Source organism: Sinorhizobium glycinis (assembly GCF_001651865.1).
GTDB lineage: Bacteria > Pseudomonadota > Alphaproteobacteria > Rhizobiales > Rhizobiaceae > Sinorhizobium > Sinorhizobium glycinis.
This window is the reverse complement of sequence record NZ_LPUX01000046.1, coordinates 1-55,358: the sequence shown is the minus strand read 5'-3', so window position 1 is coordinate 55,358 and position 55,358 is coordinate 1. Positions and strand designations below refer to the sequence as shown.

General features: G+C 63.6%; 55 protein-coding genes, 1 tRNA gene and 1 pseudogene. 34 read left to right on the top strand and 23 right to left on the bottom strand.

All coding sequences use genetic code 11. From position 1 onward, the window contains the following. Positions 1-35: 35 nt before the first annotated feature. A complete protein-coding gene (locus AU381_RS01615; RefSeq protein ID WP_064240077.1) occupies positions 36-890 on the bottom strand; it encodes a peptidylprolyl isomerase in 855 nt (284 codons plus the stop codon). Positions 891-1,137: 247 nt separating this feature from the next. On the opposite strand from AU381_RS01615, the gene secA reads away from it, so the two are divergent. The 3 genes from secA to AU381_RS01600 all read left to right on the top strand — a co-directional run bounded on the left by secA (position 1,138) and on the right by AU381_RS01600 (position 6,762). Beyond that, positions 1,138-3,843 carry a preprotein translocase subunit SecA gene (gene secA, locus AU381_RS01610; protein WP_064240076.1) on the top strand — a complete coding sequence of 902 codons (2,706 nt, stop codon included), beginning with the start codon at positions 1,138-1,140 and terminating at the stop codon, positions 3,841-3,843. A gap of 253 nt (positions 3,844-4,096) precedes the next feature. Then, positions 4,097-5,491, top strand: coding sequence for a lipopolysaccharide biosynthesis protein (locus AU381_RS01605; RefSeq protein WP_064240075.1), 1,395 nt, complete (start codon positions 4,097-4,099; stop codon positions 5,489-5,491). Beyond that, positions 5,488-6,762, top strand: coding sequence for a GNAT family N-acetyltransferase (locus AU381_RS01600; protein WP_064240074.1), 1,275 nt, complete (start codon positions 5,488-5,490; stop codon positions 6,760-6,762). Before AU381_RS01605 ends, AU381_RS01600 begins: the two co-directional genes overlap by 4 nt. A gap of 259 nt (positions 6,763-7,021) precedes the next feature. Here the strand turns inward: AU381_RS01600 and AU381_RS01595 are convergent, their stop codons facing one another. Then, a complete protein-coding gene (locus AU381_RS01595; protein WP_064240073.1) occupies positions 7,022-8,671 on the bottom strand; it encodes an AMP-binding protein in 1,650 nt (549 codons plus the stop codon). A gap of 328 nt (positions 8,672-8,999) precedes the next feature. Between AU381_RS01595 and AU381_RS01590 the strand changes: the two genes are divergently transcribed. After that, positions 9,000-9,212: a hypothetical protein gene (locus AU381_RS01590; RefSeq protein WP_064240100.1), complete on the top strand. Its 213-nt coding sequence runs from the start codon at positions 9,000-9,002 to the stop codon at positions 9,210-9,212. A gap of 253 nt (positions 9,213-9,465) precedes the next feature. On the opposite strand, the gene AU381_RS01585 is transcribed toward AU381_RS01590, so the two are convergent. Beyond that, positions 9,466-9,551: transfer RNA gene (locus tag AU381_RS01585), tRNA-Leu, on the bottom strand. Positions 9,552-9,755: 204 nt separating this feature from the next. Between AU381_RS01585 and AU381_RS01580 the strand changes: the two genes are divergently transcribed. Continuing rightward, positions 9,756-10,265 (top strand): disulfide bond formation protein B, encoded by a 510-nt coding sequence (locus AU381_RS01580; RefSeq protein ID WP_064240072.1) that lies wholly within the window; start codon positions 9,756-9,758, stop codon positions 10,263-10,265. Between the two features lie 73 nt (positions 10,266-10,338). On the opposite strand, the gene AU381_RS01575 is transcribed toward AU381_RS01580, so the two are convergent. Together AU381_RS01575 and AU381_RS01570 are read right to left on the bottom strand one after the other, a co-directional pair. Next, positions 10,339-10,896, bottom strand: a complete 558-nt coding sequence (locus tag AU381_RS01575; protein WP_037388531.1) for an HNH endonuclease — start codon at positions 10,894-10,896, stop codon at positions 10,339-10,341. A 106-nt stretch (positions 10,897-11,002) separates the two neighbouring features. Then, the gene (locus tag AU381_RS01570) at positions 11,003-11,650 is read right to left on the bottom strand and encodes a DNA-3-methyladenine glycosylase family protein (RefSeq protein WP_064240071.1); all 648 of its coding nucleotides are present in this window, start codon (positions 11,648-11,650) and stop codon (positions 11,003-11,005) included. Between the two features lie 55 nt (positions 11,651-11,705). Here AU381_RS01570 and gluQRS point away from each other — a divergent pair, with 55 nt between their 5' ends. Further along, a complete protein-coding gene (gene gluQRS, locus AU381_RS01565) occupies positions 11,706-12,638 on the top strand; it encodes a tRNA glutamyl-Q(34) synthetase GluQRS (protein WP_064240070.1) in 933 nt (310 codons plus the stop codon). On the opposite strand, the gene AU381_RS01560 is transcribed toward gluQRS, so the two are convergent. Further along, entirely contained in the window at positions 12,605-13,492 is an 888-nt protein-coding gene (locus AU381_RS01560; protein ID WP_064240069.1) for a YihY/virulence factor BrkB family protein, read from the bottom strand. The two genes, gluQRS and AU381_RS01560, sit on opposite strands and share 34 nt — an antisense overlap. Positions 13,493-13,643: 151 nt before the next feature. Between AU381_RS01560 and AU381_RS01555 the strand changes: the two genes are divergently transcribed. From AU381_RS01555 to AU381_RS01525, 7 genes are all read left to right on the top strand, one after another. Further along, entirely contained in the window at positions 13,644-14,477 is an 834-nt protein-coding gene (locus AU381_RS01555; protein WP_064240068.1) for an SDR family oxidoreductase, read from the top strand. 183 nt (positions 14,478-14,660) lie between these two features. Further along, on the top strand, positions 14,661-14,864 hold the full coding sequence (locus AU381_RS01550; protein WP_064240067.1) for a twin transmembrane helix small protein: 204 nt from the start codon (positions 14,661-14,663) through the stop codon (positions 14,862-14,864). Positions 14,865-14,882: 18 nt separating this feature from the next. Next, positions 14,883-15,461, top strand: coding sequence for a cob(I)yrinic acid a,c-diamide adenosyltransferase (locus tag AU381_RS01545; protein WP_064240066.1), 579 nt, complete (start codon positions 14,883-14,885; stop codon positions 15,459-15,461). Positions 15,462-15,491: 30 nt separating this feature from the next. Next, the gene (locus AU381_RS01540) at positions 15,492-16,283 is read left to right on the top strand and encodes a rhomboid family intramembrane serine protease (RefSeq protein ID WP_064240065.1); all 792 of its coding nucleotides are present in this window, start codon (positions 15,492-15,494) and stop codon (positions 16,281-16,283) included. Between the two features lie 289 nt (positions 16,284-16,572). Then, entirely contained in the window at positions 16,573-17,322 is a 750-nt protein-coding gene (locus AU381_RS01535; RefSeq protein ID WP_064240064.1) for an electron transfer flavoprotein subunit beta/FixA family protein, read from the top strand. Positions 17,323-17,348: 26 nt separating this feature from the next. Then, the gene (locus AU381_RS01530) at positions 17,349-18,278 is read left to right on the top strand and encodes an electron transfer flavoprotein subunit alpha/FixB family protein (RefSeq protein WP_064240063.1); all 930 of its coding nucleotides are present in this window, start codon (positions 17,349-17,351) and stop codon (positions 18,276-18,278) included. A 144-nt stretch (positions 18,279-18,422) separates the two neighbouring features. Beyond that, a complete protein-coding gene (locus AU381_RS01525; protein WP_064240099.1) occupies positions 18,423-19,295 on the top strand; it encodes a 3-hydroxybutyryl-CoA dehydrogenase in 873 nt (290 codons plus the stop codon). Between the two features lie 191 nt (positions 19,296-19,486). Here AU381_RS01525 and tlpA read toward each other — a convergent pair whose 3' ends face one another. Beyond that, entirely contained in the window at positions 19,487-20,161 is a 675-nt protein-coding gene (tlpA, locus tag AU381_RS01520) for a thiol:disulfide interchange protein TlpA (protein ID WP_064240062.1), read from the bottom strand. A gap of 26 nt (positions 20,162-20,187) precedes the next feature. Between tlpA and argH the strand changes: the two genes are divergently transcribed. From argH to AU381_RS01500, 4 genes are all read left to right on the top strand, one after another. Further along, positions 20,188-21,591, top strand: a complete 1,404-nt coding sequence (gene argH, locus AU381_RS01515) for an argininosuccinate lyase (protein WP_064240061.1) — start codon at positions 20,188-20,190, stop codon at positions 21,589-21,591. Between the two features lie 264 nt (positions 21,592-21,855). Then, complete coding sequence (gene lptM / locus AU381_RS01510; RefSeq protein WP_082909589.1) at positions 21,856-22,050, top strand: LPS translocon maturation chaperone LptM; 195 nt, start codon at positions 21,856-21,858, stop codon at positions 22,048-22,050. Between the two features lie 13 nt (positions 22,051-22,063). Then, on the top strand, positions 22,064-23,332 hold the full coding sequence (lysA, locus tag AU381_RS01505) for a diaminopimelate decarboxylase (protein ID WP_064240059.1): 1,269 nt from the start codon (positions 22,064-22,066) through the stop codon (positions 23,330-23,332). A 144-nt stretch (positions 23,333-23,476) separates the two neighbouring features. Continuing rightward, a complete protein-coding gene (locus AU381_RS01500; RefSeq protein WP_064240058.1) occupies positions 23,477-26,092 on the top strand; it encodes a TIGR02302 family protein in 2,616 nt (871 codons plus the stop codon). Between the two features lie 30 nt (positions 26,093-26,122). On the opposite strand, the gene AU381_RS01495 is transcribed toward AU381_RS01500, so the two are convergent. The 3 genes from AU381_RS01495 to AU381_RS01485 all read right to left on the bottom strand — a co-directional run bounded on the left by AU381_RS01495 (position 26,123) and on the right by AU381_RS01485 (position 28,101). Beyond that, the gene (locus AU381_RS01495; RefSeq protein WP_064240098.1) at positions 26,123-26,482 is read right to left on the bottom strand and encodes a response regulator; all 360 of its coding nucleotides are present in this window, start codon (positions 26,480-26,482) and stop codon (positions 26,123-26,125) included. Between the two features lie 264 nt (positions 26,483-26,746). Next, the gene (gene hpt / locus AU381_RS01490; protein WP_064240057.1) at positions 26,747-27,292 is read right to left on the bottom strand and encodes a hypoxanthine phosphoribosyltransferase; all 546 of its coding nucleotides are present in this window, start codon (positions 27,290-27,292) and stop codon (positions 26,747-26,749) included. 164 nt (positions 27,293-27,456) lie between these two features. Beyond that, positions 27,457-28,101 carry a hypothetical protein gene (locus AU381_RS01485; protein ID WP_064240056.1) on the bottom strand — a complete coding sequence of 215 codons (645 nt, stop codon included), beginning with the start codon at positions 28,099-28,101 and terminating at the stop codon, positions 27,457-27,459. Positions 28,102-28,603: 502 nt separating this feature from the next. On the opposite strand from AU381_RS01485, the gene ftsE reads away from it, so the two are divergent. The 4 genes from ftsE (at position 28,604) to AU381_RS01465 (ending at position 32,033) form a co-directional block, all read left to right on the top strand. Beyond that, positions 28,604-29,227: a cell division ATP-binding protein FtsE gene (ftsE, locus tag AU381_RS01480; protein WP_234782359.1), complete on the top strand. Its 624-nt coding sequence runs from the start codon at positions 28,604-28,606 to the stop codon at positions 29,225-29,227. Continuing rightward, positions 29,220-30,224 carry a cell division protein FtsX gene (locus AU381_RS01475; RefSeq protein ID WP_064240055.1) on the top strand — a complete coding sequence of 335 codons (1,005 nt, stop codon included), beginning with the start codon at positions 29,220-29,222 and terminating at the stop codon, positions 30,222-30,224. Before ftsE ends, AU381_RS01475 begins: the two co-directional genes overlap by 8 nt. A 212-nt stretch (positions 30,225-30,436) precedes the next feature. After that, complete coding sequence (locus AU381_RS01470; protein ID WP_064240054.1) at positions 30,437-31,135, top strand: YdcF family protein; 699 nt, start codon at positions 30,437-30,439, stop codon at positions 31,133-31,135. Positions 31,136-31,244: 109 nt separating this feature from the next. Then, the gene (locus tag AU381_RS01465) at positions 31,245-32,033 is read left to right on the top strand and encodes a lysophospholipid acyltransferase family protein (protein ID WP_064240053.1); all 789 of its coding nucleotides are present in this window, start codon (positions 31,245-31,247) and stop codon (positions 32,031-32,033) included. Here AU381_RS01465 and AU381_RS01460 read toward each other — a convergent pair. Then, complete coding sequence (locus AU381_RS01460) at positions 32,024-32,578, bottom strand: gamma-glutamylcyclotransferase (RefSeq protein WP_064240052.1); 555 nt, start codon at positions 32,576-32,578, stop codon at positions 32,024-32,026. The genes AU381_RS01465 and AU381_RS01460 overlap by 10 nt on opposite strands. 229 nt (positions 32,579-32,807) lie before the next feature. Between AU381_RS01460 and AU381_RS01455 the strand changes: the two genes are divergently transcribed. Beyond that, the gene (locus AU381_RS01455; RefSeq protein WP_064240051.1) at positions 32,808-33,821 is read left to right on the top strand and encodes a DUF2125 domain-containing protein; all 1,014 of its coding nucleotides are present in this window, start codon (positions 32,808-32,810) and stop codon (positions 33,819-33,821) included. 15 nt (positions 33,822-33,836) lie between these two features. Here AU381_RS01455 and AU381_RS01450 read toward each other — a convergent pair whose 3' ends face one another. From AU381_RS01450 to AU381_RS01440, 3 genes are all read right to left on the bottom strand, one after another. Continuing rightward, positions 33,837-34,763: a prephenate/arogenate dehydrogenase family protein gene (locus AU381_RS01450; protein WP_064240050.1), complete on the bottom strand. Its 927-nt coding sequence runs from the start codon at positions 34,761-34,763 to the stop codon at positions 33,837-33,839. Next, the gene (gene hisC, locus AU381_RS01445; RefSeq protein ID WP_064240049.1) at positions 34,760-35,863 is read right to left on the bottom strand and encodes a histidinol-phosphate transaminase; all 1,104 of its coding nucleotides are present in this window, start codon (positions 35,861-35,863) and stop codon (positions 34,760-34,762) included. The genes AU381_RS01450 and hisC overlap by 4 nt, the downstream gene beginning before the upstream one ends. A gap of 303 nt (positions 35,864-36,166) precedes the next feature. Next, positions 36,167-36,931 carry a class I SAM-dependent methyltransferase gene (locus AU381_RS01440; RefSeq protein WP_064240048.1) on the bottom strand — a complete coding sequence of 255 codons (765 nt, stop codon included), beginning with the start codon at positions 36,929-36,931 and terminating at the stop codon, positions 36,167-36,169. 84 nt (positions 36,932-37,015) lie between these two features. Here AU381_RS01440 and gloB point away from each other — a divergent pair, with 84 nt between their 5' ends. Continuing rightward, a complete protein-coding gene (gene gloB, locus AU381_RS01435) occupies positions 37,016-37,786 on the top strand; it encodes a hydroxyacylglutathione hydrolase (RefSeq protein WP_064240047.1) in 771 nt (256 codons plus the stop codon). Further along, positions 37,786-38,232 (top strand): cupin domain-containing protein, encoded by a 447-nt coding sequence (locus AU381_RS01430; RefSeq protein WP_064240046.1) that lies wholly within the window; start codon positions 37,786-37,788, stop codon positions 38,230-38,232. The genes gloB and AU381_RS01430 overlap by 1 nt, the downstream gene beginning before the upstream one ends. Before the next feature lie 183 nt (positions 38,233-38,415). Here the strand turns inward: AU381_RS01430 and yddG are convergent, their stop codons facing one another. Together yddG and AU381_RS01420 are read right to left on the bottom strand one after the other, a co-directional pair. Beyond that, positions 38,416-39,306, bottom strand: coding sequence for an aromatic amino acid exporter YddG (yddG, locus tag AU381_RS01425; RefSeq protein ID WP_064240045.1), 891 nt, complete (start codon positions 39,304-39,306; stop codon positions 38,416-38,418). A 139-nt stretch (positions 39,307-39,445) separates the two neighbouring features. Next, positions 39,446-40,237: a DUF3108 domain-containing protein gene (locus AU381_RS01420; protein WP_064240044.1), complete on the bottom strand. Its 792-nt coding sequence runs from the start codon at positions 40,235-40,237 to the stop codon at positions 39,446-39,448. 450 nt (positions 40,238-40,687) lie between these two features. Between AU381_RS01420 and rpmB the strand changes: the two genes are divergently transcribed. Together rpmB and AU381_RS01410 are read left to right on the top strand one after the other, a co-directional pair. Then, a complete protein-coding gene (gene rpmB, locus AU381_RS01415) occupies positions 40,688-40,978 on the top strand; it encodes a 50S ribosomal protein L28 (RefSeq protein WP_026616330.1) in 291 nt (96 codons plus the stop codon). A 142-nt stretch (positions 40,979-41,120) separates the two neighbouring features. Then, positions 41,121-41,759: a VUT family protein gene (locus AU381_RS01410; RefSeq protein WP_064240043.1), complete on the top strand. Its 639-nt coding sequence runs from the start codon at positions 41,121-41,123 to the stop codon at positions 41,757-41,759. A 101-nt stretch (positions 41,760-41,860) separates the two neighbouring features. Here AU381_RS01410 and AU381_RS01405 read toward each other — a convergent pair whose 3' ends face one another. The 4 genes from AU381_RS01405 to AU381_RS01390 all read right to left on the bottom strand — a co-directional run bounded on the left by AU381_RS01405 (position 41,861) and on the right by AU381_RS01390 (position 46,696). Further along, a complete protein-coding gene (locus tag AU381_RS01405) occupies positions 41,861-42,862 on the bottom strand; it encodes an esterase-like activity of phytase family protein (RefSeq protein WP_064240042.1) in 1,002 nt (333 codons plus the stop codon). Between the two features lie 199 nt (positions 42,863-43,061). Next, on the bottom strand, positions 43,062-44,954 hold the full coding sequence (gene cobT, locus AU381_RS01400) for a cobaltochelatase subunit CobT (protein ID WP_064240041.1): 1,893 nt from the start codon (positions 44,952-44,954) through the stop codon (positions 43,062-43,064). 32 nt (positions 44,955-44,986) lie between these two features. Next, positions 44,987-45,982 carry a cobaltochelatase subunit CobS gene (gene cobS / locus AU381_RS01395; protein ID WP_064240097.1) on the bottom strand — a complete coding sequence of 332 codons (996 nt, stop codon included), beginning with the start codon at positions 45,980-45,982 and terminating at the stop codon, positions 44,987-44,989. Between the two features lie 75 nt (positions 45,983-46,057). Continuing rightward, positions 46,058-46,696 (bottom strand): J domain-containing protein, encoded by a 639-nt coding sequence (locus AU381_RS01390; RefSeq protein WP_064240040.1) that lies wholly within the window; start codon positions 46,694-46,696, stop codon positions 46,058-46,060. A 123-nt stretch (positions 46,697-46,819) separates the two neighbouring features. Here AU381_RS01390 and AU381_RS01385 point away from each other — a divergent pair, with 123 nt between their 5' ends. Beyond that, the gene (locus AU381_RS01385; RefSeq protein ID WP_064240039.1) at positions 46,820-47,101 is read left to right on the top strand and encodes a BolA family protein; all 282 of its coding nucleotides are present in this window, start codon (positions 46,820-46,822) and stop codon (positions 47,099-47,101) included. A gap of 3 nt (positions 47,102-47,104) precedes the next feature. On the opposite strand, the gene AU381_RS01380 is transcribed toward AU381_RS01385, so the two are convergent. Genes AU381_RS01380 through AU381_RS01370 form a run of 3 tightly spaced genes read right to left on the bottom strand, consistent with a single transcriptional unit; the run spans position 47,105 to position 50,123 of the window. Beyond that, a complete protein-coding gene (locus AU381_RS01380) occupies positions 47,105-48,412 on the bottom strand; it encodes an HlyC/CorC family transporter (protein ID WP_064240038.1) in 1,308 nt (435 codons plus the stop codon). After that, on the bottom strand, positions 48,409-49,539 hold the full coding sequence (aroB, locus tag AU381_RS01375) for a 3-dehydroquinate synthase (protein ID WP_082909587.1): 1,131 nt from the start codon (positions 49,537-49,539) through the stop codon (positions 48,409-48,411). The genes AU381_RS01380 and aroB overlap by 4 nt, the downstream gene beginning before the upstream one ends. Beyond that, a complete protein-coding gene (locus tag AU381_RS01370; protein WP_064240037.1) occupies positions 49,536-50,123 on the bottom strand; it encodes a shikimate kinase in 588 nt (195 codons plus the stop codon). The genes aroB and AU381_RS01370 overlap by 4 nt, the downstream gene beginning before the upstream one ends. Positions 50,124-50,277: 154 nt before the next feature. Between AU381_RS01370 and AU381_RS30185 the strand changes: the two genes are divergently transcribed. From AU381_RS30185 to AU381_RS01340, 7 genes and pseudogenes are all read left to right on the top strand, one after another. After that, positions 50,278-50,427, top strand: a complete 150-nt coding sequence (locus AU381_RS30185) for a hypothetical protein (RefSeq protein WP_082909586.1) — start codon at positions 50,278-50,280, stop codon at positions 50,425-50,427. Beyond that, entirely contained in the window at positions 50,424-51,365 is a 942-nt protein-coding gene (xerD, locus tag AU381_RS01365; protein ID WP_064240036.1) for a site-specific tyrosine recombinase XerD, read from the top strand. Before AU381_RS30185 ends, xerD begins: the two co-directional genes overlap by 4 nt. 63 nt (positions 51,366-51,428) lie before the next feature. Beyond that, entirely contained in the window at positions 51,429-52,382 is a 954-nt protein-coding gene (locus AU381_RS01360; RefSeq protein WP_064240035.1) for an acetyl-CoA carboxylase carboxyltransferase subunit alpha, read from the top strand. Positions 52,383-52,645: 263 nt separating this feature from the next. After that, positions 52,646-54,073, top strand: a complete 1,428-nt coding sequence (locus AU381_RS01355) for a L,D-transpeptidase family protein (protein ID WP_064240034.1) — start codon at positions 52,646-52,648, stop codon at positions 54,071-54,073. Continuing rightward, positions 54,073-54,309: a sulfurtransferase TusA family protein gene (locus AU381_RS01350; RefSeq protein WP_064240033.1), complete on the top strand. Its 237-nt coding sequence runs from the start codon at positions 54,073-54,075 to the stop codon at positions 54,307-54,309. Before AU381_RS01355 ends, AU381_RS01350 begins: the two co-directional genes overlap by 1 nt. Before the next feature lie 140 nt (positions 54,310-54,449). Then, the gene (locus AU381_RS01345) at positions 54,450-54,932 is read left to right on the top strand and encodes a methyltransferase family protein (RefSeq protein WP_064240032.1); all 483 of its coding nucleotides are present in this window, start codon (positions 54,450-54,452) and stop codon (positions 54,930-54,932) included. A gap of 155 nt (positions 54,933-55,087) precedes the next feature. Beyond that, positions 55,088-55,358, top strand: a pseudogene (locus tag AU381_RS01340) (hypothetical protein); the annotation flags it as partial.

Below are 55,358 nucleotides of genomic sequence, written 5' to 3'. Positions count from 1 at the left end.
CGCGGGCTGTCCTGCAGGAAGCAGCCTCGAAAAGCCTATTGGGCTTGGCGCGCCTTGCCCGCCTCGTCATAGGCCTTCTTCAGTGCCGGATCGGAAATCTCGACGCCGGTCGCCTTCTTAGCAGTGTCCAGCAGCGCAAGGTATTTGTCGCGCATGACGAGCTGACGAACCTGCGGCTCGACCTGCTCGAGCGTCGGCGGCGCCTGAGGGCGCTTGTCCTCGACCAGGATCACATGGAAGCCGAACTGGGTCTTGACCGGCGTCTTGGTGTAGGCGCCCTTCTCGAGCGCGAAAGCGGCCGTCTCGAATTCCGGGACCATCCGGCCCTTGGTGAAGTAACCGAGGTCGCCGCCCTCGTCCTTGTTCGGATCGGTGGACTTGGCCTTGGCGAGCTCGACGAAGCTCTTGCCGGCCTCCAGTTCCTTGATGACCGCCTTGGCCTCGTCCTCGGTCTTGACGAGGATGTGGCGGGCCTTGACCTCTTCCTGCGGCGGAATGGCGGCAATTTCCTTGTCGTAGCGTGCCTTCACTTCTTCCTTCGTCACCGCATCGACGACGTGCTTCTTGAAGAAGGCGTTGTGAAGTTCGCGCTCGGTCAGGAAGGCGACGCGCTGCTTGAAGGTCGCATCGTTCTGCAGGCCTTCCTTTTCGGCATCCTTGACGAGCAGCTTGACGTCGATGACGGCGGAAAGGGCAGCGGCGCGCTTCTGCTCCTCGGGCATCCGCTGGAGCTGCGGATCGAGGCTGGTGATCGCGAGGTCAAGCTCCGACTGGCGGATCTCCTGATCGCCGACCTTCGCAACGACCGGGTCGGGCCCTTCGGCGCGGGCGACGCCTGCCGTCATCATCGCGACCAGTGCCGCGACCGCCAGGGTCTTGTATCTAGACATGTTTCTTACCTTTCACCATTGGCCGCCAGCGCGATTGCGTCCGGCCCCTCGAGAGGGCTGCACAACACCAGAATGTGGCGGTTCTGTAGCCGCCCGGCTGCGCAAGTGCGTTGACATAATCCGACCCCCCTCTTATCTGTCACGCAACTTCGCGTCCAGAACGTTTCCGGGCGTTTCACGGCGTTAAACGGTTTTTCGAGCCGCAACCTGAAACCCCAGGGCGATAATATAGGAAAGGACCATTCGGATGGTCAGTCTCGGCGGCCTTGCCCGCAAGTTGTTTGGTTCCGCCAACGATCGCCGCGTCCGCGGTTACCAGGGTCGGGTGGATGCGATCAACGCTCTCGAAGCCGAAATGAAGGCGCTGAGCGACGAAGCGCTTGCCGCGAAGACGGCTGAGTTTCGCCGGCAGCTCGGCGAAGGCAAGACCCTCGACGATATCCTCGTACCCGCTTTCGCTGTCGTGCGCGAGGCGGCGCGCCGCGTGCTCGGCCTGCGCCCCTTCGACGTCCAGCTCATCGGCGGCATGATCCTGCACGAACGCGCCATCTCTGAAATGAAGACCGGCGAAGGCAAGACGCTTGTCGCGACGCTGCCCGTCTACCTCAACGCTTTGGCCGGCAAGGGCGTGCATGTCGTGACGGTCAACGACTACCTCGCTCAGCGCGACGCCGGCATGATGGGACGGATTTACGGCTTCCTCGGCCTGACCACCGGCGTCATCATCCATGGCCTGACCGACGAGCAGCGCCGCGACGCCTATGCCTGCGACGTCACCTACGCGACCAACAACGAGCTCGGCTTCGATTATCTGCGCGACAACATGAAGTATGAGCGCGCCCAGATGGTGCAGCGCGGTCACTTCTTCGCGATCGTCGACGAGGTCGACTCGATTCTGGTCGACGAGGCGCGCACGCCGCTGATCATCTCCGGCCCGCTCGACGACCGCTCCGACCTCTATAACACCATCAACGATTTCATTCCGCTGCTGTCTCCGGAAGATTACGAGATCGACGAGAAGCAGCGCTCGGCCAACTTCTCGGAGGACGGCACCGAGAAGATCGAGAACCTGCTCCGCGAGGCCGGACTGCTCAAGGGCGAGTCGCTCTACGACATCGAGAACGTCGCGATCGTCCACCACGTCAACAACGCGCTGAAGGCCCACAAGCTGTTCACGCGCGACAAGGACTATATCGTGCGCAACGGCGAGATCGTCATCATCGACGAGTTCACCGGCCGAATGATGCCGGGCCGCCGCTATTCCGAAGGCCAGCACCAGGCGCTCGAAGCCAAGGAAAAAGTGCAGATCCAGCCCGAGAACCAGACGCTCGCCTCGATCACCTTCCAGAACTACTTCCGCATGTACGAGAAGCTCGCGGGCATGACCGGCACCGCGGCGACGGAAGCCGAGGAATTCGGCAATATCTACGGGCTCGAAGTGGTCGAAGTGCCGACAAACCTGCCGATCAAGCGCCTCGACGAGGATGACGAGGTCTATCGGACGGCCGGAGAGAAGTACAAGGCGATCATCGACGAGATCAAGGCAGCCCATGAACGCGGCCAGCCGATGCTCGTCGGCACCACCTCGATCGAGAAATCCGAGCTGCTCGCCGACATGCTGAAGAAGAGCGGCTTCTCGAAGTTCCAGGTCCTGAACGCGCGCTATCACGAGCAGGAGGCCTATATCGTCGCCCAGGCCGGCGTACCGGGCGCCGTGACGATCGCCACCAACATGGCCGGCCGCGGCACCGACATCCAGCTCGGCGGCAACCCGGACATGCGCATCCAGCAGGAACTGGCCGAGATCGAGCCAGGCCCGGAACGCGACGCGCGCGAAAAGGCGATCCGCGAAGAAGTGCAGAAGCTGAAGGACAAGGCGCTCGCCGCCGGCGGCCTTTATGTCCTTGCCACTGAGCGCCACGAAAGCCGCCGCATCGACAACCAGCTCCGCGGCCGCTCTGGCCGCCAGGGCGATCCCGGCCGGTCGAAATTCTTCCTGTCGATCCAGGACGACCTGATGCGCATCTTCGGCTCCGACCGCATGGACGGCATGCTGCAGAAGCTGGGCCTCAAGGAGGGCGAGGCGATCGTCCATCCCTGGATCAACAAGGCGCTCGAACGCGCCCAGAAGAAGGTCGAGGCGCGCAACTTCGACATCCGCAAGAACCTGCTGAAGTATGACGACGTGCTCAACGACCAGCGCAAGGTCATCTTCGAGCAGCGTCTCGAGCTGATGGACGCGGAGAGTGTCAGCGACACGGTCGCCGACATGCGCAACGAAGTGATCGAGGACGTCGTCGGCAAGCGCATCCCCGAGCGGGCCTATGCCGAGCAATGGGACGTGGACGGCCTCAAGGCCGACGTCCAGCAATATCTCAACCTCGATCTGCCGATCTCCGAATGGGCCGCCGAGGAAGGGATCGCCGAGGATGACATCCTCGAGCGCGTCACGGCCGCCGCCGACAAGGCTGCCGCCGAGCGCGCCGAACGCTTCGGACCGGACATCATGCAATATGTCGAGCGCTCGGTCGTCCTGCAGACGCTCGACCATCTCTGGCGCGAGCACATCGTCAACCTCGACCACCTCCGTTCCGTCATCGGCTTCCGCGGCTACGCCCAGCGCGATCCGCTGCAGGAATACAAGTCGGAGGCCTTCGAGCTCTTCCAGGCCCTGCTCGTCAATCTCCGGCAGGCGGTTTCGGCACAGTTGATGCGCGTCGAACTGGTGCGCGAGGCGCCGCAGGAACCACAGCCGCTGCCGCCGATGCAAGGCCATCATCTCGATCCGCTGACCGGCGAGGACGATTTCGCACAGGCGCCGCTTCTCGCCGCCACACCGGCAAGTCGCAATCCGGCCGAGCCCTCGAGCTGGGGCAAGGTGGCGCGCAACGAGCCCTGCCCGTGCGGTTCCGGCAAGAAATACAAGCATTGCCACGGAATTTACGAAGCCTGACGAAGTGCCGCCTCCGGGCGGCATTTTCGCATCCGGCGATCGACAGGGGCGAGCGCCTTTTCAGATAAGCAAAGCTCGCTGCGGCGCCGTGGATCGCTAGGCGTCTTCATTGAAGCCGGATCCGATTTGACGGAGTGCTCGCAGCAAGGCTTGCTGAACCGTTTATTAACGCTGTTCTGGCAGAAGTGATGCCCTGTATTGCGTAATCCAGGGTGTCTTCGTGTTGATGGCGGTATGTCAAACGGCCGGACGAATGCTGCCGTCGGCGCTGAGGCACCGCCTGTCCGCTCCGCTGCAGCGCCTTCTGCCCGTCCTCGCCGGCTCCGATTCCCGCAGCCGCGCGCAGCGAATGGCCCTGATCGCCTTTGCGATCCGCATCCTCAGCGCGGCAATAGCCTTCCTTTCGCAGATCTTTCTCGCGCGTCTCATGGGCGAATTCGAATACGGCATCTTCATCTTCGTCTGGGTGATGGCGGTGCTGTTCGGCAACCTCTCCTGCCTCGGAATTCACGCGGCTGTCATCCGCTTCCTGCCGGAATACAGCACCACCGCCGCTCTGGCTGAAATCCGCGGCCTGACGACGACGGCGCGCATCTTCGCGCTCCTTTCCGCAAGCGCCTTTGCCGCCACCGGAACAGTTGGTCTATGGGTCTTCGGCCGGGCGATCGAAAGCTACTACCTCGTCCCGCTCTATCTCGGCCTGATGACCCTGCCGATGATTGCCCTCGGCGACGTGATGGACGGCACGGCACGTGCACATAGCTGGCCGATCACGGCAATGAGCCCGACCTACATCGTTCGGCCCCTGCTGATCCTCGCCTTCATGGTCCTGGCGACGGTTGCCGGCCTGCCGCGCGACGCGACGACGGCGATGACCGCATCGCTTGCGGCGACCTGCGTGACCACGCTCGGCCAGTTCTCCGCGATGGTCTGGCGGCTCGACCGGCACTACGTTCGAGGCCCGATGAAGATCGAACTCGGACGCTGGCTGCGGGTCTCCATTCCGATCTTCCTTGTCGACGGTTTCGGCTTCCTGCTGACCAATTCCGACGTCGTGATCGTCGGCCTGTATGTGAAGCCCGACGACGTGGCGATCTATTTCGCCGCGGCGAAGACCATGGCACTTGTCCATTTCGTCATGTTCGCGGTCAGGGCGGCCGCCGGGCCGCGCTTTTCGGCGGCCATGGCTGCACGCGACCGGCATCAATTGGCGGAGATTGCCATCGAAAGCGCCCGCTGGTCGTTCTGGCCGTCGCTCGCGATCGGCTGCATCGTTGTGCTGGCGGGCCCGCTGCTGCTGACGCTGTTCGGCCCCGCCTTCCCCACCGGCGCTCCCTTGATGGCAATCCTGCTTACCGGGATCCTCGCCAAGGCCTTTGTCGGCCCGGCCGAGACGCTGCTGACGATGGCCGGGCGCCAGAAGCTTTGCGTCATCCTCTATGCCGCCGCGCTCGCCACCAATATCGCGCTGAACGTCACGCTCATCCCGCTCTTCGGCCTGACCGGAGCGGCCTCAGCGACCGCGGGCGCGATGTTTGCGGAAGCTGCAATCCTGCATGTCGCGGTGAGACACACCTTTGGCTTCTCGCTCCTGGCGCTTGCTGGCGCAAGGAGCGGCCAAGACAAGAACGAGGCGATCAAGCCATGAGCGGCAACATCCAGTTCCCGGGCGATGCGAACGGCAGAGCGAACCGCCTGCTCGGCGGCTTGGCCCAACCGGGCTTAGACCCGACGCAAGCCGAACGCACCTTGATGGTGGGGCGGCCCGGGCGGCATCTCGCCATCTATCCGGCCCGATCCGGCTACGAGCTGCAGCAGGAGCTCGATTTTCTGTCCAACCGGGCGATCGAGCCGAACGTCTTCTTCACCGGCCGCTTCCTGGCGCCTGCCATGCCGCGGCTGGAGGACCGGGTCATTCGCCTCGCCGTCATCCGCGACAACAACGAACGCAGCAGCCGGCTGCGTTTCCTCATGCCCTTCTCGATCGAGAAGCCGGGCTTCTCGATCGGCGCGCCGATCATTCGCGGCTGGTCCAATCCCTTCGGCCCCTTGGGCGTGCCGCTTCTCGATGCGGAGGACGCCGCCGAGACGATCAGCAACCTCTACGCGGCGCTTGCCGCCCCCTCCTCAGGTCTGCCGCAGGTGCTGGTCCTCCCGGACGTGCGCCTCAAGGGCAGGTTCGCCCAGCTCGCCCGCGCCGTCGCGATCGGCGAGAACCTGCCTCTGACCGTCACCGACACGTTCGAGCGGCCGATGCTCGAAAGCCTGCTCGACGGCCCGACCTATCTGCGCCAGGCCATCAGCCGGTCGCACTTGAAGGAGCTCAGGCGGCAGTGGAACAATCTCGAGAAACGCGGTGGGCTCGCCTACAGCGTCGCGCGTCGGCCGGAGGAGATCCGCTGGCGCCTGGAGGAGTTCCTGGCACTCGAGGCGTCCGGCTGGAAGGGGCGCGAGCGCAGCGCCATGATCATGGACCGCTTCCGCGCCGCCTTCGCGCGCGAAGCGATCACCAATCTGGCCGAGGCCGACAACGTCCGCATCCACACGCTCGATCTCGACGGCAAGGCGATTGCCGCGATGGTCGTCCTCATGATGGCCGGCGAGGCCTATACGTGGAAGACCGCCTATAACGAGGACTACGCGAAATATTCGCCGGGCAAGCTGCTCTTGGCCGAGCTCACCGAATGGCATCTCGACGACGCCAATATCGCCCGCTCCGATTCCTGCGCCGTGCCCGATCATCCGATGATCGCCCGCTTCTGGCAGGAGCGCGAGGAGATGGGCACGCTAGTGATCGGTCTGCAGCAGAACCGCGATCGCGACGTGCGCCAGGTCGCGGCCCAGCTCCACCTCTACCGCAACACCCGCAACATGGCGCGGCTGCTGCGCGAGAAGATCCGGGCGCTGGCGGGGCGCTGAGCCGGGCGGCCTCCCGAAACTGAAGCGGACGGCGCCGGTCTACCCCCTCTGGCCTGCCGGCCAGCTCCCCCACAAGGGTCCCACAAGGGGGGAGACAGGGCCGCGGCAAGCCGCTCACTTTACAGAGAGGCTTGCGTAGGTGGAACGCTCCAAACGCCAAACGAGCACGGAGCGCGCGCCAGATATTCTCCCCCCTGTGGGACCGTGTGGGGGAGATGGCCGCAGGCCAGAGGGGGTGGAGCTGGCCGAATTCTCTCTCCTATCGGTCCGCCGTCTTCTCCGCCACCTCGGCAGTCGCCCTCTCCCTCAGCAACCGCCGGATCACCTTGCCCGAGGTGGTCAGCGGCAGGCTGTCGACGAACTCGATCTCGCGCGGATATTCGTGCATCGAGAGCCTGTTCTTCACCCAGTCGCGGATCGCGGCCGCGGTCTCGTCGCTCGCAGTGGCACCGGGCTTCAGCACCACATAGGCCTTGACGATCTCGGTGCGGGTCGGATCCGGCTTGCCGATCGCGGCGGCCATCTGGACGTCCGGGTGTCCCGCCAGGCAGTCCTCGATTTCGCCCGGACCGATGCGATAGCCCGACGAGGTGATGACATCGTCGTCGCGGCCGAAGAAGGTGAAGTAGCCCTCCGCATCCATGGCGCCCTGGTCGCCGGTGGTCATCCAGTCGCCGATGAACTTCGCCTCGGTCGCCTCGTCGTTTCGCCAGTAGCCGAGGAACATCACCGGATCGGGGCGCTTGACGGCGACCTGCCCGGTCGTGCCCGGCGGCAGCACGCGGCCATGGCCGTCGATGATAGCCACCTCGTGGCCAGGTGCGGCCTTGCCCATCGAGCCGGGTTTCAACACGCCGAGGTCGGCGGCCGACGAGATGACGATGTTGCATTCCGTCTGGCCGTAGAATTCGCTGACCGCGATGCCGAGCGCCTCCTTCGCCCACTCGAAGGTCTCACGCCCGAGCGCCTCTCCTGCCGAGCCTATCGTCCTCAGATTGAGCCTGTAGCGGGCCCGCGGTCGATCGACGGATTTCAGGAGCCTCAGCGCCGTCGGCGGAATGAAGGCGTTGCGCACGTCCATCTCTTCCATGATGCGGAAGGCCATGTGCGGATCGAATTTCTGCGCCGGGGAGGATACCACCGGCACGCCGAAGAACAGCGACGGCAGCAGCGCGTTCAGCAAGCCGCCCGCCCAGGCCCAATCGGCCGGCGTCCACATCCGGTCGCCCGGCTGCGGCAGGAAATGATGGTGGAACTGGAAGCCCGGCAGATGGCCGAGCAGCACCCGGTGGCCGTGCAAGGCGCCCTTCGGCGGCCCGGTCGTCCCCGACGTATAGATCATCAGCGCCGGATCGTCCGGACCCGTGTCAGCGGCGGAAAAGCGGCCCTCGCCCGCGGCCAGGCGATCGAACCGGACCGTGCCGGGCAGTTCGTCCTCCTCCGCCAGCACGACCAGCCGAAGCTCCGGCAGTTCTTTCCGGATCGCCGCGAGCCGCTCATAGCCGAAGCGGTTTGTGACGACGGCCGTCGCTCCCGCATCCTGCAGGCGATAGCTGAGCGCCTCGACGCCGAAGAGCAGCGCCAGCGGCAGGGCGACCGCGCCGAGCTTGTAGATCGCCGCATGGGCGATCGCCGCCTCGAACCCCTGCGGCAGGAGGATGGCGACGCGATCGCCCGGCTTGACTCCATGCGAAGCAAGCCCGCCGGCAAAGGCGGAGGATCGGGCCGCGAAGGCACCATAGGTCAAGGAACGATGCGCAGCATCGGGGCTGAAATGCTCAAGGCAGACACGCTTCGCATCCCGCGCCGCCCACGCGTCGCTGACGGCGACGCCGATATTGAACTTCCCCGGAATCCGCCAGCGAAATTCGCGATAAAGTTCCTCGTAGGTCTCGATCTTCGGTAACATGAGCCGTGCTGTGACAGAATTTGCTGCACCAGCTAACATCTCCGGCCCCTGAAATTCAATGGGGTCAGGTTGCCGCGTTCGCAATCGACACGATGAGGACCAAGAGTTACGTCCCGCCATTGACCACGGGCGTATTGGTAGAGGCTTGCAGGAAGGTCGGCTTCCCCGGCCTTTCCGTGCTTACCAGACCTTAGTCCTATAAGACATGGGCCAGAGGTCTTAGCCCAATCTATCCATTATCCTATTGAACCGGCTCATAATTCTTGACTGCAACCGGCACTGTGCGACGCTTCGAGCTCCTGCTTGTAGATGCGTTAGGAAGTGGATGATGACCTTCGATGATCACGTTGAGTTGGCGCTTGTAATGGCCTGCGAAGAACTGGAGATGACGCGAGACGAGGCCATCCGCTTCTTCATTCGCGAGTGGCTGGAGGGGTACGGCTTTCTGCCGGTACCTGACTCGGACGACCGCAGCGAGACGCAGGGGAGTGCCCAATTGGGATATTCCCTCCGCCGCCCTCGCGGGGCCAAAGGACAGTGACGAGGCCCGTAAAGTCCGCGTCGGCCGGTCTTCCCCGGGCCCCGACGTGGCTGGGCCCCAGAGCAACGTCCATCCCTCCGGACCGCTCTGGGGCTCCAGGTTAGATCGCCGGACAGCGGCCTTCCTTGCCGGGAAACCGCAATCAGGTTTTTCGATTTTGGCGGTAACGAGAAGGCCACGCGCGGAGCGCGCCCTCGAACGGGCACCCACGACGGCTGCAGAAAATCGGACAAAACAATGCGAATTTCTGTGTTGGTGCCCCATGCCGGGGTCGAACCAGCACTCCTTTTGGGAACTCGATTTTGAGTCGAGCGCGTCTACCAATTCCGCCAATGGGGCCAAGGCTGAGCGATATCAGCGGTTTGGGATTTACACGATCGTTTTCGCGCCGGTCAACCGCCAATTTGCGATTTCGGCTTCGCGATCACAAAAGCGTGCGGAGAGGAGAGGCGCCGGCGATTTACAGCGGGATCGATCCTACATAAGAAGACGGCATCGATTGAACGGGCCGGCGTCGTCCAGGCCGCCCGCTACGAGGTATTGATGATCGAGGCTTCCATCGCTCAGCGCCGGCAACTTATTTTCGCCCTGCTCGTCACGCTCGGCATGGCGGCGACCGTCGGCGGCGCGCTCGGTTTCGAGCATATCGGCGGCTACATCCCTTGTGCCCTCTGCCTGCTGCAGCGCGATCCTTATTATTACGGAATTCCTCTCGGCATTCTCGCGATCGCCACAGGCGTCCTGAAGCTGCCGGCCTGGACGACCCGCACGCTGCTTCTCGTCGTCGGTATCCTGATGCTCACCGGTGCCGGGATCGGCGTCTATCACGCCGGCGCCGAGTGGCATTTCTGGGAAGGCCCGTCGACCTGCGCCACGACCGCCCAGGGCATCTCCCCCAGTGTCGGCGATCTGCTCGGTGATCTCGATGCCAAGCACGCCCCGTCCTGCACGGACGCGGCCCTGCGCATCCTTGGCCTGTCCTTTGCCGGCTGGAATGTTATCGCCAGCCTCATCCTCGCGGCGCTCGCGCTGCGCGGCGCTGCCAAGGCGTAAGTTCGGGCACGCGCTCCGCCGACCTTCAACGGTTCCGGCACGGATCCGCTCTCCTGAACAGGATGCTGCCGCCTTACGGCTGCAGTTCGACATCCCAGTAGAGATAGTCCATCCAGCTTTCGTGCAGATGGTTCGGGGGGAAGAGCCGTCCGTTGTTGTGCAGATCCTGCACGGTCGGCTGGTACGGCCTCTGATGCGGGAACATGTGGGCCTGCTTCGGCAGCTTGCTGCCCTTGCGCAGGTTGCAGGGCGAGCAGGCCGCCACGACGTTTTCCCAGGTCGTCTGGCCGCCATGGGCGCGCGGGATGACGTGGTCGAAGGTCAGATCGTCGGGCGATCCGCAATACTGGCATTCGAACTTGTCGCGCAGGAAGACGTTGAACCGGGTGAATGCCGGAAAGCGCGAAGGCTGGACATAGCTCTTCAGGCACACCACGCTCGGCAGCCGCATCGAGAAGCTCGGCGAGGAGACGGAATGTTCGTATTCGGCAAGGATTATCACACGGTCGAGAAAGACCGCCTTGATCGCGTCCTGCCAGGACCAGAGCGACAAGGGGTAGTAACTCAGCGGCCGGTAGTCGGCGTTCAGCACAAGCGCCGGCAGGGCCTGAGGTGAGACTGCAATCGTCAAGCGTATTCTCCTGAGCGATTCGGCATCTGCATCTTCTATATTAGGCCTGTTGCGACAGGATTGTGAAGCCGGAAAGAAAAACCAAACAAAGGATTCGCTTTTCTCTTCAAGGCGTCACGGGAAGCGCATCACGCCGCATCTCACGCGCATAATAGGCCCAGAAGAGCCGGGCTGCGACGCTCCGCCAGGGGGACCAGGAGGTAGCGAGCGAATCGACTTCGCTCGCGCTCGGACGCAGCTCGAAACCGAGCGCATGGCCCACCGCGTTCTGCAGCGCCACGTCGCCGGCCGGAAAGACGTCCGGATGGCCGGCGCAGAAGAGCAGATAGACCTCCGCCGTCCAGCGCCCCACACCCTTGATCGCCGTCAGCTCATGGATCGCCGCCGCCGCCTCGATGTCGCAGATGCCGTCGAGATCGATCTCGCCCGCCATGGCCGCTGCCGCCACCCGCCGCAACGTGTCGGCCTTGGCGCGGGAGAGCCCGAACTGCCGGCAGGCATCGTCATCGAGCGAAAGCACGGCGTCGGCGCTGATCTCACCGAGCGACGCCTCCATGCGCTTCCAGATCGCCGCCGCACTCGCCTTGGAGACCATTTGTGAAACGATGATATTGGCAAGGCCGCGATAGCCGGGATCGGTCCGCCTGAGCGGCACCGGCCCGGCCTTGTCCAGGACGTGCTCCAGGCGAGCGTCGAGCATCACGAGACCCGCGAGGCCGGCCTCGATATCTTCGCTTGTGCGAATAATCCGCATGCACCCTCCAAAATAGCGGATGACCTTTATACCGCTTCCATGGCAAAGGAGCACGATGCCCGTTCCACCGCCAGTACAACCGGTCTTCCGCTTCGCCCCGAGCCCGAACGGCTTGCTGCATCTCGGCCACGCCTTGTCGGCCATCATCAACCACGACATGGCGAGCGCGACGGGAGGCCGCTTCCTGCTGAGGATCGAAGATATCGACCGGACGCGCTGCCGTCCGGAATTCGAGGCGGCGATCGTCGAGGACCTCGCCTGGCTGGGTTTGAGCTGGGAGGAGCCGGTTCGGCGCCAGTCCGATCATCTCGATCTTTATGCGGCAGCGCTCGAGCGCCTGCGAGACATGGGGCTCGTCTATCCTTCCATCATGAGCCGCGGCGAGATCAAGGCGGCGGTGGCTGCTGCAGAAGCGAGCGGGCAGGTATGGCCCCGCGACCCGGACGGAACGCCGCTCTATCCCGGCCTCGAGCGTGAACTGCCGACGAGCGAGCAGGAGGCCCTCGTCGCCGGCGGTCGTCTCCATGCTTGGCGGCTCGACCTGGCGAAGGCCGTCGACCACCTTGCCGAACCGCTTACCTGGCGCGAGGCCGGGGCGGGTCCGGCCGGCGAAACCGGCCTGATCGCGGCGGATCCGGCCGCCTGGGGCGACGTCGTCCTGTCGCGCTCGGATGCGCCTTCGAGCTATCATCTTTCGGTAGTGGTCGATGACGCTCTGCAGGGCATCACCCATATCGTGCGCGGCCGCGACCTCTACCACGCGACCTCCATCCACCGCCTGCTGCAGCGGCTTCTCGACCTGCCGGAGCCGATCTACCATCATCACCGTCTGATACTCGGTGCGGACGGCAGGAAACTGTCGAAGAGCAATGGCGACACCGGCATTGCCGCTTTCCGCGCGGCCGGTCATTCGCCGGCGGAACTGCGCGCGATGGTCCTTGGCGTGGCGCCTCCCTATGGGGAAGGCGGTCCCTCGCCCCGCGCCTGAAAGCTGCGTGCCACCATCCGCTTCACCTTGAACTTCAGTATGGCGGCATTGATCTCGGCGCCGATGATGAAGATCGCTCCCACCATGTAGAGGAAGACCAGCACGACGACGATCGAGGCGAGGCCGGCATAGGTTGCTACGTAGTTTGAGAAAGTCGCAAGATAGGATGCGAAGGCATAGGCGCCGACCGACCACAGAAGCAGCGTCAACAGGATGCCGGGCAGCACGTCGACGACCTTGCGGTGTCCGTCCGGCAACCACAGATGCGACACCAACAGCCCGCCGGTGAGCATTACGAGCGCCAGCGCCAGGCCCCAATTGTCGACGGTTGCCAGGACAGCGTCGAGCCAAGGCAGCCATTGGTCGGCATTGCGGACGGCGAGCGGAACGGCGACCAGCAGAATGCTGATAACGGCGAGGATAAGAACGCCGGCAAGCACGAAGCCGAGGCTGGCGAGCCGGGTTATGTACCAGGGACGGCTTTCCGCCACTCGATAGGCCCTGTTGAGCGCGATTCTCAGCGCTTCGACGCCGTTCGATGCGAAATAGGCGGCCGCGACGACGGAAAGGGTCAGGACTCCGCCGCGCTGGATGGTCAGCACCTCGACGATCTCGTCGGCGACGGGCTTCGCTATCGATTCGGGCCAGGCGTCGAAGATCAGGTGGACGGCCGTCACGGCGAACTGGTCGGCCCCGAGGAAGCTGCCGAGTGCGGTGCCGAAGATCAGGAAGGGGAAAACCGCCATCAGGGACGACAGGGCCACATGGCTCGCCATCGCCCAGCCATCGTCCTCACTGAAATGCCAGAGCGCATCAAACACGACCTTCCAGATGATGCGAAGCGATGCCGGCATTCCGTCTCCTGTGGTGCCCGCGCACTCCACGTGATCGGCGGCGCGCAATGCCAATGGCGCGCCGGCGAACCAAAGGCAGGGCGCGCAATTCAATTGTTTCCCAACCGTGAATATGGGAAACGGGACACGTATTTCTACAGGAATCGACGGCATGACTGAACGGCCAACCATCATTGTCACCGGCTGCTCGTCCGGCATCGGCGCCTATTGCGCGCGCGCGCTCAAGAGGGACGGCTGGCGGGTCTTCGCGACCGTCCGCCGGCCCAAAGATCAGGCGGAACTGGAACGGGAAGGCATCGAAACTTTCATCATGGACTATACTCGGCCGGAGACGATCGCCGCGCTGGTTGAAGCGGTGATGGCGCTGAGCGGCGGGCGGATCGACGCCCTCTTCAACAATGGCGCCTATGGCCAGGCGGGGGCTGTCGAGGATTTGCCGACCGAAGCGCTGCGGCTGCAATTCGAAACCAACGTGATCGGCTGGCATGATCTGACGCGCCGCGTCATACCGGCGATGCGGGCTCGGGGTCGAGGCCGCATCGTGCAATGCTCGTCGATTCTCGGTCTCGTCCCCTATCGCTGGCGCGGCGCCTACAACGCCTCGAAATTCGCCCTCGAGGCCCTGTCGCTGACCTTGCGGATGGAGCTTGCCGGCAGCGGCATCGGCGTCAGCCTCATCGAGCCGGGGCCGATCAGGTCGAAGTTCACCGCCAACGCCGTCGCCTATGTCGAGCGCTTCATCGATCTCAAGAATTCCGTCCATCGGGCAGAGTACGAGAAACAGTTGAAACGTCTGCGCGGGGAAAGCAAGCCGGCCCGTGGCAAGCTCGGACCGGAGGCCGTTTATCACGTTTTGAAACACGCTTTGACGTCACGCCGGCCAAGGCCGCATTATGTCGTGACCAGGCCCGCCAAACAGGGTGTGCTGCTCAAGAAACTCCTGCCGGCGGCGCTGTTCTATCGTATCATCGGCCGACTCGGCTGATCTACGGCGCCGCGCGCCTTGTCAGGTGCGCAAAGGTCGCTGTAGCACTTTGAATTGCTGCATGTCTTCGTCCTTAAATCGAGGTCGATTTAAGGAGACATGCAGTAGCCGAGTGCATGTCGCCCGAAAGTGTGCAGCGGTTTCGGGATAACGACATGCATATCAAACGCAAGGAGTGACGACATGCCCAGTTTCCTTACCGCTGTGACGCTGTTCGTCATGGGCCTGGTTGCGATCGTGCTCATCCGCGGCCTGTTGAACATGGCCCGAAAGGGCAGCGGCAATACGTCCAACAAGCTGATGCAGACGCGCATAGTGCTGCAGGCGGTCGCGCTCGTCCTGATCATGCTGACGCTGTGGGTCACAGGCGGCGGCCGGCCGAGCTAGGGACCAAGCGAAGCCACGATGGTCAAACTCAACAAGATCTACACCAGGACCGGCGACAACGGCACGACCGGTCTCGTCACCGGGCCGCGCCGCTCGAAGAGCGACCTACGCGTCGATGCCTATGGAAGCGTCGACGAAGCAAACGCCTTCGTCGGCCTTGCGCGCCAGCATACCGGCGATATGCCGGATCTCGATCAGATGCTGATGCGCATCCAGAACGATCTTTTCGACCTCGGCGCGGACCTTGCGACGCCCGAGACCGGCGAAAAACAGGACTACGAACCGCTTAGGATCGTTGCCGCCCAGGTGGCGCGGCTCGAGGCCGAGATCGACCGGCTAAACGCTGATCTCGAGCCCCTGCGCTCCTTTGTGCTGCCCGCCGGCAGCGCCGCTTCCGCATCGCTGCACGCCGCCCGCACCGTCGCCCGCCGGGCCGAACGGCAGATGGTGGCGCTTGCCGAAACCGAAGGCGAGATCGTCAGCCGCGAGGCGGTCGCCTATATCAACCGGCTTTCCGATTTCCTGTTCGTCGCCGCCCGCTGGGCGAACGACATGGGGCGCGCCGACGTCCTTTGGGTTCCGGGCAAGAACAGATAAGCTCGCGCAAAATCACGCTTCGGGGATCGCATGTTCATACCGCTGCACGACAGGAACGCCCTGAAGCATATCGACATGCAATATGTGACGGTCATGCTGATCGTCATCAATTTCACCGTCTGGCTCGTCACCGGGCCGATCGCGACCGAGGAATTCGCCAATGCAGCCGTCCTCGGTTTCGGCTACATCCCGGCGATCGTCTTCGACTACGCCATTCTCGACCCGTCCCTTGCGGTGGTCCCCGACGAATTCACCTTCGTCACCTATTCTTTCCTGCATGGCGACTTCTCGCATCTGGCGATGAACATGCTGTTCCTCTGGGTCTTCGGCGACAATGTCGAGGATGCGCTCGGGCATTTCCGTTTTCTGCTGTTTTATCTGCTGTGCGCCGCCGCCGGGGCACTGGCGCATGGTCTCATCGATCCCGCCTCGGAAGCGCCGCTGATCGGCGCCTCCGGTGCCGTCTCCGGCGTCGTCGCCGCCTATTTCCTGCTGCACCCGAAGGTTCGTGTGTGGGTGCTCGTGCTTTTCCGCATTCCCTTGCCGCTGCCTGCCGCCATTCCGCTCGCCTTCTGGATCGGCCAGCAGTTCTACATGTTCGCTGCCGACCCGGGCGGCAGCGTCTCCTGGAGTGCCCATGTCGGGGGTATCGTCGCCGGCCTGGTCCTCGTCGTCATTTTGCGACGCCATGGCGTGCCGCTTTTCGACCGGACGATCGTCAGTCCACGCGCCGTCGAACACCAGTCCGGACCACCGGAGGGCACGGATACGCCGCTGCCGGGCAAGCAAAAGCCGCCTACCCCCTGGGGCCGTCCGACCTGAGGGACCAAACGCAACGTTCCGATCTGCGGTTTTATGCGCTGCAATTTCAACGGATTACGCGCTCCGCCTGCGCAGGAACAGGTTTCTCCCAAGTGCTCTCCCTGCCCGCTTGCCAGAAGCGTACCTTACGTGTACGTAAACGTTAATTGAGGTCGCGGCCCTAATATCGATTTCGATTGGCGTTGCGATTGTATTTGGAGAAAAAACGCGTATCGATGTCGCCAACCGACAATCAGGCCGCTCTGTTAAGGCGCATTTTCCTGCGAAAGTTTCTGGAGGGAATGAATCCATGAAAATTCTAGTAACGGTGAAACGGGTCGTCGACTTCAACGTCAAGATCCGGGTGAAGGCGGACGGCACGGGCGTCGAGCTTGCCAACGTCAAGATGTCGATGAATCCGTTCGACGAAATCTCCGTCGAAGAAGCGCTCAGGCTGAAAGAGGCCGGCAAGGCCGAGGAAGTGGTCGTCGTTTCGATCGGTCCTGCCAAGGCGGAAGAGACGCTGAGGACGGCGCTCGCCATGGGCGCCGACCGGGCGATCCTGGTCGAAACGGAAGACCAGGTCGAGCCGCTCGCAGTCGCCAAGATCGTCAAGGGTGTCGCCGAGGCCGAACAGCCGGGGTTGATCATCGTCGGCAAGCAGGCGATCGACGACGACTCGAACCAGACCGGCCAGATGCTCTCGGCACTGCTCGGCTGGGCCCAGGGCACCTTCGCCTCGAAGGTCGAGCTCGGTGACGGCAAGGTGAATGTCACCCGCGAGGTCGACGGCGGCCTGCAGACGGTCGAACTGAAGCTGCCGGCGGTGGTCACCACCGATCTGCGCCTGAACGAGCCGCGTTACGCCTCGCTGCCGAACATCATGAAGGCGAAGAAGAAGCCGCTTGACAAGAAGACGCCGGCCGATTTCGGCGTCGACACCGCGCCGCGGCTGAAAGTGCTGAAGACCGAAGAGCCGTCGGGCCGCAAGGCCGGCATCAAGGTCAAGTCGGTCGCCGAGCTCGTCGAGAAGCTCAAGTCCGAAGCCGGCGTGCTCTAAGGTTCAAGGAAAGGGAGACAATCATCATGGCCATTCTGCTTCTGGCTGACCACGACACCACCCACCTTTCCGACCAGACGGCAAAGGCGCTGACGGCGGCAACGAAGATTGGCGGCGACGTCCATGTGCTGGTCGCCGGCGCGAACGTCAAGGCGATCGCCGAACAGGCGGCCAAGCTTTCCGGCGTCGCCAAGGTGCTCGTCGCCGAGGACGCTTCGCTCGCCAACAACCTCGCCGAGCCGCTCGCTGCAACGATCGTCTCGCTTGCCGGCAACTACGATACCATTGTTGCCGCCGCCACCTCGGTCGGCAAGAACGTCATGCCGCGGGTCGCAGCCCTGCTCGACGTCGCCCAGGTATCGGAAATCATCGAGGTGGTCTCTTCGGACACCTTCAAGCGGCCGATCTATGCCGGCAATGCCATCCAGACGGTGCAGACCAACGAGCCGAAGCGGGTGATCACCGTCCGCACCGCCTCGTTTGCGGCTGCCGGCGAAGGCGGCTCCGCCTCGGTCGAGACCGTTTCGGCCGCCGCCAATCCGGGCCTGTCGAGCCACGTTTCCGATGCGCTGTCGTCCTCCGACCGCCCGGAGCTCACCTCGGCGAAGATCATCATCTCCGGTGGCCGGGCGCTTGGCTCCTCGGAGAAGTTCCAGGAGGTCATCCTGCCGGTCGCCGACAAGCTCGGCGCCGCCGTCGGCGCCTCGCGCGCCGCGGTCGATGCCGGCTATGCGCCGAACGACTGGCAGGTCGGCCAGACGGGCAAGGTGGTCGCCCCCGACCTCTACATCGCCTGCGGCATCTCCGGTGCGATTCAGCACCTCGCCGGCATGAAGGATTCCAAGGTGATCGTCGCCATCAACAAGGACGAGGAGGCGCCGATCTTCCAGGTCGCCGACTACGGCCTCGTCGCCGATCTCTTCGACGTCCTGCCGGAGCTCGAAAAGGCGCTCTAGGCGTACAGCAACCTGCCGCGAAAAAGGCTGGAAAATCTGCCGGCTTGGCATTAACAATCGTACCGGGCCGTCCCATCGGCCCGGTTTTTTTACATCTTCGGCAGCGCCGCTGCCGAGATTTCTTGAAAGTGGATGTTCGCTTCGATGATCAAGACGATCGGAATTATTGGCGCGGGGCAAATGGGCTGCGGCATTGCCCATGTTTCGGCGGCAGCCGGTTACAAGGTGCAGCTCTACGATATTGCTGCGGACCGCATCGAGGCAGGGCTGGCGACCATCAATGGGAACCTTGCCCGGCAGGTTTCTTCCGGCAAGATGAGCGACGACGACCGCAAGAAGGCCCTGTCGCTGATGAAGGGTTCGACCGACATCAACGACCTTTCGCAGGCGGACCTCGTCATCGAGGCGGTCACCGAAGACGAGACCGTCAAGCGCAAGATCTACGGCCAGGTTTGTCCGATCATGAAGCCGGATGCGATCCTCGCGACCAACACCTCGTCGCTGTCGATCACCCGGCTCGCCTCCGCAACCGATCGCCCCGAGCGCTTCATGGGCATTCACTTCATGAATCCGGTTCCGGTCATGAAGCTGGTGGAGCTTGTCCGCGGCATCGCGACCGAAGAAGAGACCTTCCGGGCGGCCAAGGAATTCGTCGCCCATCTCGACAAGACCGTCACGGTCGCCGAGGATTTCCCCGCCTTCATCGTCAACCGCATCCTGCTGCCGATGATCAACGAGGCGATCTATACGCTTTACGAGGGCGTCGGCACGGTCGATGCCATCGACACGGCGATGAAGCTCGGCGCCAACCATCCGATGGGCCCGCTGCAGCTCGCCGACTTCATCGGCCTCGATACCTGCCTGTCGATCATGCAGGTGCTGCATGACGGTCTGGCCGATTCAAAATACCGTCCGTGCCCGCTGCTGGTGAAATATGTCGAAGCCGGCTGGCTCGGTCGCAAGTCCGGCCGCGGCTTCTACGACTACCGCGGCGACGTTCCGGTCCCGACGCGCTGACCATTGGTCCACACCCCCTCTGGCCTGCCGGCCATCTCCCCCACAAGAGGGGAGAATAGGGCCCGTCACCCACACCGAAGCGTCCCGCTTGCGGCAAGCTCGCGATGGGAGCGAGAGGATGCCCCTTGTTTTTTCCCCTTGTAGGGGAGATGGCCGGCAGGCCGGAGGGGGTGCTACGTGCCAGAGGCCCCTCAACTGCCCGCAGGCGGCGCTATCGCCGCCTCGATCAGCCGCTTCGCATCATCGCTGTCCCACGCGGCGGGCCCGTTCATCGAGCCGATTAGACAAGCCTTCTCGTCGATGAGCAGGGTGGCGGGGAGCCCGAAGGCAAGACCCTCCTTCTTCATCGTGTTGAAGACTCCCATCGAAGCGTCGCGATAGTAGCGCAGGTGATCGACGGCGATTTCGTCGAGGAACGCCTTCGGCTTTTCGTCGTCGCCGGTGTCGATATTGATGGCGACGACCTCGAAACGCTCGCCGCCAAGCGCCTGCTGCAGCGCGTTGAGCGCCGGCATCTCCTCCCGGCATGGCAGGCACCAGGTCGCCCAGAGATTGACGAGCAGCGTCTTGCCGGCAAAGGAGGCAAGGGTCAGCGGCTTTCCGTCAGGGCCGGCGAAGTCGAGGCCGCCGATCGGGCGGGGATTGGCGGCTGGCGTCATCGCGGCCACCTGGCCGCGCATCAGCGGCGTCAAAGCCGCCACTTTTTCGGCGGCAAGCGGGCAGCTTGCGTCCGCCGTCGGCGCCGCGCCGCCATTGCCAGACCCGGTCTCCTTCACGTATACCGCAGCCGCACCGGCGATCACGCCAAAGAGGGCGGCGAGCGCGAACAATTTCACGGCCGGAGGACGTTTCTTCTGGTCTGGCATTCCATTCTCCAAAGGCGGGCATCCCGATGGCTGACGGCAGTTCCGAGACGAAATCCTCCAATCAGATGTGGGGCGGACGCTTCGCCTCGGGTCCGGACGCCATCATGGAGGAGATAAATGCCTCGATCGGCTTCGACAAGAAGCTCTATGCGCAGGATATCCGCGGCTCAATAGCGCACGCCACCATGCTGGCGCATCAGGGCATCATTTCCGCCGAAGACAAAGACAAGATCGTTCACGGCCTTGACACGATCCTGTCAGAGATCGAAAGCGGCGCCTTCGAGTTCTCGCGCCGCCTGGAAGACATTCACATGAATGTCGAGGCGCGGCTGGCGACGCTGATCGGCCCCGCCGCCGGACGCCTCCATACCGCGCGCTCGCGCAACGACCAGGTCGCACTCGATTTCCGCCTCTGGGTGAAGGAAGAGCTGCAGAAGACCGAAAGGGCTCTGACCGGGCTGATCGCCGCCTTCCTCGACCGGGCGGAAGAGCACGCCGACACGGTGATGCCCGGCTTCACGCATCTGCAGACAGCCCAGCCGGTGACCTTCGGTCATCATTGCATGGCCTATGTCGAAATGTTCGGCCGCGATCGCTCGCGCGTTCGCCACGCGATCGAGCATATGGACGAGAGCCCGATCGGCGCCGCCGCCCTTGCCGGCACCGGCTTCCCGATCGACCGGCACATGACGGCCAGCGCGCTCGGCTTCCGCGAGCCGACCCGGAACTCGATCGACACGGTCTCAGACCGCGACTTTGCGCTCGAATTCCTGTCGATCGCGGCGATCGCCGCCACGCACCTGTCGCGGCTCGCCGAAGAGATCGTCATCTGGTCGACGCCGCAATTCGGCTTCATCCGCCTGTCGGATGCCTTCTCGACCGGCTCTTCGATCATGCCGCAGAAGAAGAACCCGGATGCCGCCGAGCTCGTGCGCGCCAAGACCGGCCGCATCAACGGCTCGCTGATTGCGCTTCTGACCGTCATGAAAGGCCTGCCGCTCGCCTATTCCAAGGACATGCAGGAGGATAAGGAACAGGTCTTCGACGCGGCTGAAAGCCTCGAATTGGCGATCGCTGCGATGACCGGCATGGTTCGCGACATGACGGTGCGCGCCGACCGGATGAAAGCCGCTGCCGGCTCCGGCTATTCGACAGCTACGGATCTCGCCGACTGGCTGGTGCGTGAGGCCGGCCTGCCTTTCCGCGACGCCCATCACGTCACCGGCCGCGCCGTCGCACTCGCCGAGCAGAAGGGCTGCGACCTTGCCAACCTCTCGCTTGCCGAACTGCAGGCGATCAACCCCGCCATCACCGACAAGGTCTTCGACGTGCTGACCGTCGAGGCCTCGGTCGCCAGCCGCACCAGCTTCGGCGGCACGGCGCCGGCCGAGGTGCGCAGGCAGATCGCCTGGTGGCGGGCACGCAATTGATGGTTTAGCTGCCGCCGGCGCGCCCCTCATCCCGCTGCCGCGACCTAGTCCCCTCTCCCCGCCTGCGGGGAGAGGGCTAGTCCTCGGGTTAAACCCGAGGAGAGGGGCAGCGATATGCGTGAAAGCGTAGACGTCCACACACACAAACAGGGTGCACAAGGTGCTGAAAAACCGATAAGAGATCGCACCAGAGCGAGAAAGGCGCGGCGCTCGCCGGCTGCCGCTCTCGACCTATCGGCTTCAGTTTCGGCGAGGGAAATGACGATGACATTCACCAAGGCGGCCCGGCTAGCGCTCCTGCTGGCCATTCCGGGGCTGGTTCTCACCGGTTGCGGGCGCAAGGGCGATCTAGACCGGCCGGGCGCCGCCACCTCGATCAACACGAAAGCGCCCGCCGGCACCGCCGAACCGAAGGAGACGATCGAGGATCGCCCCTTCCTGCTTGACCCCCTCCTCTAAGCGAGCGACACCCGTGAATCACTTCGACTATCGCGACGGAATTCTCTACGCCGAAGATGTTCCAGTGACGGATATCGCCCGCGCCGTCGGTACGCCGTTCTATTGCTATTCGACCGCGACGCTCGAGCGGCATTACCGGGTGTTCGCACAGGCTTTTGCCGACGTCGATGCGATGGTCTGCTATGCCGTGAAGGCTAATTCCAACCAGGCCGTGCTGAAGACGCTCGCTCGCCTTGGTGCCGGTGTCGACGTGGTCTCGGAAGGCGAACTGCGCCGGGCGCTCGCCGCCGGCATCCCGGCAGACCGGATCATGTTTTCGGGCGTCGGCAAGACGCCGCGCGAGATGGACCTCGGGCTCGAAGCCGGCATCTATTGCTTCAACGTCGAATCCGAGCCGGAGCTGGAGATCCTGAACCAGCGGGCCGTGCGCGCCGGCAAGCAGGCGCATGTCTCCTTCCGCATCAATCCGGACGTCGATGCCCGCACGCACGCCAAGATCTCCACCGGCAAGAAGGAAAACAAGTTCGGCATTTCCTGGGAACGGGCGCGCGCCGTCTATGCCCATGCCGCCACGCTTGCCGGCATCAAGGTGACCGGCATCGACATGCATATCGGCAGCCAGATCACCGAGTTGCAGCCCTTCGACGATGCCTTCAAGCTGCTGCGCGAGCTGGTCGATACGTTACGCTCCGACGGCCACGTCATCGACCATGTCGATATCGGCGGCGGCCTCGGCATCCCCTATCGGGAAGACAACAACCCGCCGCCGCTCCCCGACGCCTATGCGGATATCGTCAAGAACCAGCTCAGGGGCCTCGACTGCAGGATCGTCACCGAGCCGGGCCGGCTGATCGTCGGCAATGCGGGCATTCTCGTCACCGAGGTGATCTATGTGAAGGATGGCGGCGAGAAGACCTTCGTCATCGTCGACGGTGCGATGAACGATCTGATCCGCCCGACGCTCTATGAGGCCTATCACGAGATCAGGCCGGTGAAGATTTCCGCCGCCAACGCGCCGCGCATCAAGGCCGACGTGGTGGGCCCCGTTTGCGAGACGGGCGACTATCTCGCGCTGGACCGGGAGATGGCAATGCCGAAGCCGGGCGACCTTTTCGCAATCGGCTCGGCGGGCGCCTACGGTGCGGTCCAGTCCGGCACCTATAACAGCCGGCTTTTGGTGCCCGAGGTTCTTGTCAAGGGCGATCGTTTCCACGTGATCCGCCCGCGCAAGGATTACGAAGCTCTGATCGGCCTGGACTCGGTGCCGGATTGGCTTGACTGAATTCGGCGAGGCGACGTTCGAAGCGGCGCGCCGTAGGGCGATCACGTTTTGTTTTTCTTGCCGCCCTCGCCTTCGCCACAAAGGATGTTATCCTGACCTTCGACCGCCGCGGCGGCCAAAGGGATGGAAAGGGAATTTGGGCGGATGACGCAATTCCGGCAGGATGGAACGCCGCAACCGAGATCATTCCTCAGGATGCTGGCGACAAAGCGATTCCTGGCGCGTCTGATCCTGCTGGCCGAGCAGTTCCTGCCCCGCGCGCTCGCACCGGTCTCGCTCGTCCTCCTTTTCCTCTCCGCCGGCTGGCTCGGCCTCTTCCGGCTTGCGCCCTTCTGGCTGCATGTCGTGGTTCTCCTTGCCTTTGTCGCCGGGCTGTTCCTCGCGCTCCTGCCGCTCACCCGCATTCGCTGGCCGGACATCGGCGAAGCCGACCGGATGCTCGAGGATCGCAATCAACTGCCGCACCAGGCGATTCGCGTGCAGGACGACGCACCGGCGACCGAGGGAGCCTTCGGTACGGCGCTCTGGCGCGAGCATCAGGCGCGCATGGCCCGCCTGGTCCACGGCCTCGGCACGGGCCTGCCACGCCCCGACGTCGCGCGGCACGATCCCTTCGCCCTGAGGGCGGTGCCTATCCTGCTCGCCTGCGTCGCCTTCGCCTATTCCTATTCCAACCGCGCCGGCCTGGTCTCGGATGCCTTCCGGCTGCCTGAGCGTCAGGCGACCGCTGCCGACATCCGCATCGATGCCTGGGTGACGCCGCCGGCCTATACGGGTCGAGCTCCGATTTTCCTCACCGGCCGGGAGGATACGGCGGCCGCCGACAAGCAGGCTGCGATCACCGTACCGCAATTCAGCGATGTGACGGTTCGGATAACAGGCCCAGGACAGGAGACGCAGGTCAGCTACGCCGACAGCGGCAGCCCGCAGCCGACCATCATCCCGGCCGCAGCCGGCAAGCAGTCGTCAGAGCAGCCCGCGGGAACGGAAGCGACCGGAACGGCTCCGAACGGCGCCCGGAACCATCTCTTCAAGATCACCCGGGACGGCACGCTTTCCGTGGCCGGACAGCGCTGGAACTTCAAGATCATTCCCGACAGCGTCCCGGGCATCGCCTTCGACGGCGCCCCCCGTCCGACGGCGAACGCCTCGCTCGAGATCAGTTTCCTCGCCCATGACGATTACGGTATCTCGCAGGCCTGGGCGGAAATAAAGCCGCTGGACGACCCGGCTGCCAGCGCCAGGCCGCTCTATCCGCCGCCGGAATATCGCCTCGACCTACCCCGCCGCAATCCGCGCGAGGCCAAGGGAACGACGAGCCGGAACTTGAGCGAACATCCGCTCTCCGGAAAACGCGTTGAGATCACCCTTGTCGCTCGCGATGCCGCGGGCCAGGAGGGCCGAAGCGTGCCCGAGGAAATGGTCTTGCCGGCGCGGCGGTTCTTCGAACCGCTTGCCGCAGCGGTTGCCGAACAGCGGCAGGTCTTCGCGCTCGACGCCAATCAACTGCCCCGTGCGATCGATCTCAACGATGCGCTGACGCTCTACCCCGAGGAGACGATCCCGAATCTGACGCATTTCCTTTTGATCCAGTCGGCGCGCACGCGGATGGAACTCGCCCGCAATGACGACATGCTGCGCGATGCGGCGGACCACCTTTGGGAGATTGCCCTCGGCATCGAGGATGGCGACCTGTCGCTGGCCGAGCGGCGTCTGCGCGATGCCCAGCAGGCGCTGTCCGATGCGCTCGAACGCAATGCCTCGGATGAGGAGATCGCCAGGCTGATGCAGGAACTGCGCCAGGCGATGCAGGAATATATGCGCGCGCTCGCCGAGCAGGCGGCCAAGAATCCGGCAATCGCCGCCAATCCGGATCTGAACAATGTGCTGCGCCAGCAGGATCTGGAAAAAATGATGGACCAGATCGAGAACCTGGCGCGCTCCGGGGCGCGCGACCAGGCGCGCCAGCTCCTGTCTGAACTGCAGCGGATGATGAACAATCTGCAGGCTGGCCGAATGCAACAGGGCGGCGAGCAGAACAGCGCCATGCGCCAGCAGATGGACAAGCTTGGCCAGCTGATGCAGCAGCAACAGCAGCTGATGGATGAAACATTCAAGCTGGATCAGGCCCTGCGTGATCGGATGCAGCGCGGCGATCCGCTTCAGGGCGAGGACAACGAGCTCTTCGGCCAGGACATGCCGCAGGATCCCGGACAGCAGGGCGATCCGAACGGGCAGCCCAACCCCCTCGACGACATGACCGCCGAGCAGCTGAAGGAAGCCTTGAAGCAGCTCAGAGAGCAGCAGGAAGCGCTCGGCAAGCAGCTGGGCGAGCTGCAAAAGGGCCTGGAGGAACTCGGCATAAAACCCGGCAAGGGCTTCGGCCAGGCTGGACGCGAAATGAAAGATGCCGCGGGCGCACTCGGCCAAGGTCAGGGCGAGCGGGCGGTCGGCAGCCAGGGTCGGGCGCTGCAGGCGCTGCGCGAAGGCGCCCAGGACATGATGAACCAGATGCAGGCGCAGGGACAGGGGCCGGGTCCCGGACAAGGTGTTCCGCAATACGGCCAGAACGGACGCGACCCGCTCGGGCGGCGCCAGCAGAACGCCGGGCCGGACTTCGGCAACCAGGTGAAGGTGCCGGACGAGATCGATACGCAGCGCGCCCGGCAGATCCTCGATGCGATCCGGCGCAAGCTCGGCGACAATCTGTCGCCGGAAGTGGAGCGGCAATATCTCGAGCGCCTGCTCGATATGCGCTGAGGCCCCGCCGAGCAGGGCCTCAGGAAAGCCTCAGGCTGCCAGAGCGTGCGCGACCGCCTTGCGGATGTCAGGCAAGGAGAACGGCTTCGAGATCACATCCACGATCTTGCCGGAGAGATCGTCGGCACGCTCGCGCTGCTCGGCGAAGCCCGTCATCAGCAAGATCTTGAGCTGGGGAAAGGCAGCCGATGCGTGATGCACAAGGGCGATGCCGTCCATGACGGGCATGCGGATATCGGAAAGCAGCAGGTCAAAGCGCTGGTCCTTGAGCCGGGCTAGCCCGTCGGCTCCGTCTCCGGCTTCGACGGTTTCGTGTCCATCGAGTTGCAGGGCCCGCGCCACAAACGAGCGCAAGGCATCCTCATCCTCGGTAATCAGGATTTTCGCCATCATGGCCTCCCGTGTTCGCTCTCATAGAGCGCCGGCGTCATCACAAGACGACGCTCCACGTCGTTGAACATACGTATCCCCGCCGCCTGCGGCCGTGACACCGTTCCAACCAAACAGCTTTTCGTTTGCTTTCGGTAAACGCGATCACATCGATTTTCAGCATCTGGCGCCGCCAGGTAGAAGTCTCGGATCATCCTCGCTCATGAAGAGCAAGGATGGGCCGAAAATCCGATTACCACGTGGTCCTGAGGAAGAGAGGAGGGGCTACTCGGCGTCGCCCGTAACGACTCCGACGTAAGGAAGTTCGCGGAAGGCATAGGCGACATCCATGCCGTAGCCGACCACGAAATGGTCGGGGCATTCGAAGCCGACATAGTTCGCCTCCAGGTCGACGCGGCGCTTCATGCGCTTGTCGAGCAGCACGGCGATCGTGACATTGCGAGCGCCGCGCTCGTAGAGCAGGTCCTTGGCAAAGCGCAGCGTCCGCCCGGATTCGAGAATGTCGTCGATCAAGAGCACGTCGCGATCATGCACGTCGCTGTCGATATCCTTGGTGATCTTCACGCCCTTGGATTCGGTCCCGGTGCCGTAGCTTGAAAGCGTGATGAACTCGACCTCCGGCGCGAGCCCGGCCCCATGCATGGCGCGAATCAGATCGGCCGCAAAAATGAAGGAGCCCTTGAGGATCGAGATGACGAGGAGATCCTTGTGCGGCCCGCGCATGATCTCATCCGCCATCTCTCGGTTGCGAGCGGCGATCGCCTCGGGGCTGTAGAGGATCTCGATGTTCTTGCCGCGAACGACGGCCATGACGGGTCTCCCATTTCCTACAGCGCGGCGCGTCTTTCGAGACGCAAAAAAGTTCGCTGTAGCACTTTGATTTGCTGCATGTCTCATCCTTAAGTCGGCTGCGATTTAAGGAAACATGCCGTCGGAAGAACCCCTGCCCTTCCGTCGAGGGCCGATTAGCACAATCAGCGAGGCGAAACACTGTTTTCCGCAAAGGAAACGGTGACGTCGGGCATTTTTCCACCCGCATAGGGCAGCCGAGTAACGAAGCGGCGGCTTTCGCCGGGCGCGATGGCGGCGCCTTCCGGCATCAGGCGCGACGCCGTCACAGCCCGTCCGTTGCTCATGACTTCGACGACCATGGGCGGCAGGCGCTGTTCGAGGTCGGTGCGGTTGTCGATCGCCCCGTAGACGGAAAGGACGCGCATGCCGCCGCTATAGTCGAGCGAGGTGGTGACGCCCTGGATGGCGAGCGGATGGGCGTCAGCCTCGCCGTGATCACCGAGCCCTGCCATCAATAGGAACGCCGTCAAGCCAAGTCCGGCGGCGAGACCGGCGAAGCGCCGCGCCGGCATCGCGCGCAGTCTCGCCTCCGCAATCGCCAGCAACCGGGCTGCGGCGCCACTCCGAATGATCGTCGGACGCGGCCTCGCGGCCGATCGCCGGTTGTCGTTGAAGACGGGGTAGGGGCTGCGCCGCGGACCGGGCGCCAAGGTCTCGAACTCGACGTCGATATAGTCGAGGCTCCTGCCTGCAGGAATGTCCGAGCGCGGCACGCGCTCCGGCGGAATGAGGTCGATACCGGCCGTCCTCGTGCGAAATGCTTGCATGGGGCCCTCCCCTCGGAGTGCCGCGCTCTCTACAGCGCCGCGCGTCCTGTCAGACGCACAAGGGTCGCTGTAGCACTTTAAGTGCTGCATGTTTTTTGTCCGTAGATCGGCTCCGATCTAAGGAAACATGCAGGGGGCGCGCCAAGCTTGCTGCGGCAATACGCCTGCAAGAAACAGGGCATTGCATCAAATCCTGACGACACGTAAACCGAAATGGTTAATGTTTCGGAAAGAGCCGCGAAAGCGGCATCTTTTCCTGAGACATTAACCGTCGCTTAACCATGGTTCCGCACTCGGTTTTGCCTTGGCAGGCGCGCTGTCCTACTGCATGGTCTTTCGATCGGCACCGCAGTTCGAAGCGTTGCAGAGAGCCTCGTGCGCCCGGCGAGAGGCACCTGCGCCGGATGCGCGAAGGGCCGGTTGCGGCGGATGTCGAGGTATTGTGACGAGAGATTGGGCTGTCCCGTTGATTCATTTTGAGAATGTCGGATTGCGCTATGGCATGGGACCGGAAATCCTCCGGGACCTGACCTTCGACATTCCGCGCCGGTCCTTTCAGTTCCTGACCGGCCCCTCGGGTGCCGGCAAGACGACGCTGTTGCGGCTGTTGTTTCTTTCGCTGAAGCCGACGCGCGGCCTCATTCGCATGTTCGACCGCAACATCTCCTCCATCCCGCGCGAGGAATTTCCGATGCTGCGCCGCCGCATCGGCATCGTCTTCCAGGACTTCCGCCTTCTCGACCATCTGACGACCTACGAGAACGTCGCGCTGCCCCTCAGGGTGCGCGGCAAGGAGGAGACGAGCTATCGGTCCGACGTGCTCGAACTTCTCAAATGGGTCGGCCTTGGCGAGCGCATCAACGTGCTTCCGCCGGTGCTTTCCGGCGGCGAAAAACAGCGCGCCGCGATCGCCCGGGCGCTGATCGACCGCCCGGAAATCCTGCTCGCCGACGAACCGACCGGCAATGTCGATCCCCCGATGGCAAGACGGCTCCTGAACCTTTTCCTTGAACTGAACAGGCTTGGCACCGCCGTGGTGATCGCGACCCACGACCTGTCGCTGATGGATCAGGTCGAGGCCCGGCGGATGATCCTTTCACAGGGGCGGCTTGATATCTATGAATGAGCACCGCCTCCGCCGCGACCCCGACCCGCCGCAGCAGCGCCGCACTGAGATGCGCGTACGCCCGACCGGGCCGATCGTGCCCTCGGCCAATGTCTCCGGCCACGCCCTGATGTGCGTCATTGCCATCATGTCCTTCCTCGCCTGCCTTACGCTCGGCGGCGTCAGCATGGTGCGGGCGACGGCGCAAAGCTGGCAGTCGCAGATCTCTCGCGAAATCACCATCCAGATCAAGCCGGACGAGAACCTGGACATGGAGAAAGCGCTCGCCGACGCACGCGATCTTGCCTTGACCTTCCCCGGTACGACGGGCGGCAACATCATCGACCGCGCCGCAACGGCCCGGCTTCTCGAACCCTGGCTCGGCGGCGGCCTCGACCTCGACGAACTGCCGGTGCCGCGGCTCATCGTCATAACGATCGACGAAAACAATCCTCCGGACTTTGCCGCCATGCGCAAGGCGCTGACGGAGACGATCCCGGAAGCCTTCCTCGACGATCACCGCACCTGGGTCGACCGGCTTGTCGCCATGGCGAACACCACGACGATGATCGGGACCGGCGTGCTGGCGCTCGTTTTTTCCGCCATGGTACTCACGGTCGTCTTCGCCACGCGCGGCGCGCTGTCCGGCAATCGCCACATCGTTGAGGTGCTGCACTTCGTCGGGGCGGAGGCGAGCTTCGTGGCGTCCGAATTTCAGAAGCACTTCCTCAGAATCAGCCTCAAGGGCGCCGGCGCCGGCGGGCTGCTTGCGGCGCTGTCCTTCGCCGTTGCCAGCTTCTGGCAATCTCGGACGCTCGCCACCCCCGAGACGGACCAGGCGACCGCCCTCTTCGGCACCTTCGCCATCGGCTATACCGGCTATCTGGGCATCTTCGCGATCATCATCGTCATTGCCCTCCTGACGACGCTGACGGCGCGGCTGACCGTCACGCGAACAATTTACGAAATCGACCTGATCCGGTCGGATCCGGGCCGTACGGATACCTATCAGGGCTGATGCATGTCGCCCAAAAGTGTGCGGCGGTTGGGGAAGCGACATGCATAAAAAAGGACTAAAGCGCGTCGCGTCAGCTGGATCGAAAGCGATGCGGGTTAGGGCCGTCCATGGACCCCCCAAAACCGTGAATCTCCCTTAACCGATCTATCCCCTGCCGCAATCGGCGGCTATGTGAGAGAATCATGTCGGGTGAGGAGCTTCGCGGGAGCGGAATGGCCGAGAGGGGCAAATGGCGAGACAGGGCCGCGCGCCGCCGCCGGTCTCGCAGCCTGCTGCGCAAAATCCTGCGGCGCGGCTTTTTCGTGCTGCTCGCCTTTCTCGCTATTTTCGTGGCCGGCTTCCTCCACTTCGCCGATACGGTCGCCTCGCTGCAGCCGCCGAACGTGCCGAAGGCGGATGCGATCGTCGTGCTGACCGGCGGCTTCCAGCGGATAGACCAGGCGGTCGAATTGTTGAAGTCCGGCGCCGGCCAGCGGCTTCTGATCTCCGGCGTCAATCCGGCGACGACCGGCAGCCAGATACGCCGCAACACGCAAAGCTCAGCGGACCTCTTCAAGTGCTGCGTCGATATCGGCCATGAAGCGGTCGACACGATCGGTAACGCAACCGAAGCCGGGCAGTGGATCCACGATCGCGGCTACAGGAGCGTCCTCGTCGTGACCAACAACTACCATATGCCGCGCAGCCTTCTCGAATTGCGCCGCGTTCGGCCGGACACGAAGTTCATTGCCTATCCGGTCGTCAATTCGGATCTGAAGACATCAAACTGGCTGCGCAATCCGCTTTTCATCAAAGCCATTCTGCTCGAATTCGCGAAATATTCGGTCGCGTCGGTGCGGGAGTTTGCAAGTTCACGACTGGCGAACGGCTCCAGGCTCGATGCCTCGCGATCGCCCCCGGCGGAAGAGTAGCGCGCTTGGATCTTGCAAGAACTGTTTTCCTCTGTGCGAGTTTCGTGTAGGCAGCGGAACGGCCTGCCGTCTCGCGGTCGGCGTCGCATTCCCATCGAGAGCCTGCCTGATGATCATCCTGCGTTCGATCCTCTTCAATCTGGTCTTCTATGCCAATCTGATCGTCCAGATGATCGTGCTGACCCCGGTCTATTTTCTTCTGCCGCGCAAGAAAGCCTGGTTCGTGCCGAAGAACTGGGTGCGCAGCAACCACTGGCTCATGGAGAAGATCGTCGGAACCACCTTCGAGATCGAGGGTCTCGAGAACGTCCCCAAGGGAGCCTACATCTTCGCGCCGAAGCACCAGTCCTTCTGGGACGCCTATGCGCTTCTCCCCTGGCTCGACGATCCGTTCTACATCCTGAAACGCGAACTCACCTGGATTCCGCTTTTCGGCTGGTACGTTATCAAGCAGCGTATGGTGCCGGTAAACCGCGCCGCACGCGGCAAGGCGATGACGGAAGTCATGGATCGCACGAAGCGAGAAATGGCGACCGGACGTCAACTGATCATCTATCCGGAAGGCACGCGGCGTCCGCCCGGTGCCCCGCCGGAGTATAAATACGGGATTGCCCGGCTCTACCGCGACCTGCAGGTGCCGGTCGTCCCCGTCGCCATGCATCCGGGGCTCTTCTGGCCGCGCCGCAAGTTCCTGCGCTTCCCCGGCCATTTCAAGGTGCGTGTCCTGCCGCCCATCGAAGCCGGCATGGATCCGGACGCCTTTTTGGCGAAACTCGTGAAGGTGACCGAGGCTGCAAGCGACGAGCTCCTCATCGAGACCGTCAAGGCCAATCCGCACCTGCCGCTGCCGCCGACGGCCAAACAGCGCTTGCTTGAGCTCGGGGCCGATCAGGCCTGAGCCGAAGCTGCTGCGCCGGCCGTAAGATTGGCGGCGACTTCCTCGAGCCAATGGTCGCGGATGCCCATTTCCTTCAGATGGGCAAGCGTGTTGAGCACGTATTCCCGGTTATTTCCCGACTTGCCCACCGCGGTTGCGACCGTCGCGGCGGCCGCCTCCGCGCTCAGCGCACCGGCATATTGCACGTGATTGCGGTCGATCACATAGGCAAGCGCCGGCACACGGCGACCGTCGGAGAGCTGCACCGGCATGGTCCGCTCCTTGTAGACATGCGTGACCAGTTCGCGTTCACGCAGATAATTGGTCACTCCCACCCTTTCGGCGGAGGCGACGCGAAACGCCATGCCTATGCAGGAGCCACCATAGTCGAGTCCGAGCACGAGGCCGGGACGCCGCTCGGTGCCGCGATGCACCCAGGAACGGACGCAAAGAGAGCGGCGATAGCCGAAGGCCCGCGCCGTCAGCTTCTCCTCGAAGCGAAAGCCCGGATTCCACATCAGCGACCCGTAGCCAAAGACCCAAAATTCGTCCATATCCGCTGCCATTCAATCGATGGTGCCGCATCGCCGAATCACCCTTGGCAATAGGAGCGGCCGACCAAAACTTTCTAGAGCGGGATGATAAGAGCTGTGAAGCGGTTTTCCGCCTTCATCTTGCCCTAACATCTTGAGAACAACGACACGGCGCGGAAGGAAGACCCTTCACGTGCCGTTGCGCGAACGAAGCGGCCACCCGAAGAACCGCTTCGACTGAGTAAGTGGAGTACGCGATACCATGACGGTCACCGAGGTCGCCAAGGGACGGCCCGCCAGCAGGAAGTTTCTGTGGCTTGCAACGGGCATTATCCTTGTCGCCGGCATCTATTCCGGCGCGTGGTTCGTGGCCGCCGACCAGATCGAAAAACGGCTGCCGGCCTATCTGGCGGAAAAGCAGGCAAGCGGGCTCGGCGGCGAATGCACCGACCTGGAGGTGCGCGGCTTTCCGTTCCGGATCGGCCTCTTCTGCAACAAGGTGCGCCTCGACGACACTCGCCACGGCGCGTCCGCATCCTTCGGAGCCTTGAGGACGGCGGCACAGGTCTACCAGCCGGGACGCGCCGTCGTCGAACTCGACGGCCCCGCCGAAATCCGGGTCTCGCCCGGCATTTCCGTGTCCGCCGATTGGACGCTCCTCCATGCCAGTCTCGCAGCGACGTTCTCGGGTATCGACCGTACGTCGGTTGCCTATGACAATCTGACCGGTACCGTCCGCTCGCCAGAAATGGGCAAAGGCGTGGGCTTCGGCGCAAGCCACGGAGAAATCCATCTGCGCCAGAACGGCGAAGATCTCGACGCGGCGCTCAGCGTGGAAAAGCTGGATCTGCGCCCAGAGGAAGGTCCGAGCTTCGCCCCACCGGCCAACATCGCCGCCGATCTCAAGGTCACCGGCAAGGCCGAATGGCTGCGCGGCGGCACGATTGCCCCGCACATGCTGCGCAGCACAAGAGGCGAACTGCGCCAATTGACGCTGGACGCAGGGAGCGGAATGAACGCCAAGCTCTCGGGGCCCTTCTCGGTCGACGACCAGGGGCTTCTTTCGGGCGAATTCTCCCTGACCCTGGTGAATATCGACGCCTGGCGCGAGAACCTGGTGAAAGCCGTCCCCGAGGAGGCTGACCTCATCAACAACATCGCCAACGTGTTGGCGGCGCTCGCGGCCGGCAAGAACGAGGCGACCGTCAAGCTCAATGTGCGCGACGGCACCGCCTTCCTGGCTTTCGTTCCGATCGGTGTACTGCCCGCCCTTTGAACCGGGCGGTCAGGTCTATTTCTGGTCCATGGCATGCCGGCCGAAGTCCGGCATCGCCGTATCCTGGCCGGCCTGGATGATCGAGCGGCGGATCGCCCGCGTGCGGGCGAAGAGATCGAACAGCTTGTCGCCGTCGCCCCAGCGGATAGCACGCTGCAGCGAGGCGAGGTCCTCGGAGAACCGCGCCAGCATCTCGAGGATCGCATCCTTGTTGTGCAGGCATACGTCGCGCCACATGGTCGGGTCGGAGGCGGCAAGACGGGTGAAATCGCGGAAGCCCGAGGCCGAATATTTGATCACCTCGGATTCAGTCACGGTTGCTAGATCGTCCGCCGTGCCGACAATGTTATAGGCGATGATGTGCGGCAGGTGCGAAACGATCGCCAGCACCTTGTCGTGATGCTCCGGATCCATCTCATCGACCATCGAGCCGAGCGCTTCCCAGAAGAGCCTGAGCTTGGCGACTGCCTGCTCGTCCGTGCCCGGAGGGGGCGTCAGGATGCACCAGCGGCCGCGGAAAAGTCCGGCGAAGCCCGCATCCGGACCGGAGTGCTCTGTACCGGCGATCGGGTGACCGGGCACAAAATGCACGGTATCCGGCAGATGCGGAGCCATCTGCGCGATCACCGAGCCCTTCGTCGAACCGACATCGGTGACAATCGCCCCGGGCTTCAAATGCGCGGCGATTTCGGCGGCCACAGCCCCCGAGGCTCCGACCGGCACGGAGACGATGACGAGATCGGCATCCTTCACCGCCTCGGCGGCCGAAAGCGTGTAGCGATGCCCGAGGCCGAGCTCACCGGCGCGCTTCAAGGTGGCTTCGCTGCGCGTGGCAACGACGATCGTTCCGGCAAGCTGCCTGTCGAGGATATCCCGCGCGATCGACGAGCCGATCAGGCCGATGCCGATAAGGGCGATGGTTTCGAACTGCTGAGCCATCATTTCCGTCCCATGAATTCGGTTAGCGCCGCGATCACGCCCTCGTTCGCCTCTTGCGAACCGATGGTCATGCGCAGCGCATTGGGAAAGCCGTAGGCGCTGACGGCACGCAGGATAAACCCGCGGCCGGTCAGGAATGCATCCGCTTCCTCGGCCGATTTGGCACCGGTTTCCGGGAAATGAATGAGCACGAAGTTGGTGACCGACGGCGTGATGCGCAGCCCGATCGCCGTCAGCGCTTCACTCACCCTGGCCAGCCAGACGAGGTTGTGTTCGACAGCCGCGGCGAGGAAGGCCTGGTCCCGGATCGCCGCGCCTGCCGCAATCGCCGGCGCATTGAGGTTGAAGGGACCGCGCACGCGGTCCACGGCCTCGACGACCTGGCGCGGCGCATACATCCAGCCGATCCGCAGGCCGGCGAGGCCGTGGATCTTCGAGAAGGTGCGCGTCATCACGACGTTGCAGTTGGACGAAACCAGCTCGATTCCCGCCTCGTAATCGTTGCGCCGGACATATTCGGCGTAGGCCGCATCCAGCACGAGCAGAACGCCGGCCGATAGCCTGGCATGCAGGCGCCGCACCTCGTCGACGGGGATATAGGTCCCCGTCGGGTTGGCCGGATTGGCGATGAAGACGATCTTCGTCCGCTCGGTGACAGCAGCGAGGATCGCGTCCACGTCGACGCGCGCATCCGCCTCCCTGACCGTCACCGGCGTGCCGCCCGCGGCCGTGATCTGAATCTTGTAGACGAGAAATCCGTGCTCGGTGACGATTCCCTCGTCGCCGGGACCGAGATAGGTGTGGCAGAGGAGTCCGAGCAGTTCGTCCGAGCCGTTGCCGCAGAGAATATTGGCCGGGTTGAGACCGTGAACCGCGGCGATCGCCTCCTTGAGCACGCGGGCCTGCCCGTCCGGATAGCGCTCGAGGTTGAACGCCGTCCGCTGGAATGCCTCGATTGCACGCGGGCTCGCGCCGAGCGGCGTCTCGTTCGACGACAGCTTATGAACCTTCGCCACGCCCGGCGCACGTTCCCTGCCGGGCACATAGGCGGCGATGTCCAGAATGCCGGGACGTGGCTCAGGGCTCTTCAAGGCAAGGTTCATCGGATCGGCTTTCGCGGGGAAGAATGCGGTCCAGCCAATACCGGGGCGGAGCAAATTTGTCGAGTGCGACGTGGCGGCCTGGATGCGGGCGAACCAAAAGTCGGTGGCTTATTTTGCCCCTCATCCGCCTGCCGGCACCTTCTCCCCGCGAGCGGGGCGAAGGGGGGACTCGCGGCGACGCTCTGCCAGACTGCGCGCACACGCTGACGGTTAGAGTGAGTGGCCGCCGCTTGTCCCTTCTCCCCGTCAGAACGGGGAGAAGGTACCGGCAGGCGTATGAGGGGCAATCAGAACCGAAATAGCTCACGGCGTCTTCGTCGCTCGACTGCGGGTGCTCGGCACACCATGCGGTGCGAGCACCGGAACGAAGACGCGGCGGGAAGCGCGGGCGGCGACGGGCAATCCCTGATAGAGCCGTTTCTGCGCCTCGACGATGATCACCCCGGAAAAGACAGGCCATAGCGAGCGACCGAAACGCTCGACGCCGTGACGCAGGCGCAGGATCATCTTCCTCCTGGAAGGCGGGAAGAAGAGCGCCTCGGAACTGGCTCCCGGCGTGAAGTTCGTCTCGCGCAATAGCGCCGTCAGTTGCCCCCGCGAATAGGGCCGCCCCGAGCCGAAGGGGGTGTGCTCCATTCGCGCCCAGACGCCGCGGCGGTTCGGCACCACGATGACCAGCCGCCCGCCGGGAGCGAGGACGCGCCAGATCTCCTTCATCGTCTCGCGCGGGCTTTCGGCGAATTCCAGTGCATGCACCATCAGCACCCGGTCGATCGAGGCATCCGGCAGCGGCAACTCCTCGTCGAAAACGAGTGCCGTGGAGGAGAGCTCGGCAACCGGCCAGTTCACCGCGCCTTGGCCGGCCGGCATGAAGGCGAAGGTCCGCTCGGTATCGGCGCGGAAACGCTCCAGATAGGGAACCGCATAGCCGAGCCCGACCAACCGCTCTTCCGGCAGCCTTGCCCAGACGGAAGCGAGCGCCATGCTGACGGCCTGTTCCGCCATCCGGCCGAGCTCGGAATGATAGAATTGGCGGAGATCGACGATATCTGTATGCATGCGCAACATGTTAGCCTTGGAACGGTAGACTTCAAGGCGAGGCCCGCTACATTCGGCTGGACCTGCCGCATGCTCCAATGGGAGAACCAAGCCATGGCCGCGCTCGAACTTGACCTCTTCCTCTGCCGTACCGACAATTTCGGTGTGCTGATCCACGATCCCGAAAGCGGCGCGACGGCGTCGATCGATGCGCCGGAGGAGCAGCCGATCCTCGAGGCGCTGGAGCGGCGTGGCTGGCGGCTTACCCACATCCTGACCACCCATCACCACGGAGACCACGTGGCGGCGAATGTGGGCCTGAAGGAGCGCTTCGGCGTGACGATCATCGGACCGAAGGGCGAGGCATCGAAGATTCCGGGCATCGACAGGAAAGTAAGCCATGGCGAACGCTTCGACTTCGCCGGCCATCCGGTCGAGGTGATCGAAACCCCGGGACATACCGCGGGGCATATCTCTTTTCATCTGCCCGAAGACAAATTGCTCTTCGCCGCCGACACGCTCTTTGCGCTCGGCTGCGGGCGGTTGTTCGAAGGAACGGCCGAGACGATGTGGCAATCGCTGAACCGGCTGATGGCGCTTCCCGACGACACGTCCGTCTATTTCGGCCACGAATACACGCTCTCGAATGCCCATTTCGCCGTGACGATCGATCCGGAAAACGCGGCGCTCAAGGACCGCGCCGCCGAGATCGAGGAAACCCGCTCGGACGGCGGCTTCACTGCGCCGACGACGATCGGCCTCGAGAAAAGGACGAACCCGTTCTTGCGCGCCGGCGATCCGAAAATCCGCGCTCGTCTCGGGATGGAGAAGGCGAGCGATGCCGCCGTCTTCGCCGAGATCCGCAAGCGCAAGGACAATTTCTGATGAGCGCCCCGCGGGAGATGACGGCGGCAACGATCATCGAAACGCTGGGGCTCGCCAGGCATCCGGAAGGTGGCTGGTATGCCGAAACCTTCCGCGATGCGGACGGCGGATCGCGCGGTCATTCGACGGCGATCTATTATCTGCTCGAAAAGGGTGATCGATCGCATTGGCACCGCGTTCGCGACGCGGTAGAGATCTGGCACCACTACGCCGGGGCAACGCTCGAACTCAGAATAGCCGAACCGGACAAGCCTGCATCGCGGCATAGACTCGGGCCGGACCTTCTCAACGGCGAGCGGCCGCAGCATCTCGTTCCAGCCGATTGGTGGCAATCGGCCGTCTCGCTCGGAGACTGGACGCTCGTCGGCTGCACGGTTGCGCCGGGTTTCGATTTTTCCGCTTTCGAAATGGCCGCACCGGAGTGGCAGCCGCCTGAGGACGGGTAGAATAAAGAGCGTCCGTCGATTTGCCCCTCATCCGGCCTGCCGGCCACCTTCTCCCCGCAGGCAAGGCGAAGGGGACTCGCCGCAGCGCTCCACCGCCCAAAATCCCCTCTCCCCGCGAGCGGGGAGAGGGCTATCCTCAGGTTATACCCGAGGAGAGGGCATCTCGCACGTGTTGATTGCAGGCTACTCCGCCGCTTGCGCCGCTTCCCGGCGCCTGCGGAAAATCATCTCCTTCGCCGCGAGCAAGGCGCCGCCGGTCACAAGCAGGCAGGCCGCCGCGATTCGCCAGGACAGCTCGGCGAAGCCGAACAGGATGAGGATCAAGGTCGAGAGGACCGGCGCCGCATAGCTCGCGACCCCCAGGAACTGGATGTCGCCGTTCTTGACGCCGTAGTCCCACGCATAGAAGGCCGCGCCGACCGGCAGGAGTCCAAGACCCGCCACCGCGAGCCATTCGAATGGCGTCTGCGGCCAGACGGTCGCCTCGAGGCCGAGATGGCAGAGGAAGGAGAGAATCGAGGTCGCCAGGCAAAAGCCGGTCACCACGTCGGTCGATACCGCCCCGAATCGCCGGGTGATCAGCGAATAGCCGGACCAGGTGAAGGCGCAGAGGAAAGCGGCCCCGTAGCCGAGCGTATAGGCCTCGTCGAAGGCGACGCCATTGCGCGCCACGATCAGGATGGTGCCGGAAAGCCCCGCAAGCGCGCCGGCGACATGGTACCAGCGAAGCCTCTCACCAGGCAGCAGCGCCGAGCCGACGACGATCAGAAGCGGCCAGAGATAGGCGATCAGGCCTGCCTCCACGGCCGGGGCATTCCGAAGTGCGGTGAAATAGAGAAAATGGTAGCCGAATAGGCCGGCAATGCCGGTAATCCAGACCTTGGCCGGCTGTTTCAGAAGCGCGGGGCGCTCGGGCTTCGACGCCAATACGATGACCCCCGGCAAGCTGCCGATGAGGAAGCAGATCGCCGAAAGCTGGAACGGCGGCACCTTACCGGAGGCGGCCGTGAAGAGCGCCAGCAACGACCACATCAGGATTGCGGAAAAGCCGACCAGCGTTGCCTTGAATTTCATTCCACTCCCCTCAGTCCGCCTGCCCTATGAATCCTAGCGGGTAGCGGAGCGGCCGCCACGAGGCGGGCCCGGCCTTCAACTTGTCATTGATCTACCGCGCCGTCACGATTCCCGAAAGAGACGATTCGGCTCGGTTCGACTACCCGCCGAACCGCGTGGCGGACACGGTCACCGGACCGATCTTGGTCGGTATGCGGACGTAGACGGGGGCATAGACATCGACGGAATCAGACTTGGCGAACCACATTTCCATCGTTTCCAGGCGGCGCAGATATTCGACGTCCTCGCGACCCTTCTTGTATCCCGCCTTCGGCACGAACCGGACGCCGCAGACGATGACCTCGCCGTCAAAGCCCCTGGTCTTGAAGTTCCGCGTCCCCTTGGCCGACAGCTTTATGTCGAGCCGCGATTCGCCGTCGAAGATCGGTAGCGTATTGGGGCAGACGCGGGTTTTCGCCGGAATGATCAGCCCGGATAGGGGATCGAGCACGTTGCGCATGTCGCGGCTCGTCACGGGCACCCAGTTCTTCGGCAACGGGGTGCGCTTCGGGACCATGCTTGCGCGCACCACATTGCCGTTGCGGAAGCTGACGCTGATCGCGCGCGCCTTCTTTCCGCTGCGATAGGACATCGAATATTGGGTCGCTCGGAGGCGGTCGCGGCCGATCAGGCCGGAAACCCGGGTCTGGCCGGAGGTCGGGCTGATGATGTTCACCAAGCCGGCCGAATTCAACGTTCCTGAGATTGTGTAGCGATTCTGATCGACCTCGGTGTGAAACGAGGCCCGCGCCAGCGGCAAGCCGGCAAGCGCTATGCTGTAGTCCGTTTGATGTTGGATTTCCGCAGCGAAGCAGGTTGTGGAAAACATCGCGGCGACCAGGAGTGCCGGCACGCGAAAACCTATGCGCGACGTCATTCCCGACAGCACCATTCTTACTCTCCCGCAAGGTTGCGCGGATCGGAATCGGTCTAGGGAAAAAACCATGCAGCAGCTCAAAGTGTTTACAGCGTCACGTGCATCTGAAATACGCCCGGCGCTGCATTGTCGCAATCCCCTGAGATGCAGGGGGTTTGCGGCATTTCTGCGCCTGGTTCGTCAAAATCATCCGGCGAAGCGGGTGTCATTGACCGATACCTGCCTACGCCTGAGGTGAGATAGCGCAGCTCGGGCCGGCCGGAAAGATGACGGGTCGCAATCGCGCTGAAGTTTTGCTACTCGCTCGGAAGCGCCGGATTTTCAGGAAAGCACAGGTTTGGCTTGACTGGCGGCCTATCACTGACTATAGAACCGCGACTTTCCAATAATGGCCTGTAGGAACGCGGCCTGGGCTCAGGGCCCGCTACCGCATTGTCCGGCGGCGATAAAGAAAATAGGTGTACCATGTCCCGTAGTTGCGAATTGACCGGCAAGGGCGTCCAGTCGGGTCACAATGTGAGCCACGCCAACAACAAGACGAAGCGCAAGTTCCTGCCGAACCTGTGCAATGTCACGCTGATTTCCGATGCGCTCGGCCAGCGCTTCCGCCTGCGCGTCTCCGCTGCGGCTCTCCGTTCGGTCGAACACCGCGGCGGTCTCGACGCCTTCCTGCTGAAGGCTGACGAGAACGAACTGAGCATGCGCGCCCGCCTGCTGCGCCGCCAGATCGTCAAGAAGGTTGCCGAAGCCGCCTGATCGGCGCAGTCACCTTCCCGAAGACGGCTTGAAAAGGCTTGCGGGTCCGTCCGGCAAGCCTTTTTCTCGTGCTCGGTATTCATCGACCGGATGCCCGCCTCCGGCAGGACCCTCGCACTGGTGGCATCACCCAGGTTAAAAAATGCTGATCAACCGCACGTTCTTTGTCTATGTCGCTCTGATGACCCTGGTGGTCGTCGCGTCGAATTTTCTGGTGCAGTATCCCCTGCCCGGCTCGATCGCCGGCATGCAGCTCGGCGACCTGCTGACCTGGGGCGCTTTCAGCTATCCCTTCGCTTTCCTCGTCACGGACCTCACCAACCGCCATTTCGGCCCGCGCATCGCGCGCCGCGTCGTTGTCGCCGGCTTCGTCGTCGCGGTCGCGCTTTCCTTCTTCGCCGCAACGCCGCGCATCGCGATCGCCTCGGGCACTGCCTTCCTGCTCGGCCAGCTTCTCGACATTTCGGTGTTCAACCGGCTGCGGCGCCAGACCTGGTGGCGCGCGCCGCTCGCCGGGTCGCTGATCGGCTCGGGCCTCGACACGGCGATGTTCTTCTCCTTCGCCTTCTCGCCGTTCTTCGTCTTCCTCGGTCCGAACGACAGCTTCGCGCTGGAAGCCGCGCCGCTCCTCGGCCTCATCGCCCACGAAGCGCCGCGCTGGATTTCCTGGGCACTCGGCGATCTTGCCGTAAAGATCCTGTGCGGCATCGTCCTGCTGCTGCCCTATGGCGCGCTGATGAGCGTCATCAAACCGATGCCGGCGGCCAACGCCACCGCATGATTTTTGCAAGGCCGATTTGGCCTCGATTGGAAGCGGGCGAGGAAAAGTGGGCGCGGTTTCCCTCAACGCCCGCCAAAGCGCGCACTCTTGGGCGACATGCATTAGTTGGAATAGTCGTCTCTCAGTCGGAACTCGAGCATCAGGTTGCGCTCGAGGATCGAGTGATTGTCGTCGGAAACGAGGATCACCCGCATCTCGCCATCGGGCCGGACGACCACATCGAGCCCCTCCATGTTGTCGATCTGGTAGCTCATATCGGCTTCGAGCAGCACCTCGCCGTCGACCACGGCGCCCGGGCGGATATCGGCGGCGACGATCCGGCGGATGCGCATGCCGAGGCCCGAGGCAAAATTGAAGCGGCGTTCCAGGATGAGCAGATCCCCATTCGGCAGGAACGCGCCGTCGGTCACCGCATAGGGATCATGACGCACGACCGCGAACGCGCCCTGCATCGGTCCGTCGAGGATACCGGCCAGGAGATTGCCGGACGCATCTACGCTGCGCTCTGCGACGATCACTGCAGCGCCGGCGAGCGGTCCATCCTTCGGCGCAACTGCAACCGTCTCCAAGCCGGCATTGCTGCGCAGCTCCTCGACCGGAAAGGGCAGGCTCATCTTGCCCATGGGCTTTGAGGCGGCAAAGCCCGGATCGGGATAGACGTCGACCCGCGCCGCCTGCTCGAAGCTGACGATCACCGCGCCGTCGCTGAGCGCCAATCCTTCGGAATCCACCTTCCATTTTTCGAGCTGAGCCCCGCCATTGCCATCGGTCATCGCGGTGATGGCAAGGTCGGTCAGCCCCTGAAGCCTGCCCGCCCCGTCCCGAACGACGGCGCCCTCGACCCAATGCCCGGTATCGAGGACCGCGACGAAGGATTGGCCACCGGGCCTGAAGCGGATCGCCGACATAGCCCCGAACAGCGCATTGGGCGACGTCATTTCGATACCGCCGATGAATTCGAGCTTGCCGAAGGTCCTTGCGTCGGAACCGACCTTGAACTCAGAGATCTGCCGGCTTCGGATCGGAACGATCTCACACGGTGCTTCCGCCGCGGCGACGGTGGATGCCAACAGGAAGAGAACGGCAAGGGTTCGGCGAAGCATTTCGAGGCATGACCTTCCAAAGGGGCAACGCAGGCGCTGACGGACAGGCCGCCTCTTACAGCGCCGCGCGTCCAGTCGGACGCGCTAAGGTCGCTGTAGCATTTTGAACTACTGCATGATTTTGTCCTCAAATCGATTCCGATTTGCGGAATCATGCAGTAGCAGATGATGGACATACGGGCGAATTTGCGGCGTTGGATCAGCCGGCCCGGCGCAGGCGTCCGACGCGGCCGTGCCTCTCCTCCTCGAAGAGGGCGGCAAGCTGCTCCGTCATGGCACCGGCCAGTTCATCCGCATCGACGATCGTCACGGCGCGGCGATAATACCGCGTCACGTCGTGACCGATGCCGATCGCCAGAAGCTCGACCGGCGAACGCGTCTCGATCTGTTCGATGACGGCGCGCAGGTGACGCTCGAGATAGTTGCCCGCGTTCACCGACAGGGTGGAGTCGTCGACCGGCGCGCCGTCCGAGATCATCATCAGGATGCGGCGCTGTTCCGGCCGACCGAGAAGGCGGTCGTGCGCCCACATCAGCGCCTCGCCGTCGATATTCTCCTTGAGCAGGCCCTCGCGCATCATCAGGCCGAGATTGCGGCGCGCTCGGCGCCAGGGAGCGTCGGCCGACTTGTAGACGATGTGGCGCAGATCGTTGAGGCGACCCGGCGACTGCGGCTTGCCGCCGGCAAGCCATTTTTCGCGCGATTGCCCGCCCTTCCAGGCCTTGGTGGTGAAGCCGAGGATCTCGACCTTGACACCGCAGCGCTCCAGCGTGCGGGCGAGAATGTCCGCGCAGGTAGCGGCAACGGTGATCGGCCGCCCGCGCATCGAGCCGGAATTGTCGATCAGCAGCGTCACGACGGTGTCGCGGAAGGTCGTATCCTTCTCCCGCTTGAAGGAAAGCGGCTGCATCGGATCGATGATGACCCGCTGCAGACGGGCGGTATCGAGGAATCCTTCCTCGAGATCGAACTCCCAGGACCGGTTCTGCTGCGCCATCAGCCGCCGCTGCAGGCGGTTGGCAAGGCGGCCGACGGCCCCTTGCAGATGGGCGAGCTGCTTGTCGAGGAAGGCGCGCAGGCGGTCGAGCTCCGCCTCGTCGCAAAGCTCCTCGGCCGTGATGGTCTCGTCGAACTCGCGCGTAAAGACCGCGTAGTCGACCTTTTCGTTCAAATCCGCGAAAGGGTGGTTCGGGCGCTTGACCTCCCCGGGTGTTTCGCTGTCCTCGTCGCCCTCGTCCTGGAGATCGTCGTCGGAGATCTCGGCGCCGTCCATCTCGCCTTCTTCCATCTGCTCCTCGGCAGACTGGTTTTCGTCGGCGGGGGCGGCATCGGAGCCCTCCTCCTCTTCGCTGGCGCTCTCGTCCTGCTCCTGGCTGCGCGGCTGGTCCTCGTCGGTCTCGCTTTCCTGCTCGTCGGGCTCGATATCGTCCTCGCCATACTTCTCGGCGACATCCATCGAAGCGAGCATGTCGCGCACGACGCGGGCGAAGGCCTGCTGGTCATTGATCGTCGCAGGCAGGTTGCCGATGTCGGCGGAAGCCTTCTGCTCGATGAAATCGCGCCAGAGATCGAGCACCTTGCCGGCCGAAGCCGGCGGCTTCTTGCCGGTCAGCTTCTCGCGCACCAGTAGCGCCACCGCCTCTTCGAGCGGTGCGTCCGCCTGGGCTTCGATGGCGCCGAAATTGGCCTTGGCATATTTCTCCTCGAGCATGGAGGAGAGATTGTCGGCAACGCCGGGCATCCGGGTCGCCCCGATCGCCTCGACGCGCGCCTGCTCGACGGCATCGAAGATCGCCCGCGCATCGGCGCCCTGCGGCGACATGGTCGCATGGATGCGGTCGTTGTGGCACGCCTTGCGCAGCGCCATCGAGTCGCCCAGGCCGCGGGCGACCGCGAGCTCGTGCCTTGTCGGACGCTTCGAAAGCTCGGGCAGGCGGATGCGCTCACCGGTCATTCCGGGGCGCTCGTTCGCAAAGGCGATTTCGAGCTCCGCATCCCCGGCGATCGACCGGACGCAGCCGGAAAGCGCCCGCTTGAACGGTTCGGCGGCGTTCTCCCTCGTTTGCGGCTTCGCCTTTGAATTCGAGCTCACGACAGTTCCTTGTTCAGCTTAAGACGAAGCGATCAGGCTGTCGCTTCCAGCACGATATTGGCGGCGCTTTCCTTGAGTTCGACACCAAAGGCACGCTGGTAATGCTCGGCGACCAACGCCCGCTCCAGCTCGTCGCACTTGTTGAGGAAGGTCACCCGGAAGGCGAAGGGGATGTCGCCGAAGATATGGGCGTTCTCGGCCCAGGTGATCACCGTGCGCGGGCTCATGACGGTCGAGAGATCCCCGTTGATGAAGGCGGCGCGGGTCAGATCGGCGACGCGCACCATCTTTGACACGGTCTCGCGGCCCTTGTTGGCCGTGAAGGCCTTCACCTTGGCGGCGACGATGTCGACTTCCTTGTCGTGCGGCAAGTAGTTGAGCGCCGTCACGATCGACCAGCGGTCCATCTGCGCCTGGTTGATCTGCTGCGTGCCGTGATAAAGGCCTGTCGTGTCGCCGAGGCCGATCGTGTTGGCGGTGGCAAACAGGCGGAAAGCCGGGTGCGGGCGGATGACGCGGCTCTGGTCGAGAAGGGTCAGCCGGCCGGAGGATTCCAGCACCCGCTGGATGACGAACATGACGTCCGGACGGCCCGCATCATATTCATCGAAGACAAGCGCGACATTGTGCTGATAGGCCCAGGGCAGGATGCCGTCCTTGAATTCGGTGATCTGCAGCCCGTCCTTGACGACGATTGCATCCTTGCCGACGAGATCGATACGGCTGACATGGCTATCGAGGTTGATGCGCACGCAGGGCCAGTTGAGCCGCGATGCCACCTGCTCGATATGGGTCGACTTGCCGGTCCCGTGATAGCCGGAAACCATCACGCGCCGGTTGTGGGCAAAGCCTGCGAGAATGGCAAGTGTCGTTTCCCGGTCGAAAAGATAATCGGGATCGAGATCGGGCACATAGGCATCGCCCTTCGAATAGGCGGGAACGCGCAGATCCGTATCAATGCCGAAGACCTCCCGGACCGATATCGTCGTGTCGGGGAGGTTGGAAATGTCGAGGTCAATCTTGCTCATCATGTCTCCAGAGCGGCCGCCGGACGGCAGCCGCGCATTCGCCTGCAAAAGTGTTTTCTGTCTTAATCCGCGTTGTTAGCAGAAACCAGCCTGTTTTAACAATTGATAGGCTTGAATCACGGCCCGAAAACGGTCCTCCGAGCCCCTGTCTCCGCCATTCGCATCGGGGTGGTGTTTCTTGACGAGATCCTTGTAGGCGGCCTTGATATCGGCTGAGGTCGCCGAGGCGGCAAGCCCGAGCGTTTCGAAGGCTTTAGCCTCCATCGTCTTCAGCTTGCGCAGCCGCGGTTCGTGCCGCTGCGATCGGGCGCGCGCCTCGTTGAAGAAGCCGAACGGATCCCGCATGCGCGCCTGGGCGCCGGCGCTGCCGGAGCGCATCTGCGATTGCGTCGGACCGTTGCGGGCATTCTTGTTGACGCCGACCGTCCAGGTGGGGCGATGCCCGGTTACCGCTTCCTTCTGATAACGCGCGATCTCCGTGTCCGAGAGCCCGGAGAAATAGTTGTACCCCTTGTTGTACTCCTTCACGTGCTCGAAGCAGAACATGAAATATTCGCCCTCGGCATTGCGGCCGACGGGAGCCCGATGCACGCCCCTCTGGTCGCAACCGTCCCACTGGCACATAGGCGCAGACGGCTCGACGCGCGCCTCTGCTCCCTTGGGGCGCGTACGGATGCGATCGAAGTATTTTGAATCGAGCTTCATGGCGCCCATTATGGGGTTTGCGACCGGTCACAACAAGAATTGACAAAGCGGAATGTTGCTGGCTTTGTGCGCGCATTTTGCATCGTCGGCGCCTCTCGGCCGCACCAGCAAACAGGGAAATGGGACGGAACAATGTCGCTGCAAAGCCGCATCGAAGCGAAGCTCGAGGAAGCCTTCCATCCCGAACGGCTGATGGTGATCAACGAAAGCCACCTGCACGCCGGCCACCAGCCGGGTTTCGACGGCGGCGGCGAGACCCACATGCGCATCCGGATCGTGTCCAGCGCCTTTGCCGGCATGAGCCGTGTGGCGCGCCACCGGGCGATCAACGACCTCCTGAAGCCAGAGCTCGACGCCGGGCTTCACGCGCTGGCAGTCGAGCCCGCCGCGCCCGGCGAGCCGACGCGCTGGTAGGTCTTAGAGTCCTGCCGACTCACTCTCAGCCGGTCGGATGCGCAGCTTGGTGATCCTGTTCTTCACCCTTTTCATAACGGTGAAGCGCTTGCCGTAAAAAGTGAAAGCCTGCCGCTCCTCCGGGATGCTCTTGGCTTCATGGATCACGAGGCCGGCGACCGTGGTCGCCTCCTCGTCCGGCAGCGACCAGTCGAGCGCCCGGTTGAGGTCGCGGATCGGCACGGACCCGTCGACGACGATCGAACCGTCGGCTTCCTGGCGGACACCTTGGATGTCGAGATCGTGCTCGTCGGCAATGTCGCCGACGATCTCCTCGAGGATGTCTTCGAGCGTGACGAGGCCCTGAACCTGGCCGTATTCGTCGACGACGATCGCAAGATGCAGCTTGCGCCTGAGGAAGGCGTTGAGCTGATCCTTGAGATTGGTCGTGTCCGGCACGAACCACGGCTTCTGGGCGATCCTGACGATGTCGATGGTGTGCGGCTCGACACCCGGCTCGGCGAGCGCTCTCTGGAGATCCTTGGAATGGACGACGCCGATGATGTTGTCGGTCGAGCCGCGCCACAGCGGCAGGCGCGTGAAGGGACTTCCGAGGATTTCCCGGACGCAGACCTCCGGCGGCTCCTCCGCATTGACCGCCTGCATGGCGGTGCGGTGTATCATGATGTCGGATACTTCGAGCTCGCCGAGGTCGAGCACGCCGCCTAGCCGGTCGCGATCCGCCTTGACCACCGCCCCTTCCCGATGCAGCAGGTCGACGGCACCGCGCAGTTCCTCCTGGGCCGAAAGCATCGGCCTGTCGGAGGAAACATTCACGCCGGAGAGGTTCAGGAGCCGGCGCACGATCCCGTTTATGAGCGCCGACACCGGGCCGGCGACCGCCACGAAACGCCTTACCATGGGCGCCACGGCAAGCGCGAAGCGATCAGGCGAGGCGATCGCCCAGCTCTTCGGCAGCACCTCGCAGAAGAGAACGAGCAGCACGGTCATGCTGATCGTGGCGACCAGCACGGCGAAATTGCCGACGAGGCCGATCAGCAGGCTCGTCGTGAGCGAGGTGGCAAGAATGATGACGAGGTTGTTGCCGAGAAGCAGCGTTCCAACCAACCGGTCACGCCGCTCGATCAGCCGATTGACAAGGCCGGCGCGCCGATCGCCATTGCTCTCGAGCGTGTGCATGCGCGCCCTGGAGGTGGCGGTCAAGGCCGCCTCCGAACCGGAGAAAAACGCCGAAAGGAGCAGAAGGCAGATGACGGCGAGGAGAGCCAACCAGTGCTCCGCCAAGAATAGCCATACCGCCTCGGCGCTCATCGCGGGTGTTTTTCCTCAAGGAAGCCAAGCACCTCGGAAGCCGGAACGTCGTCCGCGACGAAGGACTGGCCGATGCCTCTCGTCAGGATGAAGGTGAGCTTGCCGCCCTTGACCTTCTTGTCCTGGGCGATCGCCTCCATCAGCCGCGCGGCCGGCGGGAGATCGCCGGGGATGTCGGCCATGCGCGTCGGCAATCCGACGGCCTTGAGATGCGTTTCGACGCGCCGTGCGTCGTCCGGACTTGCGAGGTTCATCCGGGCGGAGAACTCGTGCGCCAGCACCATGCCGATCGCAACGCCCTCCCCATGCACGAGCCGGCGGCTGTCATATTCGGTCGCCGCCTCCAGGGCGTGGCCGAAGGTATGTCCGAGATTGAGCAGCGCGCGCAGGCCGTTCTCGCGCTCGTCAGCCGCGACGACGTCGGCCTTGGCCTGGCAACTGACCGCGATCGCCTCGATACGAGCGTCCCCCCCGGCAAAGACCGCCTGCCAGTTGCGCTCGAGCCAATCGAAGAATTCCGGCTTGTCGATCAGGCCGTATTTCGCAACCTCGGCATAGCCGGCGCGGAATTCGCGCGGGCTGAGCGTATCGAGCACGTCCGTGTCGGCGAGCACAAGATCCGGCTGGTGGAACACGCCGATCAGGTTCTTGCCGTGCGGCGAGTTGATGCCGGTCTTTCCGCCGACGGAGGAATCGACCTGCGCCAGAAGCGAGGTCGGGATCTGGATGAAGCGCGAGCCGCGCCGGACAATGCCGGCGGCAAAGCCGGTCAGATCGCCGATCACGCCGCCGCCAAGTGCGATCACCGCGTCGTTGCGCTCGATTTTCGCCGCGAGAACGGCGTCGCAGACAGGGATCAGATGTTCGAAGCTCTTTGTCTTCTCGCCTGCCGGGAGGACGAGCGAGACCGCCTCGATGCCGCTCTCATTCAGGCTCGCCATCAGCGGCTCCAGATAGCGCGGCGCCACGTTTTCATCCGTGATGACCGCCATCCTGCGGCCCTTGAGGCGGGAAGCGATTTCCCTGCCTGCCGCGGCGATCAGGCCGGGGCCGATGAGGATGTCATAGGAGCGGTCTCCGAGGTTCACCCGGACCTTGCGCTCGGAAGGCATCACATGGTTCATCATGGCATTTCGACTTTCTTGCAGTCGGCGATGGCGGCGAGGACCTCCTCGACCATCGTTTCCTTTTTCACGTCGCGCGAGAGGACCACGAGATCCGCCTCGGCATAGATCGGATAGCGCGCCCGCATGAGGTTCTCGAGCGTCTGCTTCGGGTTTTCCGTCTTGAGCAGCGGTCGGGTGTCGCGCTTGTTCACCCGCTCCCACAGCACGTCGAGATCCGCATTCAGCCAGACGGTCAGCCCGCCCTTCTTGATCTGCCGGCGGGAGCGCTCGTTGATATAGGCGCCGCCGCCGGTCGAAACCACCCGCGGGCCCGACCGCAACAGCCGCTTCAGCACCCGCGCCTCCAGCGCCCGGAACTCCTCTTCGCCATAGGCCGCGAAGAGCTCGCTTACCGTCATGCGCGACACCCGCTCGATCTCATGGTCGGAATCGACGAAGGGAATGCCGAGCGCCTGGGCGGTCAGCCGACCGATCGCCGATTTTCCCGCCCCCATCAGGCCGATGAATATGAGGTTGCGCTTACCGAGAGCGAGCTTCGCCCGTTCGGCGAGCGTCGCGGAATCCGGTTCGGTCACGTCGTTCATTAGCCGTCATAATCCCCATTCCCTTTCGGTATCGACAAATCGGCCGGGGGCGTCAAGTCGTCGCGCGCCTGCGCCACGCTTCTTGAACTTGCCGGACGAGCCGTTCATATAGACCACGGTCCGCTATGGCGTCACCCGCGTGCTGGAGACTGAAATGCCAACCCTGTTCCGGTTCCTGTTCTTCTGCGCAGTGGCGGCCGGCATGATCTATGGAACCATGGTGGCCCTCGTCACTTTCGTCGAGCCGGTGGAGCGGGACGTGACGGTGCGCATTCCGTCCGAACGGGTCAACAAGCCGCAATGACGGATCTTTCGGAGGCCCACCTCGAAGCGTTCCTGGAAATGATGAGCGCCGAGCGGGGTGCGGCGGTCAACACGCTGCAATCCTACGAACGCGATCTCAGGGACGCACGCTCCTTCCTGCGCTCCTCAGGGACGCGGCTCAACGCTGCCACCGCCGACGATCTGAGACGCTATCTGTCGCACCTCGCCGGCGAGGGCTTCAAGTCTTCCTCCCAGGCACGCCGGCTGTCGGCGCTCCGGCAATTCTATAAGTTCCTCTATGCCGAGGGACTGCGCGGCGACGACCCGACCGGCATTCTCGACGCGCCCAAGAAGGCGCGCGCCCTGCCGAAGACGCTCAGCATCGACGACGTCACCCGGTTGATCGGCCAGGCCGAGGCGGAGGCCGCCTCCGGCGGCGAGGACGCCTTCGCGAAACTACGCATGCACGCATTGATCGAGCTTCTCTATGCAACCGGCATGCGCGTCAGCGAGCTCGTGTCGCTGCCCGCAAGCGTGCTCGCGCAGAACGGCCGCTTCCTGGTGATCCGCGGCAAGGGAAACAAGGAAAGGCTCGTACCGCTGTCGCAGGCGGCGATCCGCGCCATGCGGACCTACGGCGACGCGCTGCGCAGGAGAGCGGCGGAAGCGGAAAGCCTCTGGCTGTTCCCCTCCTCCGGCAAATCCGGCCATCTGCCGCGCCAGGTCTTCGCCCGCGATCTCAAGAGCCTCGCGGCGCGCGCCGGCATCAGGGTCGCGGCGATCTCGCCGCACGTGCTGCGCCATGCCTTCGCCAGCCATCTGCTGGCCAATGGCGCCGACCTTCGCGCCGTGCAGGAACTGCTCGGACATTCGGACATTTCGACGACACAAATCTATACCCATGTGCTCGAAGAGCGGCTGCACGAGCTGGTGCAAAACCACCACCCCCTTGCCAAACAGGCGAAAAAACAGGATTAGGACCGGCGGACAGGTTGGCTTTGCCGGGCGGTCCTTGTCGCAAAACGATCGGAAACGCATCTCATGCACAACTATCTCGACTTCGAAAAACCCATCTCTGATCTCGAGGGCAAGATCCTCGAATTGAAGAAGCTTGCCGGCGAAGACGAGAGCGTGAACACGTCCGACGAGATCGCCCGGCTCGAGGGACGCGTTCGCGATGCGATGGCGGAGATCTATTCCAAGCTGTCGCCCTGGCAGAAGACGCAGGTCGCGCGCCACCCGTCGCGCCCGCATTTCCTCGACTATGCCGCGGAGCTCTTTACCGAGTTCACACCGCTTGCAGGCGATCGCAACTTCGCCAATGACGATGCCATCCAGGCGGGCCTCGCGCGGTTTCGCGGCTCGCCGGTCGCCGTCATCGGCCAGGAAAAGGGCAACGACACCAAGTCGCGCATCAAGCACAATTTCGGTAGCCCGCGCCCCGAGGGCTACCGCAAGGCGGTTCGCGTCATGGAGATGGCCGATCGGTTCGGCCTGCCGCTGATCACGTTGGTCGACACCGCCGGCGCCTATCCCGGCGTTAATGCCGAGGAGCGTGGCCAGGCCGAGGCGATCGCCCGCTCGACCGAAATGTGCCTCAACGTCAAGGTGCCGATCGTCACCGTGGTGATCGGCGAAGGCGGCTCCGGCGGCGCGATCGCGATCGCTACCGGCAACCGCGTCTTTATGCTGGAGCATGCGATCTACAGCGTCATCTCGCCGGAGGGTGCGGCCTCCATTCTATGGCGCGACTCGACGCGCGCGAAAGAGGCGGCCAGCAACATGAAGATCACCGCCGAGGACCTGAAGTCGCTCGGCGTCATCGACGGCATCATTCCCGAACCGGTCGGGGGCGCCCACCGCGATCCGCAGGCCGTGATCGGCCGCACCGGCACGGTCATCGCCGACGCGCTGAAGGAGCTCTCCGGACGCAATGGCGACGAATTGCGGGCCGACCGCCGGCAGAAATACCTGAATATCGGCCGCAATCTCTGAGCGGAGAAGGAAAAGCGATAGCGGCGCATTCCTGCCCGGAGCCCAGGATTAACCATTGCGATCAAATTGCCACGCCCGACAACCGGAAATCGGACTGTGGCCAAATCTTGGCCATATTCATGAGGTCATGAGAAACGGCCGTTCGCAGGGGGCGCCTGCACGGTTAAGATTTCGTGAAGAATAATGACTTACTGATTCGTTGACACCTCTCCTCGCGGATGAGGCATGCACGGATGGAATGTGGCTAGAACGGGCTTTTGCCGATGCGTTTCAGGAATCTTGTTTTCACCGCCGCCATTGCAGCCACGCTCGCCGGCTGCACCAACGAAACGCTCGATTCGGTCAACCTCTCCTCCGTCAAGAACAAGACGGAATACCAGCTGTCTGGCAAGATGGTCAGCAAGATGAGCGAGCTGGGGATGCAGAAGACGTCCCCGATCCTGTTGCGCATCTTCAAGGAAGAGGGAACGCTCGAGGTCTGGAAGGCGAATACGTCAAGCCGCTTCCAGCTTCTGAAGAGCTACAAGATCTGCGCCTGGTCCGGTAAGCTCGGCCCAAAGGTGAAGGAGGGCGATCGCCAGGCGCCGGAGGGCTTCTATCCGCTCTACCCGCATCAGATGAATCCCAATTCGAACTACTATCTGGCGATCAATACCGGCTTTCCCAATACCTATGACAAGGCGAACGGCCGCAGCGGCACGCATCTGATGATCCACGGCGCCTGCTCCTCGTCAGGCTGCTACTCGATGACCGACGAGCAGATCATCGAAATCTTCGCTCTGGCCCGCGACGCCTTCAAGGGCGGGCAGGAAAACGTCCAGCTGCAGGCCTTCCCCTTCCGGATGACGGCGGAGAACATGGCCCGCCACCGGGACAATCCGAATATCGAATTCTGGAAGATGCTGAAAGTCGGCTACGACCAGTTCGAAGTGACCAAACGGCCGCCGCAAGTCAATGTCTGCGAGAGAAGATACGTCTTCAACCAGCAGACCGACGGCACCTTCAATGCCGCCGGTCAGTGCCCCGCCATGTCGACGCCGCCAGCCTTGCAAGTGGCGATGGCGAACTTCGACAAGGATTATCAGCGCGACTATGACAAGGCGCTGAAGAAATTCGACGGCATGGTCTGGTATGAACCAAGCGAAGCGGAGCGCAAGGCTATCGTCGCCGAGCAGCGCAAGGGCCGCGAGCTCGCCTATGCGCCGACAGGCACGTCGCTCGACGCCGGCAAGCTGATGAAGGTGAGCGACCTTGAAGAGCGGCTCGCCGAGCAGAAGGAGGCCGAAGAGGCCAAGCAGGCGGCGCTGATCCAGAAGGAGGCGCTGGAGAAGGCGACTCGTGACGGGAAAGCGGTGCCTGTGCCGCAGCAGAGCCCGATCGAACGTCCTGTTCAACAGGCGGCGCTGCAGACGGCGCCCGCCAGGAAATCCTTCTGGAACCTGTTCTCGAAGGGTGAGCCCGAGGCGCAGGCGACGGCAACCGTGAACGCGACACCCGCGGAGCAGGGCGCAGCCCAGCCGGCGGCTCAGCAGCCCGCAGCGGCTGAGCAACCCGCCACCGGCCAACAACAGGCAGCCGCGCCGACCGGGGCCGATCCCCAGGTGGCCACCGCTCCTGCAGCCGGCGGCGAGACGGCGCCGGTGGAACAGCCTCCGAAAAAGCGCCCATTCTGGAAGATCTGGGGCAATTGATGCCGGACGAGCCAAGGACCGTCTACGATTTGAGGGGGCTGAAATGCCCCCTTCCCGTTTTGAAGACGCGCAAACGCATGGAGACGCTCGCGCCCGGCACGCTCATCGAGATCGAGACGACCGATCCCCTGGCGGTGATTGACATTCCGCATTTCTGCAACGAAGACGGGCACCGGCTTGAGAAGGCCGAGCCGGCCGATGGCGGCCATCGCTTCGTCATTCGTAAGAAGGTATAACCGACCGGCGACAGCACTGCGGCCTTACAGCCGCATTCGGCATCCCTCACTCGGCGCCGGCTCATCGCGTCCTCCACCAACCGGGGCCTCCAAGGCCGTTGGAATTCTTGCTATGATCCCGAACTGAGACGGGCGGTAGGATGCATGAGGCAAATGGCAGTTTCCGCGATAGCTCCGGTGCGGTGGTACGGCCACCGATCGCCTGGGCAATTGCGGCCGCGGCTGGGCTCGTGCTCGACGTCCTTTACCCGCTGCCGTTCCTGCCGCCGGCCGTGCCGGCCGCCTGGCTGGGCGCCAGCCTGTTCCTCGCCGGCCTCGCACTCCTGATCTGGGCGGCCGCGACGTTCCGGCGGGCGGGTACGCATATCCAGACCGTCGAGCCGACGACGGCGATCGTCGAAGAGGGGCCTTACCGCTACAGCCGTAACCCGATCTACATCGGCATGTTTCTCGGCCTGATCGGTCTCGCCCTCGGCTTCGACAGCCTCTGGCTCCTCACCATGCTGGTGCCGTTCTACATTGTCATCCGTTACGGCGTGGTCGCCCGTGAAGAAGCCTATCTTGAGCGCAAGTTCGGCGACGTCTACCGCAGCTACAAGAGCCGTGTCCGCCGCTGGCTGTAGCGCTGGCAGCGCAAGGCGTATCCTATCCTTCGGTGCTGCACGGTCTTTCCACCAGCGTTCGACGCCGGCACGCCGCTATACTCCGAATTCTGCAGGAAAAATCGCCTGATCGCGCATCCGTTATCCACTTGACGCGAAAGACTGGCGAAGTCCCGTTGCGGCGATCGAAAGCCGTCGATATCCGACTGCGGATTGAAGCAGGCTGGATTGGGAAATCGTCGATCGCAACCACCTACAGGCGCGTCGCTTCTTCGAAGAACGCGGTCACTGACGGTGTGATCGGCGGCTACGCCTGGACATCGAAGACGCTGACCTTCGGGTTCACCAAGCAGGACATCGACAAGAACGGCATAGACGATTTCGCGGAGGGAGACTGGAAGGACTTCTATCGCGAGATGTTCGCGGACATCGCGGCCTGCATCAACG

Excerpts from the sequence above, each read along its gene's own strand:
- AU381_RS01385 (WP_064240039.1), top strand. The coding sequence starts at position 46,820 with ATGTCGCTGCAAAGCCGCATCGAAGCGAAGCTCGAGGAAGCCTTCCAT.
- ftsE (WP_234782359.1), top strand. The coding sequence starts at position 28,604 with ATGGGACCGGAAATCCTCCGGGACCTGACCTTCGACATTCCGCGCCGG.
- AU381_RS01410 (WP_064240043.1), top strand. The coding sequence starts at position 41,121 with ATGCTGATCAACCGCACGTTCTTTGTCTATGTCGCTCTGATGACCCTG.
- AU381_RS01615 (WP_064240077.1), bottom strand. The coding sequence starts at position 890 with ATGTCTAGATACAAGACCCTGGCGGTCGCGGCACTGGTCGCGATGATG.
- AU381_RS30185 (WP_082909586.1), top strand. The coding sequence starts at position 50,278 with ATGCCAACCCTGTTCCGGTTCCTGTTCTTCTGCGCAGTGGCGGCCGGC.
- AU381_RS01450 (WP_064240050.1), bottom strand. The coding sequence starts at position 34,763 with ATGATGGCTCAGCAGTTCGAAACCATCGCCCTTATCGGCATCGGCCTG.
- AU381_RS01345 (WP_064240032.1), top strand. The coding sequence starts at position 54,450 with ATGCATGAGGCAAATGGCAGTTTCCGCGATAGCTCCGGTGCGGTGGTA.
- AU381_RS01475 (WP_064240055.1), top strand. The coding sequence starts at position 29,220 with ATGAATGAGCACCGCCTCCGCCGCGACCCCGACCCGCCGCAGCAGCGC.
- AU381_RS01525 (WP_064240099.1), top strand. The coding sequence starts at position 18,423 with ATGATCAAGACGATCGGAATTATTGGCGCGGGGCAAATGGGCTGCGGC.
- cobS (WP_064240097.1), bottom strand. The coding sequence starts at position 45,982 with ATGAGCAAGATTGACCTCGACATTTCCAACCTCCCCGACACGACGATA.
- AU381_RS01370 (WP_064240037.1), bottom strand. The coding sequence starts at position 50,123 with ATGAACGACGTGACCGAACCGGATTCCGCGACGCTCGCCGAACGGGCG.
- AU381_RS01560 (WP_064240069.1), bottom strand. The coding sequence starts at position 13,492 with ATGCCGGCATCGCTTCGCATCATCTGGAAGGTCGTGTTTGATGCGCTC.
- AU381_RS01590 (WP_064240100.1), top strand. The coding sequence starts at position 9,000 with ATGACCTTCGATGATCACGTTGAGTTGGCGCTTGTAATGGCCTGCGAA.
- AU381_RS01355 (WP_064240034.1), top strand. The coding sequence starts at position 52,646 with ATGCGTTTCAGGAATCTTGTTTTCACCGCCGCCATTGCAGCCACGCTC.
- argH (WP_064240061.1), top strand. The coding sequence starts at position 20,188 with ATGGCTGACGGCAGTTCCGAGACGAAATCCTCCAATCAGATGTGGGGC.
- secA (WP_064240076.1), top strand. The coding sequence starts at position 1,138 with ATGGTCAGTCTCGGCGGCCTTGCCCGCAAGTTGTTTGGTTCCGCCAAC.
- AU381_RS01570 (WP_064240071.1), bottom strand. The coding sequence starts at position 11,650 with ATGCGGATTATTCGCACAAGCGAAGATATCGAGGCCGGCCTCGCGGGT.
- rpmB (WP_026616330.1), top strand. The coding sequence starts at position 40,688 with ATGTCCCGTAGTTGCGAATTGACCGGCAAGGGCGTCCAGTCGGGTCAC.
- AU381_RS01495 (WP_064240098.1), bottom strand. The coding sequence starts at position 26,482 with ATGGCGAAAATCCTGATTACCGAGGATGAGGATGCCTTGCGCTCGTTT.
- AU381_RS01455 (WP_064240051.1), top strand. The coding sequence starts at position 32,808 with ATGACGGTCACCGAGGTCGCCAAGGGACGGCCCGCCAGCAGGAAGTTT.
- tlpA (WP_064240062.1), bottom strand. The coding sequence starts at position 20,161 with ATGCCAGACCAGAAGAAACGTCCTCCGGCCGTGAAATTGTTCGCGCTC.
- AU381_RS01485 (WP_064240056.1), bottom strand. The coding sequence starts at position 28,101 with ATGCAAGCATTTCGCACGAGGACGGCCGGTATCGACCTCATTCCGCCG.
- AU381_RS01555 (WP_064240068.1), top strand. The coding sequence starts at position 13,644 with ATGACTGAACGGCCAACCATCATTGTCACCGGCTGCTCGTCCGGCATC.
- AU381_RS01600 (WP_064240074.1), top strand. The coding sequence starts at position 5,488 with ATGAGCGGCAACATCCAGTTCCCGGGCGATGCGAACGGCAGAGCGAAC.
- AU381_RS01595 (WP_064240073.1), bottom strand. The coding sequence starts at position 8,671 with ATGTTACCGAAGATCGAGACCTACGAGGAACTTTATCGCGAATTTCGC.
- AU381_RS01500 (WP_064240058.1), top strand. The coding sequence starts at position 23,477 with ATGACGCAATTCCGGCAGGATGGAACGCCGCAACCGAGATCATTCCTC.
- hisC (WP_064240049.1), bottom strand. The coding sequence starts at position 35,863 with ATGAACCTTGCCTTGAAGAGCCCTGAGCCACGTCCCGGCATTCTGGAC.
- AU381_RS01550 (WP_064240067.1), top strand. The coding sequence starts at position 14,661 with ATGCCCAGTTTCCTTACCGCTGTGACGCTGTTCGTCATGGGCCTGGTT.
- lptM (WP_082909589.1), top strand. The coding sequence starts at position 21,856 with ATGACATTCACCAAGGCGGCCCGGCTAGCGCTCCTGCTGGCCATTCCG.
- AU381_RS01465 (WP_064240053.1), top strand. The coding sequence starts at position 31,245 with ATGATCATCCTGCGTTCGATCCTCTTCAATCTGGTCTTCTATGCCAAT.
- AU381_RS01460 (WP_064240052.1), bottom strand. The coding sequence starts at position 32,578 with ATGGCAGCGGATATGGACGAATTTTGGGTCTTTGGCTACGGGTCGCTG.
- AU381_RS01605 (WP_064240075.1), top strand. The coding sequence starts at position 4,097 with ATGCTGCCGTCGGCGCTGAGGCACCGCCTGTCCGCTCCGCTGCAGCGC.
- AU381_RS01540 (WP_064240065.1), top strand. The coding sequence starts at position 15,492 with ATGTTCATACCGCTGCACGACAGGAACGCCCTGAAGCATATCGACATG.
- AU381_RS01580 (WP_064240072.1), top strand. The coding sequence starts at position 9,756 with ATGATCGAGGCTTCCATCGCTCAGCGCCGGCAACTTATTTTCGCCCTG.
- aroB (WP_082909587.1), bottom strand. The coding sequence starts at position 49,539 with ATGATGAACCATGTGATGCCTTCCGAGCGCAAGGTCCGGGTGAACCTC.
- hpt (WP_064240057.1), bottom strand. The coding sequence starts at position 27,292 with ATGGCCGTCGTTCGCGGCAAGAACATCGAGATCCTCTACAGCCCCGAG.
- AU381_RS01380 (WP_064240038.1), bottom strand. The coding sequence starts at position 48,412 with ATGAGCGCCGAGGCGGTATGGCTATTCTTGGCGGAGCACTGGTTGGCT.
- AU381_RS01470 (WP_064240054.1), top strand. The coding sequence starts at position 30,437 with ATGGCCGAGAGGGGCAAATGGCGAGACAGGGCCGCGCGCCGCCGCCGG.
- AU381_RS01405 (WP_064240042.1), bottom strand. The coding sequence starts at position 42,862 with ATGCTTCGCCGAACCCTTGCCGTTCTCTTCCTGTTGGCATCCACCGTC.
- gloB (WP_064240047.1), top strand. The coding sequence starts at position 37,016 with ATGGCCGCGCTCGAACTTGACCTCTTCCTCTGCCGTACCGACAATTTC.
- xerD (WP_064240036.1), top strand. The coding sequence starts at position 50,424 with ATGACGGATCTTTCGGAGGCCCACCTCGAAGCGTTCCTGGAAATGATG.
- AU381_RS01530 (WP_064240063.1), top strand. The coding sequence starts at position 17,349 with ATGGCCATTCTGCTTCTGGCTGACCACGACACCACCCACCTTTCCGAC.
- AU381_RS01360 (WP_064240035.1), top strand. The coding sequence starts at position 51,429 with ATGCACAACTATCTCGACTTCGAAAAACCCATCTCTGATCTCGAGGGC.
- AU381_RS01390 (WP_064240040.1), bottom strand. The coding sequence starts at position 46,696 with ATGGGCGCCATGAAGCTCGATTCAAAATACTTCGATCGCATCCGTACG.
- AU381_RS01440 (WP_064240048.1), bottom strand. The coding sequence starts at position 36,931 with ATGTTGCGCATGCATACAGATATCGTCGATCTCCGCCAATTCTATCAT.
- AU381_RS01545 (WP_064240066.1), top strand. The coding sequence starts at position 14,883 with ATGGTCAAACTCAACAAGATCTACACCAGGACCGGCGACAACGGCACG.
- AU381_RS01430 (WP_064240046.1), top strand. The coding sequence starts at position 37,786 with ATGAGCGCCCCGCGGGAGATGACGGCGGCAACGATCATCGAAACGCTG.
- gluQRS (WP_064240070.1), top strand. The coding sequence starts at position 11,706 with ATGCCCGTTCCACCGCCAGTACAACCGGTCTTCCGCTTCGCCCCGAGC.
- yddG (WP_064240045.1), bottom strand. The coding sequence starts at position 39,306 with ATGAAATTCAAGGCAACGCTGGTCGGCTTTTCCGCAATCCTGATGTGG.
- AU381_RS01350 (WP_064240033.1), top strand. The coding sequence starts at position 54,073 with ATGCCGGACGAGCCAAGGACCGTCTACGATTTGAGGGGGCTGAAATGC.
- AU381_RS01535 (WP_064240064.1), top strand. The coding sequence starts at position 16,573 with ATGAAAATTCTAGTAACGGTGAAACGGGTCGTCGACTTCAACGTCAAG.
- AU381_RS01420 (WP_064240044.1), bottom strand. The coding sequence starts at position 40,237 with ATGGTGCTGTCGGGAATGACGTCGCGCATAGGTTTTCGCGTGCCGGCA.